Here is a 42,850-nt window from a genome sequence, read left to right on the forward strand (position 1 = left end):
TATTTTTGAACTTTCGGGTTCAATTGATGAACCATTGAAAAATGTTAAAATTATTGGAATTAGTTTTAAGCAGACTAAAAGAACATTTATGGATAAATATGATAAGCTGCTGAGAAGCGATTGGGCAATTTACAGAGGAGGTGCGGTTTTTATTTCAGGAACTGAAAACATCCAAATATCTGACTGCGAATTTAGCAATTTAGGCGGAAATGCTATTTTTATTAATTCTTACAACAGAAATATAAAAATTTTTAATAATCATATTCATAATGTAGGAGCGACCGGAATTGCGTTTGTCGGTGATACTTCATCTGTTCGCTCACCATCATTTTATTATTATGATTTTATAGAAATGAGCAAAATTGATACAATAAGCGGACCTAAAAATAAATTATATCCATCGAATTGTTTAGCTGAAAATAATTTAATTCACAAAACCGGAATGATTGAAAAACAAACGAGCGGTATTCAAATTTCTATGTCCATGAATATAATAATTAAAAATAATAGCATTTATGATGTTCCAAGAGCCGGTATAAATATTTCTGAAGGTACTTGGGGTGGGCACATAATTGAATTTAACGATATTTTTAATACCGTTCTTGAAACCGGAGACCATGGCTCTTTTAATTCGTGGGGAAGAGATAGATATTGGCATCCTAACCGAAAAATTCTTGATAGTCTTGTTAATTTAAATCCTAATTTATACAAATTGGACGCTGTAAATACAACAATTATAAGAAATAATAGGATTAGATGTGATCATGGATGGGATATTGATTTAGATGATGGCTCATCGAATTATATAATTTATAATAATCTTTGTCTGAATGGCGGTATAAAATTACGTGAAGGATTTAATAGAATTGTTGAAAATAACATTTTAATTAATAACGGATTTCATCCGCATGTTTGGTTTAAAAACAGTAAAGATATTTTTAAAAAAAATATTGTTATGACCGAACACAAAGATATTTTGTTAAATGATTGGGGCAGCGAAGTAAATTATAATTTCTTTACCGATAAAAGTTCTTTAGAAAAAACTCAAATGAAAAGTACTGATAAAAATAGTATTTACGGAGATCCGGAATTTATTGATCCTAAGAATTTAGATTTTAGAATTTCAGATAAATCGCCAGTTCACAAAATAGGATTTAAAAATTTTAGTATGCAAAATTTTGGTGTGCAAGAAAAGAATTTAAAAAGACTTGCAAAAAAGCCAGACTCACCAATTTTAATTTTAAGTAATGAAGACATTGTTTCCGATAAAAAAATAAATTGGCTCGGTGCGAATATCAAAAGTATTACTACTTTAGGCGAAAGATCCGCGACCGGTTTAAATGATAAAAGCGGAATATTGATTTTAAATGTTAGCTCTAATTCATTGGCGGACATAGCCGGTCTTAAATCAAAGGATGTAATTGTTGAATGCGAGGGTAATGAAGTTAAAAACATTTTCGAATTATTGAAAATTTACCAAAGTAATAATTGGAAAGGAAAATTAGACTTAGGGATTTTTCGAAATCAAAAATTGATAAAATTGGAAATTATAACAAAATAATTTTTTAGTTAATTGGATCTGAGAATGGGTATATTAAAAATATCAAAGCATTTTATAAAATTCGCGGTTTTAGTTTTGTTAATGTTTTCAACAGTAATTGCTCAGCAAAAAATTAATGAAGGAATTGTTTACTATTCGTTTAAAAATAACGGTAAAATTTCTACTAATCATTTTTTAAAGATGTTTTATAAGAATGGAATAGTTGGTTACGAATCAGGAGAATATGAAAAACAAAAGGAATTTATTAATTACAATGATAATTTTACATATCAGCTGATGAATGATGGTAAAAATCAATTTTTCCAAAAAAGATCATTTAAAGATTACGAACAGGCAGCAATATCGGATGAAACTGAAAACATACTTGGTTATAATTGTAAAAAAGCCGTCTTAAAAATAAAATCCAATACAATAGAAATTTGGTTTACAAATGAATTGAAGATTAAAGGAAGCCCAAGCATTTCTATCGCACCAGGAATTGGATTGATATTAAAAATGGTTCGTAATAAAGACTATGAAACATTCGCGGAAAAAATTGAGTTTAAAGCAGTTACCGAAGAAAATTTAAATTTTAATTTGGCAAACGCCGTTGAAGTTAACGGTTCTTCTTATCTAAGAAAACTAATTGACAGCAGATATAAAACAATACAAATTTTTGAACATCAAAAAATAAATTTCGGCGATTCCATCGATAACCCAAATACTGGTAGTCTTAATTTTACTTATCGCTATTCAAAAGGAACTGTATTATTAAAAAAAATTAAACTGCCAATTATAAATGAAGGTGAAGTAGTTTTTGCCGAAGTTTCCCAATGGTCCAATGGAGATGCTTATGACAGAGTCGGAAGTTTATTCATCATTCCTGTTAAAGATGATACAACATTTTTAGACGCGCTCAAATTCGGTATTGATAAACTGCCGGTCTATAAAGACAAAAACGAAAATGAGTTTCAAGGCGTTTGCGCGACAAAAAATTATGAACCTCCTTTAGAATTAATGAGATTTTTCACTCCTTTTGGAGTTAGAAAATTTAATGATTATACTCAAATTCAAGGATTTGAATGGGCGGATTCTGTTATTTACAGAAGAGACGTAACAGATATAATTCCTAATGATGGAAAAGAAATATGGGTTGGGATTTTTATCGGTAATTATGATAAAGGCGGTCACATTGCATCTGTCAATTTAAAAATATATCCGTCATTCGAGCCAAGCGATAAATTAGAAAAAGTATGGATTAAACCCATTTTCAATACTGTAAACATTATGGAAATGTCCAATCAAAATTACGGAACAATGTTCCACAATGATTCTCTCAGAGTAACTGTAAATATTCCAGACGGATTAAAAGAGCTTAAATTAAAATACACAAGTACAGGTCATGGCGGCTGGGAAAACGGTGATGAATTTAATCGAAAGAAAAATGAAATTTTTATTGATGATAAATTAGTTTATAGTTTTATACCGTGGCGAGATGATTGCGGCACTTACCGTTTGTCAAATCCATCATCCGGTAATTTTAAAAATGGACTTTCCTCATCAGATCTTAGCAGGTCAAATTGGTGTCCAGGTACAGTAACAGTTCCGGAAGAAATTGAATTGAATAATTTATCTCCCGGATATCATACTTTTAAAATTGCAATTCCCATTGGTGAAAAAGAAGGCGGAAGTTTCAGCGCTTGGAATGTTTCCGGAATATTAATTGGAAAATTTAAATAATAAATTTTAAGCTTTTTCAAAAAATAAAAATATTATGAAAAATAAAATATTTAATGCTGGTTTCGTATTTAAAACAATATTGATTTTTGGCTGCTATATTGGAATAATTGCACAATCAAATATAGATAGTTCACCAACCGATTTGGAAACGGTAAAAAAATCGGTATCGGTATTGCCGGATCAGCGTCAATATGACTGGCAGCAGAATGAGTTTACAGCGTTTATTCACTTTGGAGTAAATACTTTTTCCGGAAGAGAATGGGGAACCGGTTTTGAAGATCCGAAAATATTTAACCCGACTGAGCTTAACACGGATCAATGGTGTGAAGCAGTAAAAGCGGCGGGAATGAAATTAGTCATTCTTACTGTAAAACATCATGATGGTTTTTGTCTTTGGCAGACCAGATACACAGATCACTCAGTAAAATCAAGCGATTGGCGCGGCGGAAATGGAGATGTACTTAAGGAATTAGCTGAATCGTGCAAAAAGTATAATCTAAAATTAGGCGTTTATTTGTCGCCGGCAGATCTTTTCCAAATAGAAAGTTCAACAGGATTATACGGAAACGGAAGCAAATATACGGAACGAACAATTCCGCAAAAATCAAATCGGGAGTTTAAAGATAAAAGAACATTTAAATTTATTGTTGATGATTACAATGAATATTTCATGAATCAACTTTTTGAACTGCTTACCGAATACGGACCAATTTATGAAGTTTGGTTTGACGGAGCGCATCCAAAACATAAAGGCGGTCAACAGTATACTTATAATGCCTGGTATGAATTAATTCGTGAACTCGCACCGCAAGCGGTTATATTCGGTAAAGGTCCCGATGTTAGATGGTGCGGAAATGAAGCCGGAAATACAAGAGAATCAGAATGGTCTGTAATTCCAATTAATGGCACAATTAACAATTGGACTTGGCCCGATATGACCGATGATGACCTTGGTTCTTTAAGCAAAATAAAAAATTGTTTGGAAAATAACGGATTTCTTCATTGGTATCCGGCGGAAACAAATACGTCAATTAGAGAAGGTTGGTTTTGGAGAGATGAAGCACAGTATGTTAAATCTCCACAAAAAATCACTGATATTTGGTACAGGTCGGTTGGCGGCAATACGGTTTTTCTTCTGAATATTCCGCCGAATAATAAAGGATTGTTTTCCGAACGTGACGTTGACGTTTTGAAAAAGGTGGGAAAACAATTAAGCGAAACATTTGCTAACAACCTTGCCGAAGGAAGTTCGGTAGTTGCTTCTTCTCAAGTTTCTGAAAATTTCATTCCCGCATATATTATTGATGACAAACTTACAACTTGCTGGATGCCGAATGAAAATGATAAACAGCCGTATTTTGAAATTAAACTAAGAAGAAAAGAAAAATTCAACAGAATTTTATTCCAGGAAAATATCAAGGATTATTCTCAAAGGATTTCTCAATTTGAAGTTCTTGCGTTAATTGATGATCAGTGGGAAAAAATTGCGGAAGGAACAACAGTCGGTTATAAAAGAATTTGCAGCACATCAGACATATACACTGACAGAATTAAAGTGAAAATTATTGATTCCAGACTTAATCCTACGATAAACAATTTTGGTTTGTATTTTGAAAAAGTACAAGTTTCAAATCCAATAATATCAAGGAACAAAGCCGGATTTGTAAATTTAAGTTGCGAAACAGTTGGTCCAATAATAAAATATACAATCGATGGAAACGAACCGAATATAAATTCCATGACATTTAAAGATCCGTTTAATTATTGTGCCGGCGGAATCATTAAAGCAGTCGCGTTTGATTCTGAAAATAACGTAAGTGATGTAGTTTCAAAAGAATTCGATATTTGTAAATTAAATTGGAAAATACAAAGTGTTTCAAGTGAGCAAACCGATAACAACGAAGCAGCAGCAAAAGCAATTGACGGAGATGAAAATTCTAATTGGATAACAAGATGGAAGCCAGATTCGCCAAAACATCCGCATTATATTTCAATTAGCCTTGGAGAAAAATTGAAACTAAAGGGATTTACTTACACTCCAAGAAAAGAAATTGTAAATGGTACGATTAAAGAGTTTGCGTTTTATACAAGTACAGACGGCAATAATTGGAATAAAGTAATTCAAGGTGAATTCAGCAATATAAAAAATAATCCTGTTGAGCAGAAAATTTATTTTGAAAATGAAATTGAAGCAAGTTTTATTAAGTTGGAAGCTTTAAGTGAAATTAACGGAAATCCTTGGGCTTCCGCTGCGGAAATTGGAATAATTACAAAATGATTAAAAAATTTGCGGGTGCTTATGAAAAAAAGTTTTATTGTTTTTGCGATATTGTTAATAGTATTTTCATGTTCAAACAAAAATAAATTCTTTACAGTTGAAACTGAAAATTTTAGATTGTCGTTGGATGAAAAGGGAAAATTAACGGAACTTATTCAAAAAAATATAAATGCAAATTTATTAGTCGCCGATACTTCTTCATACCTCTTATCAATAAAAAAAAATGACAGGATAATAAATCCCGAACAAGCAGTGATAAATTCGAATAAAAATGAAATTGAATTTACATTTTTAACAAATATCAAAGCTGTCATAAAATACGAAGCAAATGCTGATTATATAAAATTTGAAATCATATCATTTAGCGATAGTGACACAGAGTTAATTGTTTGGGGACCATACAATACAAAACTAAACAAGGTTATTGGTGAGACCGTCGGCGTTGTTCAAAATGATGATTTTGCGATAGGAATTCAATCGCTGAACGCGAAAACACTTGGCGGTTTTCCATGGACGAACAACGATTGCATGCCGCAAATTAATATTTTTGCTCAAAATGATTATACCGACCTCAGCGAAGAAGGCAAAGATTATGTGTTATACAGAGTAGAAGCCGCTAAACCAACTAAATTCGGAAGTTCACTTCAAGCATATTGCAGAAATAGAAATAAAGAAAGAATAATTGATAACTTGGATCATGAATATTATATTTCTCCAAAATATAATGACGGCGGAATTATCGGCTCGTCAATCGCTTTATTCGGCAGTTCAAAAAATGAAATTTTAAATACAATTTCAAAAATCGAGATAAATGAAAAGTTGCCGCATCCCATGTTGGAAGGCGAATGGGGCAAAACCTCTAAATATGCCGCACGAGCTTATTTAATTTATGATTTTACAGAATCTACAATTTATAAAGCAATTGAACTTACAAAGAAAGCCGGCTTAAAATATTTATACCAAGGAAATCCTTTTGAAACTTGGGGTAATTTTGAACTAAGCAAAACAAGTTTTCCAAACGGAATAAACGGTTTGAAAAATTGCGTTGAAAAGGCAAACCAAAACGGCATACAAATTGGGGTGCATACTTTATCTAATTTTATTACAACGAATGATAAATATGTTACTCCGATACCGGACAAAAGATTGGGCAAAGTTGGATATACAAAAATTTCCGAAGATTTAAATTCTACAGTTAAAGAAATAAAAATAGACGATCCTAAATTTTTCGATCAGTACAAAAATAATAATCTTAAAACAGTTCAAATTGATGAAGAGCTTATAAGATATGAAAGATGCGTAAATGATAACGGTTGGAAATTGGTAAATTGTGAAAGAGGAGCTTTTGGAACAAAAAAATCAACTCACTCTAAAAGCAGTGTAATTTGTAAATTGGCTGATCATGGCTATAAAGTATTTTTGACGGATATTGATTTGAGTTTGGAAGTTTCTAAAAACATTGCCGAGCTTTATAATAAAACCGGACTTAGGCAAATATCTTTCGACGGTTTGGAAGGAAATCGTTCAACCGGAATGGGAAATTACGGCGAAATCCTTTTTACGCAAAATTGGTACAACAACCTAGATGAAAATATTAAGTCAAGCTTTATTGCCGACGCAAGCAGAACAACACATTTCTTCTGGCATATTTATACAAGAATGAATTGGGGCGAACCTTGGTACGCGGGTTTTAGAGAAAGCCAAACCGATTACAGATTGAAAAACCAAGAGTATTTTAAAAGAAATTTAATGCCCGCAATGCTTGGCTGGTTTCAATTACGACCTGAAACTAGTCTTGAAGATATTGAATGGATGCTCGCCCGTTCGGCGGCGTTTGATGCAGGTTATGCCTTTGTTGTTAATGATATGTCCTTGGAGAAAAATAAAATTTCGGATGAAATCTTTAGAACTATTGGTATTTGGGAAGAAGCAAGATTATCAAAATTATTTACCGATGAACAAAAAGAGGAAATGAAAGATCTAAAAAATGAATATAGATTAATAAAAGAAAATTCCAATAAATATGTGTTAACTCATATAAATTCATTCAAGTTTAACCATGTCAAAAAAAATCTTCAGCCGGGAGAGCCCGTCGCTTCTAAGTTTGAATTTGACTTAAATGAAAAATCAAATGATTGGGAGCTAATTATTCAATCAATTAATTCCGAAACAAAAGATATTTCAATTGAATTTGATAATTATAGAAAATTAGTTTTGAATGTTGACTTAAAAGAAAATGAAATACTTAAATTTGACGGTAAAAATAAATTAACAGTTTATCAAGCAAATTGGAATAAAATTAAAGAACTTGAAATTAATAATTTTGATTTGAAACTTGAAAAAGGTAAGCACAATATTTCATTTGATTGTAAATTTTCAAGCGGTGATAACGCCCAAGCAAAATTGGAATTAAGGTTTTTGGGGAATAATAATATTTTGCAATTAAAAAAGTAACGTATTATGGATAGAAGGCAATTTATAAAACATATTTCAGTAACATCTGCCGGAATCGCGGTATCGCCGATATTCTTTAATAAATGCGCTTCGGATAAGAAACTTAATATATTATTTATAATGGCAGACGATCATGCGTATCAGGCAATAAGCAGTTACGGTAAAGGGCTGAATATTACGCCGAATATTGATAAACTTGCCGGAGATGGTGTAAGGTTTGAAAACAGCTTTGTAGCAAATTCAATATGCGGACCAAGCAGAGCTTGCATGCTTACTGGAAAGTATAATCACATAAACGGAATGATAGATAACAGAACAACTTTCGATGGATCCCAGCAGACATTTACAAAATTACTTCAGCAGCATGGTTATCTAACTGCTATTGTAGGTAAATGGCATTTGAAAAGCGATCCGACAGGTTTTGATTATTGGAACATCCTGCCGGATCAAGGTGAATATTACAATCCTGATTTTATAGAAATGGGAAAAAAGAAAAGGATTGAAGGATATGTAACTGATCTTACAACTGATTTTGCCATTAATTGGTTGAACAAAAGAGATAAAAGTAAACCGTTTTGTCTTTTGCTTCATCATAAAGCTCCGCATAGAAATTGGATGCCCGAACCCGATAATTTAAATTTATATGATGATAAAGATTTTCCGCTGCCTAAAACTTTTTTTGATGATTATGCGACAAGAAGCGATGCGGCAAAAGATCAGAAGATGAGAATAGATAGAGACATGTTTATTGATTACGATTTGAAAGTTCCGATTGATGAAATCGAAAGCTCCAAATTCAGCAATGAAAAAATAAACAATAATTGGTGGAAAAGTTCTTTTGATAGAATGACGGAAGAACAAAAATCAATTTGGAATAAAGCTTACAATGATGAAAATGAATTATTCAAGAAAAGTAATTTAACCGGCAATGATTTGGCAAAGTGGAAATACGAAAGATATATTAAAGATTATTTAAGATGTATTGCGTCGGTTGATGAAAGCGTTGGGAATGTTTTAGAGTATTTAAAAAGAATAATTTGGAAGAAAATACAATTGTTGTTTATACTTCCGATCAAGGATTTTATTTAGGTGAACACGGCTGGTTCGATAAAAGATTTATGTATGAACAATCACTTAGAACTCCGTTAATTATTAAAATTCCCGGCGGTGAACAAGGAATTGTTAATAATCAAAATATGGTAATGAACATAGATTACGCGCCGACTTTTCTGGATTACGCCAATGTTCCTGTTCCAAAAGATATGCAGGGAGAATCGCTTAGGAAAATTTTAGAAGGAAAGAATCCTAAGGATTGGAGAACTTCAATTTATTATCATTATTTTGAATATCCAGCTGAACACAGCGTTAAAAGACATTACGGAATCAGAACCTCAAAATATAAACTAATACATTTTTATTTTGACATTGACGCGTGGGAGCTTTACGATCTTGAAAAAGATCCCGATGAAATCAACAATATTTATGATAACCCAGAGTACAAAAATATTATTGACGAACTTAAAAAAGAACTTCAGAAATTAAGAGAAAAATACAAAGATACCGACGAAACGAAATATCTTCCTCCAAAGAATATTAAAGTTGATCATAAAGGAATCGGCGGAAAAATTTCTTTCATTTATCCGTTTAGTAAAAAATATAACGGCGGAAATGATTACGCTTTATTGGATGGAATTGCCGGTCCGGCAAAAATGATATCCGGAGTTGATCTATCAATTTGGCAAGGTTTTGAAACAAATGATCTGATAGCAAATATTGATTTTGGAAAAATATTGGAATTCAGTAAAGTTAAAATTGGTTTTTTACAATTTCTTGAATCATGGATATTTTTACCCGAGTGGGTTGAAGTTTCCTATTCAGATAAAAATGATATAATTTTAGGTAGAGTTTTTAGAAAAGCCGACATAAAATCAACAAAAATATTTAAAGAAGAATTTATATTATCATTTGATAAAATTAAGACTAAGAATCTTAAAATTCATGCGAAGAATATTGGTATTTGTCCAACCTGGCACATTGGTTCGGGTAAACCGGCTTGGATGTTTTCAGACGAAATTATAATTGAATAGTTACAATTAAATTTATTTTAACAAAACTTATATAGGTGAAAAATGAAACTTAAAACAATCCCGATATTTTTAACTTTTCTTGTAATGGGTGTTGCAGACGCAATGGGACCAATGGCAAGCGCGGTTGAAAAAAATTATGAATTAAGCGCAGTTGTCGCTACGCTGTTAACTTTTTTTGTTTTTATTGCTTTTGCTGTTTTTAGTGTACCGGGCGGAGTATTAGCCGCGCGCGTTGGAAAAAAGAATTTACTTCTGCTGGGTTTAGGATTGAATATAGTTGCAATGGCAATCCCTACATTTATCGATCCCGGATTCACTCTTCTTGTAATTTGTATTTTCTTGCTTGGAATAGGAACAACATTTCTTCAAGTTGCCGGTAATCCTATAATGTATGATGTAAGTGACGAAGGAAAATACAGCAGAAACCTTGCTTTAGCTCAAGGGATTAAAGGACTCGGATCCTCAGGTTCAGCATATTTGGTTGGGTTGGTTTTAATTCTTCCAATTTTTGCAACAATGGGCTGGCGAGGTGTTTTCCCGGTATTTCTGTTATTTATGATAATCGCGTTTGTATCTGTTGCTTCTTTAAAAGTAAATGAAACAAAAGCCGACATTCCGCCAAGTATTGGTTCTTCTTTAAAACTTCTTAAAGAACCGGTTTTTGCTTTAGCCGTTATTGGAATTTTTCTTTATGTTGGAGCTGAAGTTTGTATGGCACGTTTCTTAAAACCATCATTGGAAAGTTTTGGATTTTCCGCGGATAACGCCGCGTTATGGGGACCGACAATATTCTTTGGAACAATAACTTTCGGAAGATTAGTAGCCGGAAGTATTAATATCAACGCAAGAACATTCTTTAGAATATCAGCAGCACTTGGATTGCTTGGCGTGATTTTAATAATTACAGGACAAGAATATTTAACAATTGCAGGTATAGTTATTGGAGGATTAGGTTTCGCAAATATTTGGCCAATGCTTTTTTCAATTACAATTGAAGAAAAACCTGAACGTTCAAGTGAGTTATCAGGTTTAATGGTAATGGCAATCAGCGGCGGCGCGATTGTACCTTTAATAATGGGAAATATTGTGGATAATGGTCTTTTGACTTTAGCTTACATTGTTCCCGCAATTTGTTTCGGATATTTATTAGTGCTATCTCTGAAGGGAAAGAAAAAAACGGCAAGTGTTTAATCTAAAAAGTTATTTATGAAAATTGAATAATCATCATATTAATTATAAGGTCAAAAATGAATTTCGAAAATGATAAAAGAATTGTAATGACTCTTGATGCGGGCGGTACCAATTTAGTATTTACCGCTATTCAAGGAAATAAACAAATTATAGATGAAATAAAATACCCGTCGCAGCCAAAGGATTTGGAAAAGATGTTATCTACTTTGGTTGATGGTTTTAACGAAGTAAAATCAAAATTGCCCGCTGAACCTGTAGCCATTAGTTTTGCTTTTCCAGGTCCCGCGGATTATCCAAACGGCATTATTGGCGATTTACCGAATTTACCCGCATTTAGAGGAGGCGTTGCGTTAGGTCCGTTCTTAGAAAATAAATTTAATATTCCCGTATTCATAAATAACGATGGCGATCTGTATGCTTACGGGGAAGCCATTTTTGGTTTTCTACCGGAAATCAATCAAAAATTAAAAGATGCCGGAAGTCCCAAACAATACAGAAATTTATTTGGTTTAACGCTTGGAACCGGTTTTGGATCGGGCATAGTAAGAGATGGTGAATTATTTGTTGGAGATAATTCCGGCGCTGGTGAAATTTGGCTTATGAGAAATAAATTAGCTCCGCATTTAAATATTGAAGAGCACGGAAGTATTAGAGGAGTAAAAAGAGTTTACGCAAATCTAACCGGTATTTCATTTGATGAAACTCCGGAACCCAAAGTTTTATTTGAAATCGCAAATGGCGAAAAAGAAGGCAATAAAGACGCGGCAATTACCGCATTTAAAACTATGGCTGAAGCCGTTGGCGATTCTATTTCAAACGCGATTACGCTTATCGATGGGTTAATTGTTATCGGAGGCGGATTGTCGGGTGCGTCCGACCTATTTATGCCGCACTTAGTTGATGAAATGAATTCAAATTTTAAAAAGGACGATGGTACTTTATTTAGAAGATTAACACAAAAAGTTTATAATTTGGAATCAAACACCGAATTGGAAAATTTCTTAAAAGGTTCTACAAAAGAATTACCGATTATTGGAACTGATAAAACAATTAAATATGATCCGGAAACGAGAATAGGCGTTGGAATTTCAAAAATAGGAACAAGCTTGGCAATTTCTTTGGGTGCGTACGCATTCGCAATTAATCAATTAAACAAATAGTAAGAAAATAATAAGGAAGAACAACAGAGTATGTTAAGGCATAAAAATAATCCGGTAGTTAAAAATTCAGATATTCCAAATATTGAACCACATTTAATTGACGCAACATCTGTTTTTAATCCGGGCGCAATAAAATTTAATGACAAATATCTTTTAATGCTTAGAGTTCAAAATAGAGGACGCAGAACATTTTTTGTCATGGCGGAAAGCGAAGATGGTGTTAAATTTAATGTGGAAAATAAGATTGTTGTATTTGAAGGATTGGCGGAATTAAACTTGAAACTTTATCATATGTATGATCCGCGAATTACAAAAATAGAAGATGAATACTATATTATGTTCGCTATGGATATTGAAAATTACTGCAGCCTCGGTTTGGCAAAAACAAACGACTTTAAGAATTTTAAATTCCTTGGCGTTGTATCTGAGAAAAATGTTAGAAACGGCGTTTTATTTCCTGAAAAAATCAATAATGAATATTACAGATTCGAAAGACCGAATACCGCGCAAATTGAAGGCGGACCATTAACAGGAAATTCTATTGTTGTTGCTAAATCTAAAGATATGATTAGTTGGCAAAGATTGGCAATTGTTGCCGAAGGAAATAAATTTTATTGGGATGAAATGGTTGGCAGCAGCACACCTCCAATAAAAACAAGAAAAGGATGGCTGCATACTTACCACGGAATTGCAATGCATTATGCGCCAATCTATCAAATGGGTGTTATGCTGCATGATTTAAATAATCCGGCAATAGTAATTTCAAGGGGAACTCAGAATATATTAGAGCCGCGCGAATTGTGTGAATTAGCGGGACAAGTACCGAATGTTGTTTTTCCTACTGGAATAATTGTTGAAGAATTTGACGAAGAAGGATTCGCCAAAGGAGATTCTGAAGTTAAAATTTATTACGGTGCCGCTGATACTTCGGTTTGCCTGGTAACAACAACAGTTGATGAGCTGATTCAACATTGTTTTAGATAAAATTTATTTAGTATTGTAGCAGAAAGTTAAACACTAATAATTTCCGGGAATGGCTTTATGAGAAAATATATATTATTTTCATTTTTTTGTCTAATTGCCTACACAATTAATGCTGATGATAAAGTCAAATTGATAAAGCAATTTAATTTTGCCGTAAATTCGAAAAACAACTTGGAAGGATTTTCAAAAAGTTTAAATGAAAATAATTTTCAATATCACAGTTTGAGAATTGACGTTACCGAAGGAATGCTTACAAGATGTACAGACGGCAATATGGAGATAGAATGGGAAACTCAAAAAATTAGTGAGAATAACAAAGCCGGATATTGGTTTACCTGGATAGCCGCTGTTGAAATGACAAATGAAAGACATAAATTTGATGTGTTTGTAAATGATAAAAAACAATTTGAATTTATTAGCGGTAATGAAGAAAACAGAGTATTTAAAAATAATAACGGAACAAAGTTAGAATTCACTTCAATTGAATTTGACCAGCACGGAGACGCGCACGGTTATATGTCAATTTTTATTCCAGGCAACATGGTAAAAGTAAACGAGCCGGTTAAGTTGAAAATTGTAGGTGAAGCGGAAAAAAGTAATTCTTGGATAATTATTTACAAAGCTGACGACGTAATTACTTATTTGCAGAATTTAGTTAAATACGAAAATTGGCTGAATGTGGAAGTTAGTTATAAAGACGCAAAATCAAATTTAAAATTCATCTCCGCAATTACAAACAAAGATAAACAGTTAAACCTTAAGATTGGTGACAATGAATACAAACTAAAATTAAATTCTAACGGCGATTATACGGAAGGTAATTTGTCAATTCCAAACAATGATATAAGCAACTTAAGATTTATTGTTTCGGATGAAAATGAAGAATTGATTGATCTTTCCGATCTTAAAAGTGAAAGAAAATATCAAAAACTACAACAGAAATCACTTTTATTAAATGAACTGAAAATTGAAAATGGCGCGGCAAAAATATTTTGTCAGAGAATTTATAAACCTCAGACAGTTAATAACCTTTTAAAATTATCACAATCAAAATTAAGTGACGGATTTATTTCATTAATGAATTCGAGTCATCAGGATATTGCTTGGATGGACAGTCCGGAAAAATGTATAATTGAAAGAGATACAATGCTTCTTACTCCGCTGTATGAAAAAGCAATCGCGGCAAATTCAAATTACAGATTTGACATTGAAGACGCGCTTATGCTAAAAGAATTCATTCAAAGGCATCCTGATAAAAAAGAAGGTATTAGGCAATTATTAAAAGACGGAAAAATTTCATGCGGTTCAAGTTTTATTCAGCCTTATGAAGAAATGTATTCCGGTGAATCTTTGGTTCGCCAATTTTATTTGGGAAAAAAATGGCTGAAGGAAGTATTTGATTATGATGCAAAAGTATATTGGAATGTGGATGTTCCGGGAAGAGTTTTACAAATGCCGCAGATATTAAAAAAATCCGGAACGGATTACATGGTAATTAGCCGATTTGAAAAAGGTATTTATAATTGGTACAGTCCGGATGGTTCATACGTAACCATGTTTTCTCCGGGACATTACGGAGACGCTTTTATGCCTTTGCATAAAAATGTTTACGACGCGGCAAATTATCTCGCTGAAACCGGAATATATTGGGAAAAATATTTTAATGAAAAATCAAATACTACTTCAATCCCTTTATTATCCGATTGGGATATGAGTCCGGCAATAGATTATTCTAATGTAATAAATAATTGGGAAAGCATAAATGAAATTGAAAAAGATGGAAACAAAATTTCGTTAAATCTGCCCAAATTTAAAATTCAAACGGCAAATGAGTTTTTTGAAGGATTTACAAAAAATTCGCGGAATATTCCAAAAATTATGGGCGAACGTCCGCAAGTATGGCTTTATATTCACGGACCTTCACATTATGAAGCTTTAAAGGCAAGCAGAGAAGCCGATATTCTTTTACCCGTCGCTGAGAAATTTGCGGCAATAAATTCCTTAATCAATAATAGTTTTGAAAATTATCCGTCAAGAATATTATTAAACGCGTGGGAATCAAAAATTTATCCCGATCATGGCTGGGGCGGAAAAGAAGGTCAGCAGACCGATGATCTATTTCACAGCAAATTTATTTTTGCAAAAAGCGAGGCAAAAAATATTATTGAAAATGAGTTGAATTCGATTTCAACTAAAATTAATACTGATGAAGAAAAAGGAAAACCCGTAATTGTTTTTAACAGTTTAAATTGGGAAAGATCGGATCCGGTTGGATTTTATTTCTATCCGCAAAATGAAAATACTTATTCAATTATTCTAACCGATGCAAATAATAAAAATGTTCAAGTTCAACTTTCAGATATATCGACAAATAAAAATGGCAGCATTAAATCGGCAAAAGTTAATTTCATTGCGGAAAATGTGCCATCTATCGGATATAAAACATTTTATTTAAGTGAGAGTAATAATAAGATAAGCGATGAAAAGTTTAAACCGTTTGAAAGCGAACAATACAATATTGTTTTAAGTGATAAGGGAATAAAAAGTATTTATGATAAAGAGCTGAAAAAAGAATTGCTCGATACTTCAAAGTTTTTTGGTGGAGAAATTTTCACTTTGCAGTCTGAAGGAAATGGAGCCGGTGAATTTTCCGATATTCAGCAGCCTACTTTGGAAGGTTTTGATAAAACTAGTAATTATAAATTAAATTGGGAAGTTATTGAGAACGGACCGGTTTTCAGCAAATTTAAATTCAGACAGAAAATTAAAAATGCCGTTGTTGAACAAAATGTTACTTTATATAAAAAAATCAAAAAGATCGATATTGACATTGCTCTTTTAAATTGGGAAGGTGTTCTTTACCGTGAGTATAGAATGGCAATTCCGCTTAATATGGAAAATGAACAAATAAGTTATGAGACCGCGTTTGGAGTTGTTAATGTTGGTAAAGATGAAATTGAAGGATACGCGGGAGAAAGATACACCACAGTTTGTAAGAATATTCATCCGAGAGGAATTGAGAATTGGATTAGCGCGAATTCACTTGATTTTGGTATGACTTTAAGTTCGTGTGTTGCCGTTGCAGATTACATCGATCCTATCAACATGAGCTCAAAAGATTTAGTTCTTCAGCCGATTTTATTGGCGTCAAGAAAAAGCTGTCACGGTGAAGGAAATGAATATTTACAAACGGGCGATCATCATTATAAATTTTCGTTGAATTCGCATGTTGCTGGCTGGCAAAACGGATTTAGAAACGGTAAAGGCGCTAATGAAAATTTAATGGTTGTTGTATACCCAAATAAATCTGTTACCGCTGATTTACCCGAAGAACTAAGTTTCTTTTCATCTAAAAATGATAATGTTATTATTAGCACAATTAAAAAATCCGAAGATGATAGATCAATTGTTTTAAGAGCTTACGATATTTTCGGAACGAATTCCGATATTGAGCTTCACGGATTTAAAGATATTCAATCGGCAAACACCGCAAATTTAATTGAAGAAAATATTAAGGAATTAAAATTTTCAAAAAATACTCTCCCAATAAGTTTGGGTAAAAATTCAATTGAAACAATAAAGTTAAAATTTGATATGAATTGATGCATATTATATAAAAAAATCTTAAATAGGAAAAATATTTAATGCGAAAATTATTTTTTTTGTTATTCGTAGTTTATTCAAATTTGTTATTCAGTCAAAAATTACCTTACAAGAATCCAAAGTTACCTGTAGAGGAAAGAGTAAATGATCTGCTTTCAAGAATGACGCTGGAAGAAAAATTTTGGCAGTTATTTATGATACCGGGTGATCTAAGCGATGAAAATGAAAATTACAAAAATGGGATATTCGGATTTCAAGTATCGACAAAAGCAAAATCTGCAAAGATAACCGAACAGATTTTAGATTACGGTAATTCCGGTACACCCGAGTCGGTCGCGGAAAAAATAAACGAAATCCAAAAATACTTTGTAGAAAATACAAGATTGGGAATTCCAATCATACCATTTGATGAAGCGCTTCACGGTTTGGTGAGAGACGGTGCAACAGCATTTCCTCAAGCTATTGGATTGGCGGCGACATGGAATACCGATTTAATGAGTGAAGTGGCAAACGCGATTGCTTTAGAAGTTAAGACTCGCGGCATAAGACAAATATTATCTCCGGTAATAAATATTGCAAGAGACGTAAGATGGGGAAGAGTTGAAGAAACATACGGTGAGGATCCATTTTTAACTTCACAAATGGGTATCGCGTTTATCAAACAATTTGAAGATAATGGCATCATTACAACGCCAAAGCATTTTACCGCGAATGTGGGAGACGGCGGAAGAGATAGTTATCCGATTCATTTTAATGAAAGATTAATGGAAGAAATTTATTTTCCGGCATTTATAGAATCGATTCAAAAAGCAAATGCCAAATCTTTGATGATTTCCTACAATTCATATGACGGAACTCCGTGTTCGGCAAATGACTGGCTGCTGAATAAAAAGCTGAAAGATGATTGGGGATTTGACGGATTTGTAATTTCTGATGCTGGCGCAATTGGAGGAGCAAATGTTCTACATTTCACTTCTCATGATTATGCGGAATCAACAATGAAAACAATAGAAGGCGGATTAGATGTGATATTTCAAACTTCTTATGCGCACTATCCATTATTTTATGAAGCTTTTGAAAAAGGAATGATAAAAGAATCAACTATAAATAAAGCCGTTGCAAGGGTATTAAAGGCAAAGTTCAATATGGGATTGTTTGAAAATCCGTATGTTGACGCTAAGAAAGCAAACGAATTTAATGGAAGTAATGCGCATCGGGATCTGGCTTATAAATCCGCTCAGGAATCAGTTGTATTACTAAAAAATGAAAATAATATTTTACCGTTAAAAAAAGATTTAAAGAAGATTGCCGTAATTGGAACAGACGCAATAGAAGGAAGGCTTGGCGGTTACAGTGGTCCGGGAAACAATATTGTAAATATTTTAAATGGAATTAAAGATAAACTAAAGGACAATACCGAAGTTATTTATTCTAAAGGCTGCTCAAGAGAAGATATAAAGTATGTAACAATTCCAAAAGAAAATTTAGTTTGCGAATTTAACGGCGAAAAACAAAATGGTTTAACGGGGAAATATTATCGGAGCTCCAATTTTTCCGGCGATCCTATTTTTGTAAAGAACGACAGCCAAATAGATTTTAGATGGACATTATTTTCCCCTGATCCGGAGAAAATTGACTATGATTGTTATTCCGTTTCTTGGGAAGGAAAAGTAATTGGACCTAAGAACGGTAAAATTAATATCGGGTTGGAAGGCAATGACGGTTACAGACTTTATATTAACGATAGTTTGCTTATTGATAATTGGGTGCAAAGATCATACGGTAATCTATTAGAAGAATTTAATTTTGCTAAAGATAAAGAATATAAAATTAAAGTTGAGTTTTATACTACAGCAGGGAACACAAGAATAAAATTAGTTTGGGATAATGGAATAAGTAATGAATGGAAAGATGAAATTAACGAGGCAGTAAAAAAAGCAAAAAATTGTAACGCGGCAATTATTGTTGCGGGAATTGATGAAGGCGAATTTCGCGACCGGGCTTACTTAAATCTTCCCGGTCATCAAGAAATGCTTATCAATAAAATATCAGAACTTGGAATTCCAACGGTTGTTGTTTTGGTTGGAGGAAGTGCTATTACAATGAACAACTGGATAAATAATATCAGCGGAATTATTGATGTTTGGTATCCTGGTGAAGCCGGCGGAAATGCGGTGGCGGATGTATTGTTTGGTGATTATAATCCTGCGGGAAGATTACCGATAACTTTCCCGATTCATGAATCACAACTGCCGCTCTATTATAATCACAAGCCGACCGGAAGAGGAGATGATTATATAAATCTTACGGGTCAGCCGTTATTTCCATTTGGATTTGGTTTGAGCTATACACGGTTTGAATACAGCGACTTTAAAATTGAGAAAAAAAATATTTCGCAAAGTGAAGAAACAAAACTTAAATTCACATTGAAAAATTCAGGCAAGACAGACGGCGATGAAGTTGTTCAGTTATATATAAAAGATCTGTTTGCTTCAGTCGCGCGACCGGTAATTGAATTAAAAGGTTTCAAACGAATTCATTTAAAAGCAGGTGAATCAAAAGAAGTTGAGTTTACAATTACCCCAGATTTATTGTCTATGTTGGATAAAGATCTTAAAAAAATTGTTGAGCCCGGCGATTTTCGAATTATGATTGGCTCTTCATCAAAAGATATAAGATTACGAGAAATTATTAATGTAAATTAAAAATTTGTTTAATTAAAGAAATCAACTAAAATGACAAATATATCAAGAAGAAAATTTATTGTTGATATGGGGAAGGGAATATCATTTGTTTCATTGTCTCCTTTTCTCACATCAAGCAAAATTATCTCTGAGGATGAACTCCCAAATATTATTGTAATTTTTATTGATGATATGGGTTATGCAGATGTTGGACCATTTGGAGCAAAAGGATATAAAACTCCCAATGTTGATAAATTAGCAAATGATGGAATTATCTTTACCGATTTTCATGCGGCAACCGCTGTTTGCAGCGCGTCGAGAGCCGCATTACTAACCGGATGCTATTCCGAAAGGGTCAGTATTAGAGGCGCGTTAAACCATACTGCTCTGATAGGATTAAATCCTGAAGAAGAAAATATTGCTCGGATTTTAAAAAGGAAAAACTACAAAACCGCAATAGTCGGTAAATGGCATCTTGGTCATCATGAAGTATTTTTACCTCTTCAGCAGGGATTCGATGAATTTTACGGACTTCCATATTCCAACGATATGTGGCCCGTAGGTTATGACGGAAAGCCGATTTCAGATAATTGGAAAGCAAATTATCCGGTTTTGAAAATAATTGAAGGAAATCAGCAGACAGAATCAATTGAAGATTTAGAAGATCAGTCAACGCTGACAACAAGATACACTGAAAAAGCCGTTGATTTTATTCAGCGTAATGCAAACAATAAATTTTTTCTTTATTTAGCTCATTCAATGCCTCATGTTCCAATTGCGGTTTCAGAGAAATTTAAAGGTAAAAGTGAAAACGGATTATTCGGCGATGTAATTATGGAAATAGATTGGTCGGTTGGAGAAATTGTTAAAGCGCTTGAAAAAAATAATATTGATGAAAACACCTTGATAATATTTACAAGCGACAACGGGCCTTGGCTTAATTTTGGAAATCATGCCGGATCTGCTTTCCCTTTGCGTGAAGGTAAAGGCACAATGTGGGAAGGTGGAAACCGAGTTCCCTGCATAATGAAATGGCCGAAAAATATTAAATCCCATTCCAAATGCGATAAACTTACATCAACGATTGACATACTGCCGACTATTTCTGAAATTACGCATTCTAAACTTCCCAAAAATAAAATCGATGGAGTTAATATTTTTCCATTGATGTTGAATGAAGACGTTAATCCAAGAGATGAATTTTGGTATTATTATGATTACGATCTGATTGCCGTACGAAAAAATTATTGGAAACTTTATTTCCCGTGTGTTCAGCGAAGTTATGAAGGAATGATTCCAGGTAAAGATGGATTTCCGGGTCCAACCTGGCAGAAAGAAATTGGGTATGAACTCTATAATTTGAAAGATGACATTGGTGAAAAAAATAACGTAATTAATGAACATCCTGAAATTGTAGAAAAACTAAAAAAGATAGGTGATAAAGCCAGGTATGAACTTGGCGACAGATTAACAGGAATTAAAGGCAAAGAAAATAGGGATCCGGGCCGTATTGGTAAAAATAGAATAAAGTTTGAAGAGCATTTGGCAATCGGTAAAAACCTGGAGTTAAAATCATTGCCGCATAAAAGATACGCATTAGGAAATACTTCAATACTTAATGACGGATGGACCGGTTCATTTGATTACAATGACGGTTACTGGCTTGGATTTGAAGGAAACGATGTTGAATTTATTATTGATCTTGCGGATCAAATTAAAATTAATAAAATCCAATTGAGTTTTTTACAAAGCCAAAACTCATGGATTTTTCTTCCAAAAAAAATACAAATTTCAATTTCAGATGACGGATTGAATTATAGTAGTATTTATGATAATACATTTGAGATAAAACCTGATTTAAATGTGGGCGGAATTGATTTTGCCACCGACAGTATTGGAATGAAGTGCAGATTTATTAAAGTTTATGCCGAAAATATTAAGGATTGTCCTAATTGGCATATTGGAAAAGGCGAAAAGGCTTGGTTATTTATGGATGAAATTATAGTCAAATAAAATAAATACATTCGGAGGGAAATTGAAAAAGTTATTAGCAATTATTTTCATCTTATCGCTTTTTGTAAGCTGTACTCCAAAAGATTATTTAAAAGAATCCAAATCTGATAAAGAAAAAAGAATGGAATGGTGGACCGATGCCAAATTCGGCATGTTCATTCATTGGGGTATATACTCCGTTCCAGCCGGCTGGTATAAAGGAGAAATGGTTCCCGGAATAAGTGAATGGATAATGGATGCCGCAAAAATTCCTAAGGATGAATATGAAAAATTTGCCGCGGAATTTAATCCAGTAGATTATGACGCTGAGAAGTGGGTGAAAATTGCCAAACAAGCCGGAATGAAATACATTGTAATAACGTCTAAACATCATGATGGATTTTGTATTTGGGATTCAAAAATTACAAATTACGACGTTGTTGATTTTACTCCATATAAAAAAGATATCTTAAAACCTTTAGCCGCCGCATGCAAAAAAGAAGGAATTAAATTAGGATTTTATCATTCTATAATGGATTGGCATCATCCAAATGAAAATAAGGAAAACTTTGCTAAATATAGAAATGAATATTTAATTCCGCAGCTTGATGAATTATTGGAAGAATTTCCTGAAATATCAATTCTCTGGTTTGACGGAGAATGGATTGATGAATGGACGGAAGATCAAGGTAAAAGTCTTTATAATCATCTAAGAAACATACGACCCGATTTGATAATAAATAATAGAATTGGCAAGGGCCGCGATGGAATGCAAGGAATGAGCAAAGAAGAAAATAGCGCGGGTGATTTCGGTACGCCTGAACAAGAAATTTTAGAAACAACTTCTGCGTTTCCGTGGGAATCTTGCATGACAATGAACAATTCTTGGGGATTTAAAAAAGGTGACGAAAATTGGAAATCCGCTGAAACTATTATTCAAAATATAATTGATATTACCGCTAAAGGCGGAAATTACTTATTGAATGTCGGACCCGATTCAAAAGGAAATATTCCGCAAGCCAGCGTTGAAAGACTTGCCAAAGTCGGCGATTGGATGAGTAAATACAGCGAAGGGATTTACGGCACGAGACCGTTAAAGAATTATTTCGAAGGCGAAAATATTAAATATACTAAAGCAAAAGACGCCGATATTATTTATGCCTTCATTTTAAGTAAGCCAATAAATGACACGGTTAAAATTAAATATGTTACTCCGGTAAAAAATTCTAAAATGAATATTCTTGGAATGGATGAATTAAATTACACTACGGCCGGATTCGAAACCGTATTTCAATTGCATTCGGATCTAAAAGAAACTGATTTCCCAATCTGCATTAAAATTAATGGTAAGGAAAATAACATTGCTTCCAAGCCTGTTGTCAAAGTTGACGGAAAAGAAATCAAAAACAGTTTTTTGTTTCAAGAAAATGTAACATTGGAAATAACGGGCAAAAATGAAAATGGCGAAATAAGATTTACAAATGATGGAAGTGTTCCTGATAAAAATTCTCAAGTTTATTCAGCACCGATTAATTTGACTGAATCAGCAAAATTAAACGCAATTACTTTTAAAGACGGTTTTGTTGAAAGCGCGATAAACGCAATTAATTTTTATAGAATTAAAACTGCAAAAAACATGGAGCTTAAAAATCAGCCCGCGGAAAAATACGCCGATCCTGGAAAATTGATTTTACTGAATGGAATTAGAGGTACGGAAAGATATAATGATGGTAACTGGTTAGGTTTTGAAGGTAATAATTTTGAAACATTATTGGATTTAGGCGAAGTTAAATCTGTAAAAAACATTACTCTCGGCTGTCTCTCAAACTTAAATTCATGGATATTTTTACCGAAAAAAGTTTCGTTTTTTATTTCGAACGATAATGTTAATTTTAAGAAAGTTTATGAATCTAATTATGAGCTTTTAAAATCGGAAATCCAAAAACCGTTTATTAAAGATGTTTCGTCAAAAGTTAACGCTGAAACAAGATTCATAAAAATTGTAGCTGAAAATATAAAAGAATGTCCAAGCTGGCACAAAGGAAGCGGCGGTAAGGCATGGCTCTTTATGGATGAAATTATAATTGATTAAAATCATTTAACTAAAATAAAATCACTATGAACAAAATATTACAAAATTATGAAAATGCTAAAGAATTCTACTCAACTATTGGTGTTGATGCCGATGAAGCTTTGCAGAGATTAAGCAAATTCTCAATTTCCGTGCATTGCTGGCAAGCCGATGACGTTGCCGGTTTTGAAAAACCCAATTCACAATTATCAGACGGCGGAATTCAAGTAACCGGAAATTATTTTGGTAAAGCCAGAAGTATAAAAGAATTACAACTGGATATGGAAAAAGTATTTTCATTGGTTCCCGGCAGACACAGATTTAATCTTCATGCCATTTATGGAGATTTTGAAGGTCAAAAAATTGATAGAAATGAAATTGAACCAAAGCATTTCAACAATTGGATTGATTGGGCAAGAAAAAATAATCTTAAATTGGATTTTAACGCTACTTGTTTTTCTCACCCTAAAGCTGAAAGCGGTTTTACATTAAGCAATTATGATAAAGGAATTAGAGATTTTTGGATAGAACACGTAAAACGTGCCAGAGAGATTACCGCATATTTCGGTAAAGAATTTAAATCACCTTCGGTTCATAATTTATGGATACCTGACGGTTCAAAAGATTTGCGCTATGACAAATGGAAACCTCGTGAAATTTTAAAGGAAAGTTTGGATAAAATTTTTGATATAGAATACGAACAGCATTTAATTAAAGACGCGGTTGAAAGTAAGCTTTTCGGAATTGGAAGTGAATCTTATGTCGTTGGATCTCACGAATTTTATTTGGGATATGCGCTGACAAGAAATAAAATGATCTGTTTGGATATGGGACATTTTCATTTATCTGAAAATGTTGCCGATAAAATTAGTTCGGTACTTCAGTTTTCAAATGAGCTTTTATTTCATATCAGTCGCGCTGTAAGATGGGATAGCGATCATATTCCAATTCTTAATGATGAACTTATTGATGTATGCTCTCAAATTGTCAGATATGATTTGGATAATAGAACAAATATCGCGTTGGATTTTTTTGATGGATCTTTAAATAGATTAGGCGCCTATGTTTTGGGAATTAGGTCAACCTTAAAAAGTCTTTTATTGGCGTTATTGGAACCCGGCAATACATTGAAAAAACTAGAATCACAAAATAATTATCTTGCCAGGTTAGCCGTTATGGAAGAGATGAAGTTTCATCCAATTGGAGCTGTTTGGGATTATTATTGCTACAAAAATGATGTACCGCTTGAAAACAAATGGCTGGATGAAGTTTCTGAATTTGAAAATAAAATATTAAGTAAAAGAATTTAATTACTCCTAATTCCAATTGAGGGCTTATGAAAAAAAATAATCTAAAAGATCAATTAGATTCGGTAGAAGAATTTGAAAGGCAGCGCGTACCCGAAAATAAATTAAAAAGTTGGAAAAGTTTTCTAGGTATGTATGCCGGCGAACATACAGCCGGAACAGAATTTGTTATAGGTCCGTTATTTGTCGCGCATGGAGTAACCACCGCTGACTTAATATTTGGATTGTTAGTTGGAAACTTGCTGGCGGTTTTGAGCTGGGCATTTTTAACGGGACCAATTGCCGTAAAAGAAAGAATTACACTTTACTTCTTACTTGAAAAAATTAACGGTAAAAAATTAACTACTGTTTACAATCTAATTAATGCGCTTATGTTTTGCTTCTTAGCCGGATCAATGATAGCCGTATCAGCTACTGCCGTTGGTATTCCTTTTGGATTGCAGATGCCTACATTAAATGATTGGATGCCGAACAGTTTGGGTTGGATTGCCGCAGTTATTGTTGTCGGCGCGTTAACAACAATTGTTGCGATGTTTGGGTACAATGTGGTTTCTAAAGTTGCCAATATTGCCGCTCCCTGGATGATACTTGTATTTATTAGCGCGGCAATTTCAGTATTGCCGAATCTTGGAATTAATTCATTTTCAGAGTTTTGGACAAAAGCCGATCATTCAATTTGGACAGGAAATCCATTGGCGGGACAAAGCAAATTTAATTTCTGGCACATTATGTTTTTTGCTTGGTTTGCAAATATGGCAATGCATATTGGCATGGCGGATCTATCAATTTTACGTTATGCAAAAAAATGGTATTATGGTTTTAATTCAGCCGCGGGAATGTTTATAGGTCATTATATCGCATGGATTGCGTCAGGAATTTTGTATGCACTATTTTTAAAAGAAACAAATTTCAGCAGCGAATTTGCGCCTGGACCAATCGCATACCGCGCTGCGGGTTTTGCCGGAGCGTTGACGGTTATAATTGCGGGATGGACAACTGCAAATCCAACAATTTATAGAGCAGGGTTAGCGTTGCAAGCTATTCGTCCGCAATGGAAAACCTGGAAAGTAACAATGGTTGTGGGAATAATTACAACTATAGCGTCAATGTTTCCCGCGTTAGTAATGAAACTTTTGGATTTTGTTGCGCTATATGGCTTGATACTTATGCCGATGGGCGCAATAATAATGATGGACGTTTATATTATTCCAAAACTAAAATTAAAAAGATATTATGCGGAGACATTTAAAAAATCATTTAATATTGCGGCGGCATTATCTTGGGGATTAACTTTATTATTTAGTTTGTTCTTGAATTTTTATTTTGGAATTGAAATATTTTTCCTCGGCTTGCCGGGATGGTTTATCGCGGCACTAATATTTTTAGTAGGCAGTTATTTCATACAGAAAAAATTGAATTAGGAGAATAAATGAAAGCACTTATAAAAATATTATCATTGATCAGTTTAATTGCTACAATTCTCCCGTCAATTTTGGTGTTCAATAATGTTATTTCAATGGAAACAAATAAGCTTATTATGACTTTGGGAACATTATTATGGTTTTCAACAGCGCCGTTCTGGATGAATAAAAAAGTATAAGTTTTATTTAGAAAAATAGGTGAATGAAGAATTCTTTAGCTTTTAATATAATTACAAAACCTACCGGACCAATTTGTAATCTTGATTGCACGTATTGTTTTTATCTTGAAAAAGAAAAACTTTATCAGCAAAATGAAAATTGGCGCATGAATGACAACATTCTTGAAGAATATATTAAGCAGTATATTTCCGCACAAGCCGTAAATGAAATAACATTTGTGTGGCAGGGCGGCGAACCCACATTACTTGGTGTAGAGTTTTTCCAAAAAGCAGTTGAGCTTCAGATTAAATATGCGAACGGAAAAACTGTTTTCAATTCATTTCAAACCAACGGAATTTTATTAAATGACGAATGGGGAAAATTTTTATCCGAAAATAATTTCCTGGTCGGCATTTCAATCGACGGACCGAAAGAAATTCATAATAAATTCAGAAAATTAAAAGGTGGACAGGATTCTTTCGACCAAGTGATGAAAGGAATTTTGTTGCTCAAAAAATATAACGTTGAATTTAATACTTTAAGCTGCGTACATAGAGACAATTCTTATAAAGCTCTTGAAGTTTATAATTTTCTAAAAGAAATAGACAGCAGGTTTATGCAATTTATTCCTATTATAGAAAGACAATCAATCCATCAAAATAATAATAAGCTGAATCTAATTTCACCGGAATATAGTGGAGAAGCCGTTGTTACCGATTGGTCGGTTGAATCTTTACAATATGGAAAATTCCTTTCTGAGATATTTGACGAGTGGATAAAAGAAGATGTTGGCAGTTACTTTGTTCAAATATTCGATCTCGCATTAGAATCTTGGTTAGGTCAGCAATCAAGTTTGTGCATATTTAGAGAGACTTGCGGAAACGCCTTGGCAATTGAACATAACGGTGATCTCTACTCGTGCGATCATTATGTTTATCCCGAAAATAAATTGGGCAATATAATGTCGGATTTATTAAGCAATATGGTAGATTCGGGTAAGCAGACAAAATTTGGTTTGGATAAAAAAATGAATTTGCCGAATTATTGCAAAAATTGTGAGTATCTTTTTGCCTGCAACGGCGAATGTCCCAAACACAGATTTATTAAAACTCCGGATGGTGAAAATAATTTAAATTATTTGTGCAGCGGTTACAAATATTTCTTTTCACATATTGATCCTTATATGAATTTTATGGCCAACGAATTGATAAACAAAAGACCGCCCGCGAATGTGATGCACTGGATTAAGTCTAATAAAATTTAAGCTGATAAATTATTTATAAATAATTAAATTATTTTGATTATATAAAAACATCAATTAAATGTATTCTCCCATATTATAAAAGCAAGCCTGCAAACCTCCGAAGTTTTTATTATAGATATTTATAATTTTATTTTAATTATTTGTTTGTATTTTTTAAATAAATGTAATTTGAATAAAAAAAAGTAAAAAAAAATAGCTAAATCAAAAACCAAAAACGAAAACTACCATCTTCATTTGGCAGAAAATGTTGTAATTTTGAAAGAAAAAATCTTATGGATTTAAGAGGCAAAATTTATTTCAAGAAAATTATAATTATAAATCTTCAAGAAATATATAATAAACTAAATTAAACCTCCGAGGTTTTTAAAAACCTCGGAGGTTTGCATTAACAATAAAATGAATAAAGAAAGAAATTTTTATAAAAATACCTATCACCATCTTTATAATAGAGGCTCAAACAAATCGCGAATATTCTATGAAAAAGAAAATTATAATTATTTCTTGAGAAAATTAAAATTTTATGCGGATAAAAATAAAATCAAAATTTTAGCCTATTGTTTAATGCCGAATCATTTTCATCTATTTGTTAAACAAACATCGGATGAATATCTAATTTCAACTTTCATTTCAAATCTGCTGAACTCTTATGTAAAATCTATTAACAAAAAATACGAACGATCCGGAACTTTGTTTGAAAGTAAAACAAAAAGTAAGCAAATTGAAGATGAGACTTATTTTATTTGGGTAATAAAATATATTCTAGAAAATCCGCTAAAAGCTAATTTAGCACATCAAATACAAGATTGGGAATATTCCAATGCTAAAGATTTATTGGGATTTAGAAATGATAATTTGACTGACATTGAATTTGTGGAAACATTTTTCCAGTCGAAAGAGGTTACGCACAAGTTTTTAACTGATAAATCTATTAAAGTTAATTATGAATTTTAAGTATGATGAACATAAAACCTCCGAGGTTTCCAAAACCTCGGAAGTTTGTTATCGCAATAAAATGGAAAAATATATTTTCTCATTAATAATAATTTTCAATTACTCAATTTTATCACAAGCAATAAAAATTGAAATTTCCAATCTTACCCAACCAGCAGTAAAATTGTATGCAATTAAGGGTGAGCAATTTACTTTTATTTATTCTTTAAAATCTTCATAAAGTAATTTCAGATATTTAATAAATATTGCAAGACAATCGTTTTTCTATCATAAAATATCACTATCTTTGGCGAAATAATATTTTAATAAAAACGTAAATTCCCAAAAGAAATTGTCGGAGTTCCTTTATGAATAAAGCTCTTACCGATTTTATGAACAAACATATTGTTCCGCCGCTTAATGTATTAAGTGAAAATCCATATCTTTCCGCTATTCGCGCAGGAATGGTAGCTGTTGTTCCTTTAACTATTGTTGGAAGTATTTTTATAATTATTTCATATTTCCCTTTCAGCGGCTGGGATAAAATTATTGAGCCTTACAGAACAATACTTGATATTCCTGTAAGCGCTACATTCGGATTGCTCGCGTTATTTGTATGTTTTTCTATCGGTTATGATCTGGGTAAACAAATGAAGCAGGAAGCGATAATCAGCGCCTCTCTTTCCTCGCTGATATTTTTGCTGATTCAATTCAACCCGCAGGACGGCTCGCTTATTTTTGATAATCTTGGTTCAAAAGGAATTTTTACCGCAATTTTAATCGCGTTTATTTCAGTCAGCGTTCAAAAATTTTTTACGGATAAAAATTTAGTTTTCCGTCTTCCAAAAAATGTTCCTCCTGTTGTGTATGAGTCTTTTGTTTCGTTAAGTCCGTTATTTTTTCTATTAGTTACATTTTGGCTAATTCAGTACGTAATTGGAGTTGATATAAACGGACTAGTCGAAATTATTTTCCGACCGGTTGTTTTTGCGTTTAATACTTTGCCGGGAATTTTAGTTTACGCGTTTTTGGTTACGCTTCTTTGGTCGGTTGGAATAAATGGCGATAACGCGATGGACGCAATTGCCGCTCCGATTTTTCTTCAATATTTAACCGAAAATGTTACGGCGATGTCTATGCATCAGCCGCTGCCTTACATTACTGCTTACGGATTCTTTACCACATTTGTTAACGTTGGCGGAACCGGAGCCACTATTGGCCTTGCTTTGATAATGCTTAATTCCAAAGAACCGGGATTTAGAAAAATTTCAAGATTTTCTCTGCCGACTCAAATCTTTCAGATCAACGAACCGATATTTTTCGGATTTCCAATAGTACTGAATCCAATATTTATGGTGCCTTATATTCTGATCACTTTGTTTCTTACAGCAGGAACATACATTTTAATGGATTTCGATTTGATCAGCAAACCAGTAATAAATGTACCCTGGACAACTCCACCGATAATTGGGCATTATTTGGTTTCGGGTGGTGACTGGCGTGCCGCGGTTTGGGGCGCGGTTTCATTAATTTTAGCTATGGCTGTGTATTTTCCATTCGCGAAAATTGCCGAACGAAACAGATTAAATGATGAAGCAGTAGGGAAGTCGCACGAGTAAAAAATTAGATTAAGGAGTTCACTAAAATTATATTAATGCGAACTCCTTTTAATTTTCTATTTGAAATAAGTTTCGTTAAATCTCAATTCTTTTTTGAATTCGGAAATATTGGTAGAATCATTAATTAACAAATGTTCTATATTTGCAATTTCCGCAAAATCTTCAATATATTCTTTTGTTATGGCTTTGCTGAATACCGTATGGTGCGCGCCGCCGGCATAAATCCAAGCTTCAGCTCCAATTTCTAAATTTGGTTTGGGAATCCACATTACTCTCGCTACCGGCAGATTTGGCAAATCTTTATCGGGATTAACGGCGTCAACTTCATTCGTAATTAATCTGAAACGGTTTCCCAAATCAATTAAGGAAACATTAATTGCCTTACCTGGATTTACGTTAAAAACCAATCTTGCAGGGTCTTCTTTTCCGCCGATGCTTAAAGGATGAACTTCCAATTTTGGTTTTTCTGCCGCAATGGATGGACAAATTTCAAGCATATGCGAACCTAAAACTTTATCGCCGTTCTGATTAAAATGATAAGTATAATCTTCCATAAATGATGTACCGCCGTCCAATCCGTTTGCCATTGTTTTTACTGCACGGACAATTGCGGACGTTTTCCAATCACCTTCGGCACCGAATCCGTATCCGTCGTTCATCAATCTTTGAACGGCTATGCCTGGCAATTGTTTCAATCCATGCAAATCTTCAAATGTAGTGGTAAACGCTTTAAAATTTCCATCGCTTAAAAATTTTCTCATTCCAAGTTCAATCCTCGCCGCATCCAAAACACTGTGATACATTGGTCTGTTCTTTTTCGCATCTTCGGAAATTATATAAGAATCAAAATATTCTTCAACTAACTTAGTAACTTCACTATCTTCAACTTGATTTACAACTTTTACCAAATCACCCACGCCGTAACCATTAACCGAAATTCCAAATTGAATTTGTCCGCTGACTTTATTGCCTTCAGTCACAGCGACTTCTCTCATGTTATCGCCGAAACGGGCAATCTTCATATTCCGCATATCAGCCCAAGCGGAAACCACACGCATCCACATCGCGATTTTTTCTTGGACTTTATCATTGCTCCAATGTCCGACAACAACCTTTCTATTTTTATTCATTCTTGTGCAGATAAATCCAAACTCTCTGTCACCGTGAGCGGCTTGATTTAGATTCATAAAATCCATATCAATTGAATCCCAAGGAATTTCCTGATTGAATTGTGTATGCAGATGAAGAAATGGTTTCTGAATAATATTTAATCCGTTGATCCACATTTTAGCGGGGGAGAATGTGTGCATCCAAAATATCAATCCAATACATCTTGAACTCGAGTTTGCTTCACTTATAATATTAAAAACTTTTTCGGGTGTTGTAACAACAGTCTTAAATTCAATTGACAAAGGCAGTTTTTTAGAATCATTTAAACTTTTCACAATGTGTATTGAATTTTCTTCAACTTTTTTCAGAGTAGCTTCACCGTACAAATGCTGACTTCCGGTTACAAACCAGATTTCTTGTAGAGTTTCCATTATAATTTTTCCTGATTATAATCTTTATTATTTTTGTCCGTAATAAGCATTCTTGCCGTGTTTTCTAAAAAAATGCTTGTCAGTTATATATTGCGGAAGATCATTAATATTGGGATTTAATTGTAACGTCGTAATTGCCATTTTTGCGACTTGTTCCAACACAATTGAATTCACAACTGAATCATGAGCGTTTTTCCCAAATGTAAATGAAGCGTGACCCGCGACTAAAACCGCAGGAGTCTCTTCCGGATTTGATTTTTCCAACGTTTCGATTATTACCTTACCCGTATTTTTTTCATAATTTTCATTTACTTCAGCTTCAGTAAGAAAACGGGTGACGGGAATTGAACCATGAAAATTATCAGCGTGAGTTGTTCCCAGACAAGGTATTTCCCTGCATGCCTGAGCGAATATTGTTGCATAAGTGCTGTGTGTATGTGTAATTCCATTTATGCTTTTAAAGCTTTGTATAATTCCAAATGCGTCGGCGTATCTGAAGAAGGTTTTTTGGATCCTTCGATTATATTTCCATCCAGATCTACAACAACCATATCTTCGGGTTTCATAATTTTATAATCAACACCGCTTGGTTTAATTACCACCAGATTTTCATTTCGATCAATTGCGCTTACATTTCCCCATGTCAACAATACAAGATTATTTCTCACCAAATCTAAGTTTGCTTCAAGCACTTTATTTTTAAGTTCTTCCAGCATTAATTTTTCTCGCGCGTTTCATTTTTAATTTTCAGAAGATCTTTCATAACGTTGAATAAATTTCCATTCCATTCTTTTGTACCGAATGAATCATGTAGCTGCACATAAAGTGTGTAGAGTTTTTTATAAACTTCAACATTTTCCTGAATAGGATGATAAACTTTATCAACGCCGGTCATTGATTTAATCGCGTTATCAATTTTATCATAGCCGCCATTATTATTACCCGCCGCGACAGTTGAAAAAATTGCGGCGCCCAATGCCGGAGTCTGCTCACTCTTTGAAACTTTCATCGGGCGGTTTGTAACATCGGCATAAATCTGCATAAGAAGTTTATTTTTAATCGCCAAACCTCCGCAGTTTACAATATCGTTTATACGTACTTCGTTATCTTCAATTCTGTCAATAATTTTCAGTGCGCCGAATGCTGTAGCTTCTATAAGCGTTCTGTATATTTCATGAGGCTGAGTATGAAGTGTTTGTCCAAGTATTAATCCCGTCAGCCTAACATCGACAAGAACAGTTCTGTTTCCGTTATTCCAGTCAAGCGCCAGCAATCCGGTTTCACCGGGCAATAATTTTGAAGCTTCATTTTCAAGATTCACAAATTTTTCATCGAGTGTAGAGCCGTATTTTTCGGGAACGAAATTATTAACAAACCACAGAAAAATATCACCCACCGCGGATTGACCCGCTTCAATTCCGTAATAATTTTCAATAACTGAATTTCTAACAATTCCGCAAACGCCGGGAATATCATTTATTTTTTGTTTGGAATTTGTAACCATTATATCGCATGTACTTGTTCCTAAAATCTTTACCAAAGTTCCTTCGGAAATTCCAGCTCCAACGGCACCCATGTGCGCGTCAAACGCGCCAACCGCAACGGCAACCATTGAAGTAAGTCCGAGTTTTTCAGCCCAATCTTTTGAAAGATAACCGGCCAAAGTTTCCGAAGAATAAGCTTTATCGTATAAACGATTTCTTAAATCGCCGAAGTTCGGCGACAAAGTATTTAAAAATTCCGAATCTGGCAATCCGTTCCAGTCATCATTATACATTGCTTTATGACCCGCGGCGCAGACGCTTCGTTTTACTGTAATGGGATTTATATCGCCAATCAAATGTCCGGTAATCCAATCACAGATTTCAATCCAGCTGTGTGCCTCGTTATAAACTTCCGGCGCGGTATTTTTGCAATGCAGAATTTTACTCCAAAACCATTCGGATGAATAAACACCGCCTATTTTTGATAAATAATTCGGTCTGATTTCAGATGCCAATTTTGTGATCTCAGCAGCTTCTTCAAAACTTGTATGATCTTTCCAAAGCCAAACGTATGACGCGTTATTTGTCTTAAATTCATTTTTAAAGCAAAGAGGATTTCCATCAGCGTCAACGGGCATTGGACTGCTTCCGGTTGTATCAACACCAATACTGATAATATCTTTCGCGTCAAAATCACTGATAGATTTTTTTGCTTTAGTAATTGCTTCCTTAACTATTATTTCAATTCCCTCGATATAATCAGCCGGATTTTGTCTTGCTAAATTCGTATCATTTTTATCAATAATTACACCTGCATCACCCGTAGGATAATTAAAAACATGAGAAGCAATTTCTCTTCCGTTTTCAATATTAACAATTAAACTTCTGCATGAGTTTGTGCCGAAATCTAAACCGATTGCGTATTTATTCATTATTTCCCTTTATATTAATTATCCGTTAAAATAAATATAAGCTATAAGAATAATTACTATTACCATTACCGAAGCAATTAAGTCAACTGCAGACCAGCTTGCGCGCGTTTCTTTTTTATGTTCCGCGGTTGTTGTCTGGTATGTTAATCCGCTGATCTTACTATAATCCGGTTCTTCAGTCATGTAGCTGACAATGAACATTACTGCAAGACTGATAATGAAAATTAACAGTCCGTAATATTGAAAGAAAATATTATTTATAATCCAGAAGAATGAGCCTTCTGTATAACTGAAATTTGTGCCTAATTTTACCGGAGTATCAATTGCTAGTCTGAACAATCCCAAACCGAAACCCGTGTATAGCGCGGCTATAGCGCCTTTGCCGTTTAATCTTTTATTAAAAATTCCGGCGAAGAACACAACGAATATAGGAGGAGCCAAATAAGCCTGAACGCCTTGCAAATAATCATATAATCCTTTACCGCCTTTAATTACCGGAAGCCATAACAAACCGATAACAACCATAACTGTTGTTGCAATTCTGCCGACCCAAACCAGTTTTTCCTGAGAAACATTCGGTTTTAAGCGAGCATAAAAATCTATTGTAAATAAAGTTGAGCAAGCGTTGAAAACACCGGCGAGCGAGCTCATTAATGCCGCTAAAAGTCCGGCTACAACCATTCCTCTAATTCCAACGGGCAAAACATTTGCTACCATTAACGGGAATGCCTGCTGAGCGTTTTCTCTTATTATATGTCCATCCGGACCAATTAATTGCGATTGAAGAGCTGGAATTTTACCGCTTACGGCTAGTGCGTAAGAAATTATTCCAGGAACGATAAAAATAAATACAGGCAGTAATTTAAAGTATGCTGCGGCAATTGATCCTCTTCTTGCTTCAGTTTCACCGTTTGCGGATAAAGCTCTTTGAACTATATATTGATCTGTTGTCCAATACCAAAGTCCAACAATAGGAGCGGCAAACAGCATTCCAATCCAAGGATAATTATCATTAAAATACCAAGCCATTTTACCTGTCTCTCTTACGGGAGCCCATGTACTTTCAATTCCGGCAGGAACAATTGGTTTCCATAAATTAAACATTTCGGTTCCAACAATTTCTTTGAGCGCTGCCCAGCCGCCCAAAGCGTCCAAACCAAAATATGTTACCAATGCCGAACCAATAATCAATATTACCGTTTGAAGAGCTTCGGTATATGCGACCGCCGCCATTCCGCCTACAACCGTGTACAGACCTGTAATTACGATCACCAAAATTGAACCAATCCAAAAACTGTCCATGCCCATAAAATTTATTTCGGGAAGAAGAACGGAAAATACAACACCGCCGGCAAAAACGCCGACCGCAATTTTAGTTAGAACATAAGCGACCAAAGAAATTGCGGATAACACGGTTCTTGCGTGAGGGGAGAATCTTCTCTCAAGAAATTCCGGCATTGTAAAAACCTTTGAACGAAGATAAAAAGGAACCATTACCCAGCCTAAAACCAAAAGACACCAGGCGTGCAATTCATAATGAGCCATCGCAACTCCGTCTGTTGCGCCGGAGCCTGCCAAACCTACGAGATGCTCGGAACCTATATTAGAAGCGAAAATAGAAGCACCGACGATAAACCATCCCAAATGTCTTCCGGCAAGAAAATAATCGGTTGAAGTATTTTTTTGTTTTTTAATTACCCACCAAGCCAATCCTAAAATGATTGAAAAGTAAGCGGCAATCACCAACCAATCAATTGAGTGAAGTACAGCCATGATGTTCTCCTTATGAAAATTGGTTCTTTTATGATTATGTTTTAGTTATGTTAAAACGTTTTAATTGTCCGCAAATATAAATAATTAATTAAACCATTTTACGTAATTTTTTAACCTAATCGCGCAAAATAATTATGAATTATAAATTGATAAAAAGAATGGATAAAAATTGTTTGCAAAAATAAAGCTATGAAGAATTGATAATTATTTTATTGCTTGAAAATTAATCTAAAAACTTAAACTAAAATTCAACTTTTATACCAAAAGAAGGGAGAAGAGGCCAAAGAGCTATTTCAGTTATTTTTGGGTTGCCCTTACTGTCAAACGAGTATTCGTATCCTCTTATATTTTTATGATTTAACGCGTTGCTGATTTCAAAAAAAAGTATTTAACGCATAATTAGATAATTTAAAACATTTTGGATATTCTGAAATCTAGTCGGCTGTATGCCGGTAAAATTGAAGTAGTATTCGGCTCGGATTCCCAAATATATTCGTTGCTTTCTTTATAATAATACAGAGTTTTTTCTGCATAAGGGAAACCCGAACCATAATAATATTTTGAATTAAGCGACCAGCCGCTTCCCAAATTAAAATCAGTAACCCAAGAAAATGTGTGCGTTTGCCCGGTAAGCCTTTGATATGCACCTTTATTGTCGTTCTTTTCGTCTTCCATCGCAACCAAATATCCATAACTTACCCAAGTATAAAATCTGGGAATATTCAGTAATATATAAGTATCAATCCCTTTGGCAAAACCCGCCGCGTCATTATTGCGTGAATAAAATAATTTGCTGTAATGTGAATAATATGATGAAATTAAATTCTGATAATCTTTATAATATAAATCGAGTTTCACTTTTAATGTGCTGATTTTGGAATTTGACAAATTAAAATCCTGCTCAATTCCGGCAACGTAATGAATTGCCATCTGCGACTTTGTATTGTTTGGCGAAGAATTGGAATATTTAAGCTGTGTATAAATTGGCGTTTGATAATAATGACCCCAAGCGGCTCTAAATACTGTGCCGAAATCCGTTGAATACGCAATATTAAATCTTGGACTGTAAGTCGTTTCCTTGTTCATATCAAAATAATCAAATCTTCCCGCGATATTTAAAATTACATTATCTTTTATCTGAATTATATTTTCAACATAACCTGAATTTTTATAAGAATACGCGTTATCTATATTCGATAAATGCGCAAGATCGCTTACAAAACTTGTGTTAAACGTATCAATAAACTCCGGCGTATAAGCAGAATTATTTACAATTCTATTCATTAAATTATTTTGGTCATAAAATAATTTTTTTATACTGAAGACCCGATTTTATGTCATAATATGGAGATAACTGATAATTTATCTCAGCAGCAAATTCTAAAGTTTTTATTGTTAAATCATAGTTATATAAATGAGTATTTGTATTGCTGATGAAAAAATGGTCATTTGCATAAATATCTTCATTATAAACATTTCTTGTAACAAAATTTTCGTGATCCCGCTGATCATAATAAGAGATACTATTTTTTAAAAAAATATCTTTTCCCAAAATATTTGTCAGCTGCAGATCAATTAGACTGCTGTAATAATTAGCTTTTTGAGTGTTTTCGGTTAAAGTTTGTATTTGAAATCTGCCTTGCTGAGAAAAATATTGCTTTTCGAAATTAGAAGTTATTACATCCGCTCCCGGATTATAAGTCCAATTATCGCCCGAATGAATAAAGCTTAATTTTAATTTTGAACTGTTGGAAAACTTCTGCGAATAAACTCCCTGAATATCATAAAATGTCGGTTCAGCGCTTTTAACCTCAGAATATCCGAAATCCGTAATTTCCTTTACATATTCCATATAAGTTTTTCTCGCGGCTGCAATTATTGAAGCGTCTTTAAACAAAGGACCTTCTATGTACCCGTCGATGAAAGCCAGACTTAAAGTCGCCGCTCCTTTCAATTGATAATTGTTTCCTTCGCGGTACTCAATATTGGCAACAGAGCTTAGTCTGTCTCCGTATCTTGCGCTGAATCCGCCCGTTACAATATTTACCTTATCAATTAGTTCAACATTGAAAACGCCTACACTAGCGTTTTGCGCTTCTTTCAAATGGTAAGGTTCATAGACTTGAGTACCGTTAACCTGAATAAGATTTTCGTCTTTATTTCCGCCCCTTACATTAAATTCGGCGCTGAATTCATTATTTGCGCTAATTCCGGGCAAAGATTGAAATGACCTTAGCACATCCGGCATCGCGTTGGAAATTTTCTCAATTCTATCGGTTTGCAGAGAGAGACTGCTCACTTCCACTTTTTCATAATTTGAAGATTTTGTGTTATAGATTGCTACTTCCTGCAAGAGAATGTCCTTTGGAACCATTCTTATAATTAGAAAATTTTCAACGTTGATTTCTGTAATTTCAATTAACTGTGTTTTATAGCCTAAATAACTTATTTGAATTTCAGCGGCGTTGGATGGAACCGATACATTAAATTCGCCGTTTTCATCGCTTATTGCGCCGACTGAAGTTTCTGGGAAAGTAATAGTTGCATATGCAAGCGGTTCATTTGTAAATGAGTGAATAACCCGACCATTTAACGATAAACCGTCGGATTCCGCAAAATTCAACCCGAAAGTAATTTGAATCAAGCCAATAAATAAAATTAACCCGGTATTACGCAAAAAATAAATCCGCTATTTGTTTTTTACAGATTATCGAATTTATTATTTGAATCTAAAGTAAACTTTTTGACCAAATTTTCAGCCTTTCTATCCCACAAAAGTGAGCCGGCTCACAAAATTGAAAGAAAAATGATAAACCAAAAAAAAGTTTTTAAAAAAATCTAAAAAACATGAAAGTTGGATTATAATACCAATGAGGATGGGGGATGGAAGTAAAAGAGGAAGATTTATTTAAATATGTTTTTTATCCGAAGCATTTAAAATCTGAATTGAAATTTTACATTTTGCAGAATATTGGGAGATTTAAAGATTTTATTGAGCTTTTGGAAAATACGGAGCACGCTTTAAAAAACGAAATCCCAAAGGGAATTTTGAATAAAATTTATAAACTTATAAAAGTTTAAAAGAGTAAAAAAATTTTGTTGTGTAGGTTTTAGGGGTCAAGCTGATTTAATCTATTCTTGGAATTTTTCAATTCTTAAGATTGGTATGTCCTTGCCAATAAACCTTCAAAAATATTTAAATAAAAGCAAAAATAAATCAAACGAGTTTTAGAAAATGTGACTCAATTGGCGAAGCTGTGAGGAAAAACAAAAAACAAAAAGTCATTAAGTTGTAATTCGCGGGAATTTAGTTGTATAAAATCTTTCGTTTGTTGTCAGCGAAACGTGTCGAAACGAAAGAGAATCCAAAGCAAACAAAAAAAGAAAACACTGCAGCTGCACTAATTAAAACAAAACCAAAAAATCGAATACTTATCAAATTAAAAGTTTGTGTCAGAAAAAAATATAAATATTAGGAAATAAAATGAATAATTCCGGTATTCATGCAAATCAAAATATAAATGGCAGCTCTAAAATTATTCAATATAAGCCAAAAACAATTTTAGATTATTTTAACATGATCCGTCAGCATTGGTTACATGTAGTGATAATATTTTTAATTGTATTTGCATTATCAATTGGATACGCTATTTCCGCGACAGATATTTATCAAGCTGAAACGACATTAAAAATCTCTCCGCCCGAAGGAAATATTCTTGAGGCGCCGCTTCTTAATGAACTTGGCAGCGGCGGAAGCCAATCCGATAGATTCATCGCTAATGAAATCCACACAATGAACAATATTACTATTAGAGAAAGAGTCGCGCAGGTTATTATAGATTCTTTCAAAGTTTTGGGTCAAAAAGATAAATTCTCATTAATATTCAACAAAAACATTTTTAATAAAAATTCGGGTGATTTAAAATCGGATAAAACAATTGCAAACATGCTGAAAAATATTGTTTCCATCAACCAAGTGCCGAAATTGGATTTTATCGAAATAACCTGCGAAAGTCCATCGCCGTTTGAAGCTTCTTTAATCGCGAACGCGTATGCCGATGTTTACAGGGAATTCAATCTGCTCGATAACAGAAAGCAAGTCTCAAGAGTTAAGGAATTTTTGGAAAACCAAAAACAGCATAAATTCGACGATTTAAAACAGCCGAAAATGATTATAAAATTTATCAGCTTAAAGGCGGCGCGATTGAATTGGACGCGCAGGCTTCAAATTTAATAAATTCAATGACGGATTTGGAATCGAAAGTGCAAAGCGTATCTATCGATTTGGCAATTTCAAAAAGCGCGTTGGACCAATACAAAAGTGAATTGAGAAAACAGGATATGTCGGTTTCAAAATATCTTGAGTCAAAAGCCAACGAGCCGTTTTTGCTGAAACTGCAGGAACAAATCGCCGAAATAGAAGCGCAGAAGGAATTCGCCAAACTTGGTAAAACACGATCAGACAATAAAGACGATTTAATAAAACAGTATGATAATAAAATTTTAACGCTAAGGGAAACTCTCGGCAAAAAACGGATGAATTCCAAAATACAATTCTTGCCGCGAGTCCGCAGGAAATTAAAGCTCTTACTCAAAAAATATTTGAGGAAGAAGTAAAATATAATTCACTCAAATCATCTCACGCGCAATTATCAAAATACTTAAATGATTTTAAAGGCAGATTCGATAAACTTCCCGAAAGGTCTATTGATCTTGCCAGACTGGAAAGACAAAGATCCGCTGACGAAAAATTATATCTTCTCCTCGAAGAAAAATATCAGGAAGCTTTAATTAACGAACAGGCAACTTCAGGAAGCGTTTTAATTTTAAGCAACGCAAGAATTCCCGAGGTACCCGCCAAACCATCGCGTTTAAGAATTATTTTAATAGGCTTGTCTTTGGGTTTGGGACTCGGATTCGCTTATGCGATTCTGAGAAATATGTTCGATAAATCCGTTAAAAGCCCCGAAGACATTGAAGACGCCGATATCAGCTTCCTGACATGGATTCCCGAAATAGCGTCATTTAATACTACGGGAAAATTTTCGGAACTTATCGTCGCCGATGAAACAAACACAATAGCATCCGACGCGTTTAAATCTTTACGAACAATAATAAGGTACGCGAAAATAGACGGCAACGCGAAAGTAATTTTAGTTACTTCCTCGGCTCCGTCCGAAGGAAAATCCTTGGTTTCGCTCAATCTCGCGGGCAGTTTCGCTCAAGCAAGAAATAAAACGGTTATTATAGACTGTGACCTAAGAAGACCCAGAATACATAATATGGTCGGATTAACAAGAATTCCCGGTTTTACGGATTACCTTGTGGGGAAATGCAGTTATGAAGATTTATTTAAAAAAACAAGTATCGAAGATCTGTTTGTAGTTCCCGCCGGCACTATTCCGCCTAACCCGACAGAATTACTTGACTCGAAAGGAATGAAATCATTTTTAAATCGTTTAAGAAATGATTTTAATATAGTGATTTTAGATTCGCCGCCTTTGGTAACTCTCGCGGATTCTATTATTCTTTCAAGAATAGTGGATGAAACAGTACTTGTCGCTATGGCAAATAAAACCGATCTCGATCTTGTAAAGAAATCCGTTGAACAGCTTAAGAAAATTGAGGAACCGACTTTCATAGGCGTACTTTTGAATAAATTCAACTTGAAAAATAATTACGGCTCCTACTATTATAAATATGCCTATACGTATTCGAGGAACGGGAACCATAAAAATAAATCTATTTTTGCCAAACAGAAATCAAACGGAAAAACTCATATTGATGAAAAGGGAAATTCCGTTGATATAAAAACCGAGGACATACCAAGCAATTAGGTTAACACGGGTTAGACCCCTAACCTACATACCCAACTTTGAAGGACCCGTCTGGATAAGTTGGGTGGATTTATTATCAAATAATTTGGTGTTTATGTCTATATGGAAATAAACATTATGTAAATAAATATTTACATGTAAATATTACCTAATCGAAACAAGAATGAAGAAAATACTATTATTTTTAATGATAACTTTGAGGCTATATGGAACAACTTATTACATAGATGCAACAAATGGTAATGATAATTATGATGGTTTAACTCCAGAAACGTCTTGGCAAACTATTTCAAAATTAAATACAATGTATTTTAATCCTGGAGATGAAATATTATTTAAACGAGGGGAAGAATGGAGGGAGCAATTTAATCCTACTTCAAGTGGTTCAGAAAAATTTCCAATAATAATCGGAGCATATGGGTCAGGTAATAAACCAATATTTAATGGTGCAGATCAAGTAACTGGATTTGTTGAAATGGAGAATAATATTTATAATATTGAATCACCAAGAATCGATTTGGGAGCAATTATTGTAGTTATTGATGGACTAGAATTGAAAAGAGTAGAAACTATAAGCGAACTAACAAATGGAACATTTTATTTGGATATTAATCCAAGTCCAGATCTATTATATATTTATTCTGTCTCAGATCCCAATAAACAAAAAGTTGAAATTAGCGGAATGAGAGTAGATGGAATTCAATTGAAGGCAAAAAGTTATATAACAATTGAAGAACTAGAATTTAGATATTAGGCATACGCAGAATAAGAGGATTAAATAAACAACAAAATTCAAATA

27 protein-coding genes and 3 pseudogenes (1 of these 30 only partly in view) are annotated in these 42,850 nt (G+C 33.7%); 24 read left to right on the forward strand and 6 right to left on the reverse strand.

Annotation, left to right across the window (positions count from 1 at the left end):
• From IPK06_02680 to IPK06_02765, 18 genes and pseudogenes are all read left to right on the forward strand, one after another.
• Nucleotides 1–1,561, forward strand: partial view of a PDZ domain-containing protein gene (locus tag IPK06_02680; protein ID MBK7978921.1) — the 3' portion only. Its footprint begins 812 nt before the window's first position; the window shows 1,561 of its 2,373 coding nt (coding positions 813–2,373); the start codon falls outside the window, past its left edge; it ends in the stop codon at nt 1,559–1,561.
• A 24-nt stretch (nt 1,562–1,585) separates the two neighbouring features.
• Nucleotides 1,586–3,280: a peptide-N-glycosidase gene (locus IPK06_02685; GenBank protein ID MBK7978922.1), complete on the forward strand. Its 1,695-nt coding sequence runs from the start codon at nt 1,586–1,588 to the stop codon at nt 3,278–3,280.
• A 34-nt stretch (nt 3,281–3,314) separates the two neighbouring features.
• Nucleotides 3,315–5,558 (forward strand): alpha-L-fucosidase, encoded by a 2,244-nt coding sequence (locus IPK06_02690; GenBank protein MBK7978923.1) that lies wholly within the window; start codon nt 3,315–3,317, stop codon nt 5,556–5,558.
• 21 nt (nt 5,559–5,579) lie between these two features.
• On the forward strand, nt 5,580–8,012 hold the full coding sequence (locus tag IPK06_02695) for a hypothetical protein (GenBank protein MBK7978924.1): 2,433 nt from the start codon (nt 5,580–5,582) through the stop codon (nt 8,010–8,012).
• Between the two features lie 6 nt (nt 8,013–8,018).
• Nucleotides 8,019–10,099: pseudogene (locus tag IPK06_02700) on the forward strand (sulfatase).
• 42 nt (nt 10,100–10,141) lie between these two features.
• Entirely contained in the window at nt 10,142–11,290 is a 1,149-nt protein-coding gene (locus IPK06_02705) for an MFS transporter (GenBank protein ID MBK7978925.1), read from the forward strand.
• A 56-nt stretch (nt 11,291–11,346) separates the two neighbouring features.
• Nucleotides 11,347–12,450 (forward strand): ROK family protein, encoded by a 1,104-nt coding sequence (locus IPK06_02710; protein MBK7978926.1) that lies wholly within the window; start codon nt 11,347–11,349, stop codon nt 12,448–12,450.
• A 30-nt stretch (nt 12,451–12,480) separates the two neighbouring features.
• The gene (locus IPK06_02715; GenBank protein ID MBK7978927.1) at nt 12,481–13,434 is read left to right on the forward strand and encodes a glycoside hydrolase family 130 protein; all 954 of its coding nucleotides are present in this window, start codon (nt 12,481–12,483) and stop codon (nt 13,432–13,434) included.
• 57 nt (nt 13,435–13,491) lie between these two features.
• Entirely contained in the window at nt 13,492–17,037 is a 3,546-nt protein-coding gene (locus IPK06_02720; protein ID MBK7978928.1) for an alpha-mannosidase, read from the forward strand.
• Nucleotides 17,038–17,078: 41 nt separating this feature from the next.
• Nucleotides 17,079–19,742 (forward strand): glycoside hydrolase family 3 C-terminal domain-containing protein, encoded by a 2,664-nt coding sequence (locus tag IPK06_02725; GenBank protein ID MBK7978929.1) that lies wholly within the window; start codon nt 17,079–17,081, stop codon nt 19,740–19,742.
• Between the two features lie 66 nt (nt 19,743–19,808).
• On the forward strand, nt 19,809–21,734 hold the full coding sequence (locus tag IPK06_02730; GenBank protein MBK7978930.1) for a sulfatase-like hydrolase/transferase: 1,926 nt from the start codon (nt 19,809–19,811) through the stop codon (nt 21,732–21,734).
• Nucleotides 21,735–21,756: 22 nt separating this feature from the next.
• Nucleotides 21,757–23,805 (forward strand): alpha-L-fucosidase, encoded by a 2,049-nt coding sequence (locus IPK06_02735; GenBank protein ID MBK7978931.1) that lies wholly within the window; start codon nt 21,757–21,759, stop codon nt 23,803–23,805.
• Nucleotides 23,806–23,831: 26 nt separating this feature from the next.
• Nucleotides 23,832–25,094 (forward strand): L-rhamnose isomerase, encoded by a 1,263-nt coding sequence (locus tag IPK06_02740; protein ID MBK7978932.1) that lies wholly within the window; start codon nt 23,832–23,834, stop codon nt 25,092–25,094.
• Nucleotides 25,095–25,120: 26 nt separating this feature from the next.
• Entirely contained in the window at nt 25,121–26,512 is a 1,392-nt protein-coding gene (locus IPK06_02745) for a hypothetical protein (protein ID MBK7978933.1), read from the forward strand.
• An 8-nt stretch (nt 26,513–26,520) separates the two neighbouring features.
• Nucleotides 26,521–26,691 (forward strand): hypothetical protein, encoded by a 171-nt coding sequence (locus IPK06_02750; protein MBK7978934.1) that lies wholly within the window; start codon nt 26,521–26,523, stop codon nt 26,689–26,691.
• A 23-nt stretch (nt 26,692–26,714) separates the two neighbouring features.
• A complete protein-coding gene (locus tag IPK06_02755; GenBank protein MBK7978935.1) occupies nt 26,715–27,935 on the forward strand; it encodes an anaerobic sulfatase-maturation protein in 1,221 nt (406 codons plus the stop codon).
• Between the two features lie 396 nt (nt 27,936–28,331).
• Nucleotides 28,332–28,886: a transposase gene (locus IPK06_02760; GenBank protein MBK7978936.1), complete on the forward strand. Its 555-nt coding sequence runs from the start codon at nt 28,332–28,334 to the stop codon at nt 28,884–28,886.
• A gap of 347 nt (nt 28,887–29,233) precedes the next feature.
• The gene (locus IPK06_02765; GenBank protein ID MBK7978937.1) at nt 29,234–30,484 is read left to right on the forward strand and encodes a PTS sugar transporter subunit IIC; all 1,251 of its coding nucleotides are present in this window, start codon (nt 29,234–29,236) and stop codon (nt 30,482–30,484) included.
• 56 nt (nt 30,485–30,540) lie between these two features.
• Here IPK06_02765 and araA read toward each other — a convergent pair whose 3' ends face one another.
• From araA to IPK06_02795, 6 genes and pseudogenes are all read right to left on the reverse strand, one after another.
• Complete coding sequence (gene araA / locus IPK06_02770) at nt 30,541–32,025, reverse strand: L-arabinose isomerase (GenBank protein ID MBK7978938.1); 1,485 nt, start codon at nt 32,023–32,025, stop codon at nt 30,541–30,543.
• Nucleotides 32,026–32,052: 27 nt separating this feature from the next.
• A pseudogene (locus tag IPK06_02775) lies at nt 32,053–32,741 on the reverse strand (L-ribulose-5-phosphate 4-epimerase).
• Nucleotides 32,741–34,441 (reverse strand): ribulokinase, encoded by a 1,701-nt coding sequence (locus tag IPK06_02780; protein MBK7978939.1) that lies wholly within the window; start codon nt 34,439–34,441, stop codon nt 32,741–32,743. Before IPK06_02780 ends, IPK06_02775 begins: the two are co-directional and overlap by 1 nt.
• Nucleotides 34,442–34,459: 18 nt before the next feature.
• Nucleotides 34,460–36,214, reverse strand: a complete 1,755-nt coding sequence (locus IPK06_02785) for a sodium/solute symporter (protein MBK7978940.1) — start codon at nt 36,212–36,214, stop codon at nt 34,460–34,462.
• 408 nt (nt 36,215–36,622) lie between these two features.
• Nucleotides 36,623–37,498 (reverse strand): TonB-dependent receptor, encoded by an 876-nt coding sequence (locus IPK06_02790; protein MBK7978941.1) that lies wholly within the window; start codon nt 37,496–37,498, stop codon nt 36,623–36,625.
• 13 nt (nt 37,499–37,511) lie between these two features.
• Nucleotides 37,512–38,891, reverse strand: coding sequence for a carboxypeptidase-like regulatory domain-containing protein (locus IPK06_02795; protein ID MBK7978942.1), 1,380 nt, complete (start codon nt 38,889–38,891; stop codon nt 37,512–37,514).
• Nucleotides 38,892–39,097: 206 nt separating this feature from the next.
• Here IPK06_02795 and IPK06_02800 point away from each other — a divergent pair, with 206 nt between their 5' ends.
• The 6 genes and pseudogenes from IPK06_02800 to IPK06_02825 all read left to right on the forward strand — a co-directional run bounded on the left by IPK06_02800 (nt 39,098) and on the right by IPK06_02825 (nt 42,805).
• Nucleotides 39,098–39,295 (forward strand): hypothetical protein, encoded by a 198-nt coding sequence (locus IPK06_02800; protein MBK7978943.1) that lies wholly within the window; start codon nt 39,098–39,100, stop codon nt 39,293–39,295.
• Nucleotides 39,296–39,698: 403 nt separating this feature from the next.
• Nucleotides 39,699–40,448 (forward strand): hypothetical protein, encoded by a 750-nt coding sequence (locus IPK06_02805; protein ID MBK7978944.1) that lies wholly within the window; start codon nt 39,699–39,701, stop codon nt 40,446–40,448.
• Nucleotides 40,424–40,831 (forward strand): hypothetical protein, encoded by a 408-nt coding sequence (locus tag IPK06_02810; GenBank protein MBK7978945.1) that lies wholly within the window; start codon nt 40,424–40,426, stop codon nt 40,829–40,831. Before IPK06_02805 ends, IPK06_02810 begins: the two co-directional genes overlap by 25 nt.
• Nucleotides 40,768–41,157 (forward strand): annotated as a pseudogene (locus IPK06_02815) (hypothetical protein). Before IPK06_02810 ends, IPK06_02815 begins: the two are co-directional and overlap by 64 nt.
• Entirely contained in the window at nt 41,155–42,051 is an 897-nt protein-coding gene (locus IPK06_02820; GenBank protein MBK7978946.1) for a CpsD/CapB family tyrosine-protein kinase, read from the forward strand. Before IPK06_02815 ends, IPK06_02820 begins: the two are co-directional and overlap by 3 nt.
• 163 nt (nt 42,052–42,214) lie before the next feature.
• Nucleotides 42,215–42,805 carry a hypothetical protein gene (locus IPK06_02825; GenBank protein ID MBK7978947.1) on the forward strand — a complete coding sequence of 197 codons (591 nt, stop codon included), beginning with the start codon at nt 42,215–42,217 and terminating at the stop codon, nt 42,803–42,805.
• Nucleotides 42,806–42,850: the final 45 nt, after the last annotated feature.

The sequence above is a fragment of the Ignavibacteriota bacterium genome (genome assembly GCA_016713565.1).
GTDB lineage: Bacteria > Bacteroidota > Ignavibacteria > Ignavibacteriales > Melioribacteraceae.

Bases quoted from the DNA above. Each gene is read 5' to 3' on its own strand.
- IPK06_02715 (MBK7978927.1), top strand. From the start codon at position 12,481: ATGTTAAGGCATAAAAATAATCCGGTAGTTAAAAATTCAGATATTCCA.
- IPK06_02705 (MBK7978925.1), top strand. From the start codon at position 10,142: ATGAAACTTAAAACAATCCCGATATTTTTAACTTTTCTTGTAATGGGT.
- IPK06_02690 (MBK7978923.1), top strand. From the start codon at position 3,315: ATGAAAAATAAAATATTTAATGCTGGTTTCGTATTTAAAACAATATTG.
- IPK06_02790 (MBK7978941.1), bottom strand. From the start codon at position 37,498: ATGAATAGAATTGTAAATAATTCTGCTTATACGCCGGAGTTTATTGAT.
- IPK06_02805 (MBK7978944.1), top strand. From the start codon at position 39,699: ATGAATAATTCCGGTATTCATGCAAATCAAAATATAAATGGCAGCTCT.
- IPK06_02695 (MBK7978924.1), top strand. From the start codon at position 5,580: ATGAAAAAAAGTTTTATTGTTTTTGCGATATTGTTAATAGTATTTTCA.
- IPK06_02740 (MBK7978932.1), top strand. From the start codon at position 23,832: ATGAACAAAATATTACAAAATTATGAAAATGCTAAAGAATTCTACTCA.
- IPK06_02785 (MBK7978940.1), bottom strand. From the start codon at position 36,214: ATGGCTGTACTTCACTCAATTGATTGGTTGGTGATTGCCGCTTACTTT.
- IPK06_02755 (MBK7978935.1), top strand. From the start codon at position 26,715: ATGAAGAATTCTTTAGCTTTTAATATAATTACAAAACCTACCGGACCA.
- araA (MBK7978938.1), bottom strand. From the start codon at position 32,025: ATGGAAACTCTACAAGAAATCTGGTTTGTAACCGGAAGTCAGCATTTG.
- IPK06_02710 (MBK7978926.1), top strand. From the start codon at position 11,347: ATGAATTTCGAAAATGATAAAAGAATTGTAATGACTCTTGATGCGGGC.
- IPK06_02800 (MBK7978943.1), top strand. From the start codon at position 39,098: ATGGAAGTAAAAGAGGAAGATTTATTTAAATATGTTTTTTATCCGAAG.
- IPK06_02760 (MBK7978936.1), top strand. From the start codon at position 28,332: ATGAATAAAGAAAGAAATTTTTATAAAAATACCTATCACCATCTTTAT.
- IPK06_02745 (MBK7978933.1), top strand. From the start codon at position 25,121: ATGAAAAAAAATAATCTAAAAGATCAATTAGATTCGGTAGAAGAATTT.
- IPK06_02825 (MBK7978947.1), top strand. From the start codon at position 42,215: ATGAAGAAAATACTATTATTTTTAATGATAACTTTGAGGCTATATGGA.
- IPK06_02730 (MBK7978930.1), top strand. From the start codon at position 19,809: ATGGGGAAGGGAATATCATTTGTTTCATTGTCTCCTTTTCTCACATCA.
- IPK06_02725 (MBK7978929.1), top strand. From the start codon at position 17,079: ATGCGAAAATTATTTTTTTTGTTATTCGTAGTTTATTCAAATTTGTTA.
- IPK06_02780 (MBK7978939.1), bottom strand. From the start codon at position 34,441: ATGAATAAATACGCAATCGGTTTAGATTTCGGCACAAACTCATGCAGA.
- IPK06_02720 (MBK7978928.1), top strand. From the start codon at position 13,492: ATGAGAAAATATATATTATTTTCATTTTTTTGTCTAATTGCCTACACA.
- IPK06_02765 (MBK7978937.1), top strand. From the start codon at position 29,234: ATGAATAAAGCTCTTACCGATTTTATGAACAAACATATTGTTCCGCCG.
- IPK06_02820 (MBK7978946.1), top strand. From the start codon at position 41,155: ATGTTCGATAAATCCGTTAAAAGCCCCGAAGACATTGAAGACGCCGAT.
- IPK06_02750 (MBK7978934.1), top strand. From the start codon at position 26,521: ATGAAAGCACTTATAAAAATATTATCATTGATCAGTTTAATTGCTACA.
- IPK06_02685 (MBK7978922.1), top strand. From the start codon at position 1,586: ATGGGTATATTAAAAATATCAAAGCATTTTATAAAATTCGCGGTTTTA.